Origin of the sequence: Pararcticibacter amylolyticus, from assembly GCF_003130405.1 — a bacterium.
GTDB classification, from domain to species: Bacteria; Bacteroidota; Bacteroidia; order Sphingobacteriales; family Sphingobacteriaceae; genus Arcticibacter; species Arcticibacter amylolyticus.
The window spans coordinates 338,692-396,362 of sequence record NZ_QEAS01000002.1 but is presented as its reverse complement, the minus strand read 5'-3'; the positions used below and the strand labels follow the sequence as shown (position 1 = coordinate 396,362).

The window sequence follows — 57,671 nt, the reverse complement described above, 5'->3', positions numbered from 1 at the left end:
CTTGTTTTTAACATTGTTAAAAGTTGTTAATCGGCTGGTTTTTAGGAATTAAAAAACGATTTTTACCGCGTGAATCAGTTATGCTTGTTCCTTAAAACATAGAATATGAATAAATATATCCTTATTTTTTTCTCCTTTATTGTTGTCTCTACTGCGCTTAAAGCACAGGATTCAACAAAAGTTACCTATGGAATCAAACTGGGGATTAATACTAACAGCACTACCCGTTCCAGTTCTTTGGGAGAGGTGAATCCTCCCAAAATGAAGGGACTAAAGTCTTATAGTGTCACCGTTGTAGTGGATATTCCGCTTACAGCGGCCTTGTCTGTGCAACCAGCCGTTGAGTTTACAAAGAAGGGGCAGGTAAAGAAGCCGTATAATTCAGATTCGGAGCAGAAAAGCAAAGTCAATTATATTCAACTGCCTGTTGATCTGGTGTATAAGTATAAGAATATTTTCGTTGGTGCCGGAGGATATGCTTCTGTTGCATTGAGCGGAACCTACGAGGCTGGTTCTGCAAAGCAAGACATGAAATTCGGCAGTACTTATGTGAGCGCAACAAGCAAACAGAATGACAACTGGGAAAAGTATGATTATGGCCTGAATACTTATCTTGGATACAAGATTAAGAAGTTTACAATCAGCATTAATTACGAAATCGGGCTGAAAGATATAGATCCGAATCCTTACTACAAATCAAAAAACAGGGTAGGGTCCCTGGATGTTGGCTTCTCCTTTTAAAGAAGGAGTGTAAATTTATTGCTTTTCACTGCACAAATGAATTTTTGTAAAACAAGATAGCGATAATAGCACTTATAAGCCTGGTTTGGATATAAAGCATAAAAGTATTTATTCGGAGATTTTAAGAGAAGACCGCGACATTTATTTGTATGAGAATTCCTCAGCGGGAAGTTCGGTCAAAGATCATTCACCTGGTTACGGCCTGATTGTTCTGGACGGTCAGGATCTGCTTCAGCTTGTTACCGGGGAGCTGAAAGAGGTAGCGGGAGAGGAGAATGTAGTGGTAGTCGGATTGGGAAATAAGGGATCCAGAGTAAGGGATTATACGCCTACCTCCGTTTCGGAATCACCTTTTCTCGATAAGGAATCGCTTGCCAGTACCGGCGGCGGCAATTTGTTTGCACAGTATCTTGAGAAGGAACTGTGTCCCTGGTTACATCAAACGTATCCAAAAATTAAAAAGTGGGGTATTGCCGGTCATTCCCTTGGGGGACTGGAAGTGGTGAATATCCTGCTAAAGCAAATGTATTTGTTTCAATATTATATTTGCATCGAACCCAGTCTTTGGTATGACGAACATAATCTTCTTGATGAGGCAAAGCTGCTTCTGGCCGATGACAGATACAATCATGTCTGCTTCTTTCTGGCGGTAGCAGATAGTGTGGGCAAGCATCTTTCCGTGCCGGAGATCAGGGAAGACCACAGCAAAAAGGGAGATATCATACGGCCAAATATTGAATTTGCAGACTATCTTAAGGGACTGAAGGACAAGATCTATTTTCAGTGGAAGTATTATCCCGAAGAAAATCACTTTTCGCTACTCGAACCTGCATTCAGGGACGCATTGTTATGGATGTTCCATAAGTAGGTAGGAGCCATGCCGAAGTGCTTTTTGAAGGCATACGAGAAGTGGGACAGGTTCTCAAACCCAAGATCCTGATAGATCTCCGATACGTTCCTCTTTTTTTCTGCCAGAAGAAAAAAGGCTTCTTTCAACCGGCGTTCCTGTAACCAGCGATGTGGCGAAACATGAAAGATTTTTTGAAAGTCACGCTTGAAGGTAGCGAGACTGCGGCCGGTTAAGTAGGCGAACCTGTCGAGGGATACATTGAAATGATAATTTTGTATCATAAAAGCCTCCAGGTCTATTTTGCCGGGCTCCGTGAAATCAAATAAGACGTTCTTTACTTCCGGATTTACTTTTAAGAGCAACTGCACTGCCTCCCGCACCTTCAGGTCCATAATTATTTGTTGTTCATCCTCAGGAAGCTGCAGGTATACCAGAAGTGAATCCATATAACTTTTGTACAGAACATGGTCCCGGAGTGTTATGACAGAGTGCGCGCTGTCTTTTACCTTGTCGGGCTGAATTTTCCACTCTTCACTTAGTTTTCTAAGAGTTTCCTGATCCAGGTATACTGACAGTGATTTAAATTCCCCTTTCTCAGGAGGTTGTTTGACGAACCTGGCAAGACGGTTTCGCCGGCTCAGCCGGTAGTCTCCTTCCTTAAAAATATAGCGGTTCACTCCGTCAGTAACGGTTAAAGTCCCTGCTATCTGCAAACTAAACACGTGTTCGGGAATAAATTGTTCGCCTTCCCTGCTTCTTGCAAAATAGCAACTGTAGAGGATCTTTGATTTTTTCATTTGTCCGCTCATACCTGATTTCCAAAGTGGAGAAGCAGCAGAACTGCTGTCCCCACAATTATAGACTTTTTAAAGAATATTTATTATTCAAGAATTGCCTTTGGCTCAAGATAGGATTCGAGACCATAAACTCCATATTCCCGGCCAATTCCCGACTGCTTAAAGCCACCAAACGGAACATTTGGGTCATGACTTAATGAGTTGACTGAAACGCGACCGGCGTCGATACGCGCCGCGATGCCTTTTGCCTTTTCCGCATCACGACCTTGTATATAAGCAGCAAGACCGTACTTTGTGTCGTTTGCTATACTGACAGCTTCTTCTTCGTTACGATAAGTAATTACAGAAAGGACAGGACCGAAGATTTCTTCCCGGGCAATGCGCATCGTGTTTGATACATGAATAAAAACGGTTGGTTTTACAAAATTTCCGTCTTCCAGTCCTTCCGGTTTTCCCAGCCCACCTGTCAGTATTTCCGCACCTTCCTCCATTCCCGAGCGGATATAATCCTGAACTTTGTTGTATTGCTTTTCGTTTAGCAACGGACCTATACTGGTGTCAGAGTTACGAGGGTCGCCCACTTTGAATTGCGAAACAGCCTCTCTTAACAGCGGCTTTATTTCTTCCAGTCTTTCTTCGGGCACTAATAACCTGCTTGCGGCTATGCAGGCTTGCCCGCTGTTCATAAATGCTGCAGTAACACTCAATTTAATCACATCGGGTAGGTCAGCGTCGTTTAAAATGATGTTTGGCGATTTGCCTCCGAGTTCAAGTGTTATTCGTTTCATCGTTTCGGCGGCGTTCTTTGCAATTGTTTTCCCGGTAGCGGTTGAGCCTGTAAAGGATATTTTAGCGACGTCAGGATGCAGCGTAATCTCTTCACCCACTACTGTGCCCAGGCCTGTAACAATGTTTACAACACCTTTCGGAAGGCCTGCTTCGTGAAGGCACTGGCTGATCACCTGTGTCTGAAGGGCGCTGAATTCGCTCGGTTTGATTACTGCAGTGCAGCCCGCTGCGATGGCGGTAGACAACTTACTGCATATAAAGCTATTGCTGGCATTCCAGGGCGTGATGATACCTGCTACGCCCACCGGAGTCTGGATCACAGTAGATGTGCCAATCTTCCGGCTGAATGAATATTCCTGCAGCAAACTGATGTTAGCGCGGATCGCGCCCACAGCATTCAGGAAACTTGCCGTGGCAAATTGCTGGGGTGCTCCGTATTCGAGTACCATCACATCAATTAACTCCTGTTTATGAAAGGACACAGCCTTAGCAATCCTTTCCAGATATTCAATCCGCTCTTCTCTTGTGGTAAAACGGAATGACGCGAACGCTTCCTTCGCAGCTGCAATAGCACGCTGGGCGTCAGTGGCATCGGCCAGTATTACTTTACCTAATAATTTGCGATTTACCGGGCTCAGGAGCTCAAATGTTTCTGTTCCGTGAGGAGTTACAAATTCCCCGTTGATATAAATTTTGTCTACTGTTTGCATTTTTTGAATATTTATCTTTGAATTACGACTACAAAAGTAGCGAGGATCGGGGGCAGCAGTTTTGTTATTAAGTTCATACTGCTTTGTTATGCGGTTCAGGTTTTGCAGATCAGTTTTATTTTTTGCACATAATCTCAATTTACTTACCTTGGCCCTGGTAATCTTTTATCAATGCTTTTCTCTGTCAGCGGAAATTTTGTAGATATAGATGCTGAAAAGATCTATCCGGCAAAGGTCAATATTGTTGATGGAAAGATCAGTTCTGTTGAAAGCATCCGGGCTCCGGTTCCCGATCGGTTTATTATTCCAGGTTTTATCGATGCCCACGTTCATATCGAGAGTTCTATGCTTGTTCCTTCGGAGTTTGCGAGACTTGCAGTGGTTCATGGAACGGTTGCAACGGTAAGTGATCCGCATGAAATTGCAAACGTATGCGGAATCAGGGGCATCGAATTTATGATAGAGAACGGGAAAGACGTTCCTTTTAAATTCTGTTTCGGTGCTCCTTCATGTGTTCCTGCTACATCATTTGAAACTTCAGGTTACTCAATTGATTCAACTGATATAGAAAATCTTCTGACAAATGAAAATATAGGATATCTCACCGAGGTGATGAATTACCCCGGAGTGCTTGCGGCAGATCCTGACCTGATGAAGAAACTGGGATATGCGCAACGTCTTGATAAACCTATTGACGGACATGCGCCCGGTCTGGCAGGTGAGGACCTTCTGCAGTATGCGGCTGCGGGCATTACAACAGATCATGAGTGTTCATCGCAGAAGGAGGGCCTGGAGAAATTAAGAGCGGGAATAAAAGTGCAGATAAGAGAGGGGAGTGCAGCCAAAAATTTTGAAGCGCTTATCGGCTTGCTGGATGAGCATTCCGAAATGATGATGTTCTGCAGTGATGACAAGCATCCTGACAACCTTGTGGAGGGGCATATTAATAAACTTTGTGCGCGGGCGGTGGCGAAGGGGCTGGATCAGTTTAAAATTTTAAGGGCAGCATGCATTAACCCTGTAAAACATTATAACCTGAATGTCGGCTTATTGCGGCCGGGAGACCCTGCAGATTTTATTGTGCTGAATGATTTGAAATCATTTGAAGTGCTCGAAACTTATATTGATGGCGAGCTTGTTGCATCCGGAGGAAAGACCAGGATCCCGCATATCCCATTCAGGGAACGCCCTATAAATAACTTTAACTGTTCTGTTAAGACAGAAGCTGATTTTGGACTTCGTCAGACGGAATATCCGGCAGATGAAGAAGGATTTGTTCCTGTAATAGAGGTTTCGGACGGGCAGCTTGTTACAAGGCGCACTATGTTCAGGCCGGGTATCCAAAATGGTAATCTGCTGGGGGATACTCAGGCAGATATTTTAAAAATGGCGGTAGTGAACCGGTATTTTGATGCTCCGGTCGCGAAGGCTTTCGTAAAGAACTTTGGTTTAAAAAGCGGTGCAATTGCTTCGTCTGTAGCGCATGACAGCCACAATATAATTGTGGTCGGTGCGGATGACGAGAGCATGGCCAGGGCGGTTAATCTGCTGATAGAAAGTAAAGGAGGAATTTCCCTCGCTGATAAAGAGGACAGGTTGCTCGCGCTTCCTGTAGCCGGATTGATGTCGGCAGAAGACGGTTATGAGGTAGCAGCAAAATATTCTGAAATGGATTCGGCAGCAAAAGAACTTGGTTCCTCTCTTTCTTCACCTTATATGACCTTATCCTTTATGGCACTGCTTGTTATACCTGAGATGAAGCTGAGCGACAAAGGGCTCTTTGACGGACAACAATTCAGGTTGATCAATCCGGAATTCCGGGAACGGTCTGATTGCTTTGGGACCAGGCGAGGCAGTTAGATAGAATATTTTTCAAGCATCTCACCTGTAATCTTTGCGCTTCGTCCTGTCTTTTTGTCGATAAGAACATAATCAAACCAGCCGTCACAACACACCTTTGAGGTTTTTTTATTAAGAAGAGAAAATGTCACCCGGCAGCCTCTTTCATGTAATTCTTCAATGCCTGTTTCAACAATAAAAAAGTCACCAAGCCCCAGGGGCCTTTTGTAGTCCACATAGGCGGTTTTCACCACCCATCCATATCCAAGGGTCAGGAATTCTTCCATTGGCATCCCATAGAATTCTTCCATCTGTTCATATCTGGCTGCTAACACATAATCGAAATACTTGCTGTTGTGGACGTGATTAAACATGTCGATATCGTCAGGCCGTACTTTGAACTCTGTACGGAAGCGGCTGAATTTTTTTTCTGCACTCATGGTGCAAATGTATGATCTTCGTTGAATGTGAGGATAATTCCGGTGATTAAATCAGTCTGAAGTTTTAATATATCTGTCATGAACAGATAACCTTTTCCTTCTCTTTTTCGTACACGGAATTATATTTAAATAAACGCCAGATGAACGAGCAAAAAAAGACAATATGGGGATTCCTCAGCGGTGACGGCTTCTTCCAGCCAGTAAGGGCACTGACAATTGCAGGTTTAGAATATGCTTCCAAAACGAAAGCAGAACTTCAGGGACTTCTGGAGGAGAAAGTACAACAGGAACGTTATGAAGAATGCTGCATCATTCGTGATGAACTTTCAAGACGTAACTGACATCCGAAAACATTATATTTTCCGGTCAACTCAGCTGATAGCGGAAGGATTCTCTGCGGAAGGGAAAATCACTCATGCGTGACATCCCCTTCCTGATTAAGATATTATGATGAGTTTATCTCTCCCAAAATGCCGGAGGTTCGATACCTAGCGCCCGGAGATAAACATATCCCTGTCCGCGATGATGTATTTCATTGTCAATGAAATAGAGAATGTTGTTAATGGCCGGGAAGTTATATTCTCCAAAGAGATTATTCATTTCATGAAACTTATCCAGGGTTAAGCTGGAAAAGTGTTCGTTGATAACTTCTGTCTCCTTATCCCACTTTTTTAAAAGTTCAGTCTTGCTGCTGAACGCTTCTCCGCCCTCATTAAATGGCTTACTGATTCCAGTAGCGATCTCTGTTATCCCAGGTCCGCCTATTGCAAGTAATTCCAATATCATTTTTGCAAATGGCCGCATACCTCCGATAGAGAACTCGAATAACTCCTTTTCGGGAAAGGCTTCGATAACTCTTCTTGTTAAAGATCTGTGGCCCTGCCAGTGAACCAGAAGTTCCTGAGGATTGATAACTGTTGCTGTGATTGCTGTTTCCATTATTTGTTTGTTTTGACACTACAAATTTGCAAAAGACGAATGACAGCCGTATGTCAGCAGCTGCAATTTTTCTTATCTTAGGATCGTCAGCTTCATAGGGAAGCCGGCTAATAACATCTTACAATTAATATATGGAATTTGGTATAGGTATGTTTGGGGACTTGTCCTTCGATAAAGGAAGCGGGAAGTTTATGCCTGCGGAACAGCGCCTTGCGGAGATTGTTGAAGAGATTAAGCTTGCCGACGAGCTGGGTATTGATGTCATTGCACTTGGCGAGCATCACAGGCCCGATTATGCGATTGCTTCAACAGAAGTGGTCCTTGCAGCTGTTTCAACCGTAACAAAACGCATTAAGCTGGCGAGCGGTGTTACTGTATTGAGTTCGACAGACCCCATTAAAGTTTACCAGGATTATGCCACTCTTGACCTTCTTTCAAACGGCAGGGCGGAGATTATGGCAGGACGCGGAAGTTTTACAGAGTCATTTCCCTTATTCGGTTACGACTTATGGGACTATGATGAGTTATTTTCAGAAAAACTTGAGCTTCTGCTTACGCTCAATCAGAATGAAGAGATTACCTGGCAAGGGAAGTTCAGGGCCCCGATTAATAAACAAACAGTTTATCCGCGGCCGCTGGGAGGACGGAAATTACCGGTATGGATAGCTGTCGGAGGTACAGCTCAGTCGGTTCAGCGGGCAGGTACATTAGGCCTTCCTATGACGCTTGCCATCATTGGCGGCATGCCGGAACAGTTTTCTGATGTTGTGGAGTATTACAAAAGGGTTTATAAAGAAGCGGGCCATAACCAGGATGATTTTCAGCTGGCCGTTCATTCGCATACGTTCGTCGCTAATTCTTCCGGCACGCTGGTTTCGGATTACTATCCTGTTTACGCCGAACAGATGGACAGGGTGGGCAAAACGCGGGGCTGGCCTCCCTATACAAAGCTGCAGTTTGAAGGAGGAATGAGTCGCGACGGTGCGTTGTTTATGGGATCTCCGGAACAAGTGGCGGAGAAGATTGCCAGGTTCTCGAAGTTATTCGGACTCACCCGTTTCATTGGTCATATGGATATCGGTGCCCCCAACCATGCATCCATGATGAAATCAATAGAGCTGTACGCAACGAAAGTCGTTCCTCTTGTAAAAAAAGAGCTAGGTGAAGCGTAAACGACAAATTGCTTTTATACGCGTTTTGCATATAAAAGCAATTTATCTAAGTTTGCGGTTACACACACACACATAGACCCTTTGTTTGGGTGAGATAACCTTTAGTAAACATGATGAAAAGACTTTTTTTTGCTTTAACTCTTTCCTTTCTCGCCGGACAGTCCCTGGCTCAGAAATATTCGCTGGAAAAAATATGGGAAACCGATACTGTAGTTGCGGTACCTGAATCTGTTCTCCCTGACTATAGCAAAGGCTTTATGTTTGTATCACTTGTAGACGGGCAGCCGGCAGAGGCCGACGGGAAAGGAGGCGTAGGGAAACTGTCGCTCGGGGGAAAGATCATTAATATGGAATGGATTACCGGGCTGAATGCACCGAAAGGGCTTGGCCGGTACAAAAACAGGCTGTATGTGGCAGATTTAACCGAAGTCGTAATAATTGATATTAATAAAGGAAAGATCGAAAAGAAAGTCCCGGTAAACGGGGCCGTCGGACTGAATGATGTTACTGTGGATAATGCAGGGATTGTGTATGTGTCAGACTCAAGAAAAGGTAAAGTTCATATGATAAAGGATGACGTGGCTACGCTTTACCTCGAGAATTTAGGTGGAGTAAACGGGTTGAAGTCCATTGGGAATGAACTGTATATGCTTGCCGGGAAATCCTTCGTGAAAGCTGATGCAAACAGGAAAATCACAAACATCACGACGTTGGATGTAGGAGGAGATGGACTGGAGCCCGTTGGTAATGGTGATTTTATCGTCACTGCATGGACAGGATATATCTGGTATGTGTACGCAAATGGAGAAAAAGAACTCCTGATGGATACGCATCTTCAGAAAAAAAATACGGCCGATATAAGTTTTGATAAAAAAAAGGGTATTCTGTATCTTCCTACCTTCTTCGGAAAGACAGTCGCAGCATATAAGTTAAAGAGCAGGTAGTCCTTCTTATTTATCTGCTGCAAGAAGCCATACCAGCGCATCCTGCATCATGGGTAAAATACTTGTTGCATGAGTTCCTCCCTGTATTGGCTTCAGCTCAATGTTTTTTGCTCCCAGTGTTGTAAACTTATTGTATGCCGATACAGAAGTCTCATAGGGAACGGCAAGATCAGCAGTGCCATGATAGAGCCTTGTAGGCGTTTTTGGAAACCAGCCGGGAAAGCTGTTAGCGTTAATCGCCTGTTTCAGCACCTTCTCTGCATCAGCATTCAGTAAAGCAGCATAAAAATTGGAGTTCAGTAATTCAGAAGGAGAATCTGTTAATTCCTGATTAATAGCGTTTCCATCCTTTGATCCGTCCAGCAGGGACGGTATCTTTCCGGCATAAGGGTCCTTGAAGAAGTCAGAAAAAGTGCGCTTCCATCCGTATGTGGAATTGTACCCATTCAGTATCATGGCAATAAAGGAAGGATCGCTGTAGGTTGGCACAGTGGCAATAGTGCTCAGCATCCCGTTTAAATCATATCCCCCCGCTCCGGCAACAACTGCCGTCAGAGATAAACCTTCAACAGGTTCCGCTTCTATTTTCTTTTCCGCCGCCAGGCTTACATATCCTCCTTCAGAATATCCCATCAGAAAAAGCCGGTTTCCCAAGGGGATTTTTTCTTTATCCAGATAGTATTTCACCGCTTTTATCATATCTGCAACCACAGATCCTGAATATTCCATGTCATAGTAGGGGTGCGGGAGGTCTTTTGAAATTCCGTAACCGATGAAATCAGGAATCAGGGTGATATAACCGACCGACGCAAGAAGTTCGAACCCGGAAAAAGCCTGCGGAGCAGGGAAGTTAGATGGAGCTGCAACATCCAGAAACATAGTGCCGTGCTGTGCGCTCATCATGGAAGGCGCAGACGGTGTGCCTTTGGGGATGCCTAGCAAACCGGAAACTTCAATCTGGCTCTCTTTGTAGTTAGTTGTATAGATGACCTTGTAAAAATCAACGTCATAATTCAGGTATGGAGAGAATGTTCCATATCCTGCCTGTGAGGCAAGCCCCTTTATTTGCGTGCTGCTTAAACTTGCTGATACAGATGCAGAAACAAAGTTTGTTTTATCGGCAGTTTCTTCATGCTTTCGGTCTTTTTTGCAGCTGGCTGTTATAAAAATGAAAAGAAGGAAGTACGCGGATAATTGAACATGGTGTTTCATTGGTGCAGATGTTAAGATATAAAATGACAGCAGAATACAGGTAAATATTGATTGCTTATACAGCTATGTTAAAGATAACTAATTAAACTGATTTCCAAGTGTGAAATTTATGGTTGTGCCTGATGTGGGAAAAATTTCTCACCTTCATTTTAAACATCCGGACACCGGGAGGGTTATCCTTTATTATTTAATATATCATGAAACTTCAATGTACTTTTGTTTGCCTTTTGTTTATTCTGGCTATCGGATTAATGGGTTGCGGTAATAATAATGGAAAAAAGCTTAAAAGTGACAAGCCGGATGGAACCGGTTTCGATACCATTACATATACGATTAAGACGATCACCCGGGATGATGATGACTGCGATTCTGTTAAGGAAAAAAACTGCCGGATTATTAATATCAGGTATCATTTTTTTGATAGTCACCCTGTACTAAATGATTCTGTTAAGTCTCTTCTTCTCGCTATATATCCTTTCGAAAGAAGCGGTTCGGCTTCGAAGCCTTCCCTTGAGGGGCAGGCTGATGAATTTATGGAGCAATACCGGAAATTCAGGAAGGAGCCTTATTCTGAAGGCAGGAGGTACGAACTGATCAGCTCAACAAAAGTACTGACCGAGTCCGGGGACCTTTTCACCATGCAGCTGGACTCTTACACCTATAGCGGGGGAGCTCATGGCGCTTCATTTACCCGCTTTTTTAATTATGATGTGAAGAGCAAGAAGATGGTTCACCTTCAGGATGTTCTTAATGAAGGCTTCAAAGACTCTCTCAACGTGATAGCGGAGCAGATCTTTAAGAAAAATGAGGGATTAGATGTAGGAAAACCGCTTCCTTCATCCGGCTATTTTTTCGAAAATGATAAATTCAGCTTAAATGACAATTATGTGTTTACCCCTCAGGGGATCATGTTTCTTTACAATCAGTATGAGATTAAACCGTATGCAGCCGGTCAGACGAAACTCCTGATCCCATATGATCTGATCAAAAAGCTGATGAAACCCGGGACCGTTCTTGATCAATTCTCTAATAGTCAAAGAAAATAATTTATACTGCTAAAACGATTTATTATATTTGTGTTGTCACGAGTACGGGTTTAGTACGAGTTTGCGTATTCTAAATTCAACCAATTAACACACAATATGATACAACGGATTCATCGCCTTTTTAGGTTTACGGTCGGAATTTCCGCTCTGATGTGCGGATTTTCCGGTATTTCTTATGCGCAAAAGCAGAGCACCGATTTTTCCCGGTATGTGAACCCCTTTATAGGAACAGCCCCGCTCACTGATTCTGCTATTTTAGGATATAAGTTGCCTGAAGGATGGCGCTCCTGGGCGGGACTCGTGTTTCCGGGCAGTGCGCTGCCCAATGCGATGGTGCAGTTAAGTCCTATCACTGAATACGGATCCGGAGCAGGTTATGAGTATGAAGATACCATGATTTACGGGTTTACCCATACTAATAAAGGGCATTGGAACCTTTGCAATATCCCTCTCTTACCGGTGTCAGGTAAAATCCATCAGGATGGTAAATTCGGTTCCGGCTTTTCCCATAAGAAGGAGAGCGCATCCCCGGCGTTCTACCAGGTGTTTCTGGATGATTATAAAGTGAATGTTAGTCTTACTTCGACCGCAAGATGCGGTTATCACCGTTACGAATACAGCAATAATAAAAACAGACAGATCCTCTTTGACCTTTCGAGGGCTAACAACAGGGTGACTGACTGGAAGATTGCTCAGGTGGATGACTTTACGGTGGAGGGATACCAGGATATCAGCGAGTACAAGATTTATTTCTATGCTAAGCTGAACGGTAAGATCCGTGAGATTAGAAAGGAAGGAGAGGGCACAGGTAAGGGAAATGCTTTGGTAAGCCTGGCTGACAATGGCAGCGGACCTGTTGACGTAAAGATCGGGATCTCCTTTGTCAGTACACAGAATGCAAAGCTAAACCTTGAGAAGGAAGTGGCCGATAAATCCTTTGACCAGGTGCTCAAAGAGGGGAAGCAAACGTGGGAAGCCTTTCTTTCGAAGATCCAGGTGACAGGCGGAACAGAAAAGCAGAAACAGCTTTTTTATTCTTCTCTCTACAGGATGGCTCTTTGGCCAACCTTACGCAGCGACGTCAACGGTGAGTATACGGACGAGAAAGGAAAAGTTGTTAAGGCTGACTTTAATTACTATACTATTCCCTCCCTGTGGGATACTTACAGGAACAAGGATGTGCTTCTTTCAATTCTTTCTCCCCGGGTAACGGTTGATATCATCAAGTCATTGAAGGATATAGGAGACAAAACGGGCTTCATTCCGACATTTTTTCATGGGGACCATGCTGCCTCATTTATAGCCGGTTCTTATTTGAGAGGATTGAATGATTTTGATGTAAAGGGAACGTATCAGTTGCTTCTCCGCAATGCAAATCTGGAGGGCGGAACACGCCCTTTCATAAAAGAGTATATCTCGAAAGGATATATTTCTGAACCGGATATCCAGTCCCCGCATGTAGAAACCAAAGCAAAAGCCGGTGTTTCAAAAACCCTCGAATATGCATATGATGATTATTCCCTTGCGCAGCTTGCTAAGAGGCTGGGTGACACGGCTAATTACAGGATACTGATGGAGCGGTCAAAAAACTATAAGAATGTTTTCGACCCTTCGACACGGTTCATGAGAGGAAAACTTGCTAATGGGGAATGGGTTAAGAACTTCAATCCGCAATATCCGTATTATGAATATATGTACAGGGAGGCAAACGCATGGCAGGTATCTTTCTTCGCTCCGCATGACATGGACGGACTGATCTCCCTGTATGGAGGCGCCGGAAACTTTGAATCAAAATTGGATTCCCTGTTTTCTGTGCCCTGGAACCCGCAATATATAGCAAGGAATGTGGAGACAATGGTCGGACAGTATTGCCATGGAAATCAGCCTGACCACGAAGCTCCCTTCGCATATTATTTTATCGGGAAACCCGAAAAATCACAGAAGATGGTTGATTATATCCTGAACAATCTGTACGGGATAGGCGATGACGGATTAACCCTTTGCGGAATGGATGATGCAGGAGAAATGTCTTCCTGGTATGTTTTCAGTGCTCTGGGATTGTATCCCTATTGTGCTGCAGATCCTGAATACATGGTTTTGGTCCCTCATTTTGATGAAGTGAAGTGGAAGCTAAACAATGGCAGAACTCTTACTTTAAGAAAGGACGGGAAAGGAAGAAGAATGACGGGTCTAACTGTAGACAGAAAGGCTCATAAAGGATATTTTATCCCTCACGAGCTGTTTAATAAAGGAGGGGAGATTATAGTGAGAACTGCTGAATAGAAAAGGAAGGAATGCTGCCCGCTTAATAAAGGGAGCAGTATTCCTTCCTTTTATTTGGCATCCTGCTAATCATTATAGGTATCGATTGCTCTTTTCAGGTATCCTTTTTGTAAAGGGCCAATCAAATAACCGCCTGCTGCTAAACCTATGCCGACCATCACCGCTCCGGTTGCAAAACCGAAAGACTTGTCACTTTTGTTAATACCGGAGCCCGGAGCCTTACCAAATCCACTTTCTATCTCGCTGCTCTCTGAAAGAAGTGCTATCACTCCACCTATGACGGAAAGCCCTGCCGTTACGTACATAGCTGTTTGAGCCCTTCTTATATTCTGGTACTTTTTCAGGAACGACATGCTTTCGGGATTAGAAGCTAAGTCTATGCTCAGGTTTACGTAATTGGTTTTTTTGAGTCGGGAATAGCCAATATTGTAATAATTCTTTCTTTCTACCGAGGGCGAAGTAGAGTAGACAGCGGGGTTATGATAATTTTCCCAGTCAATCGTTCGCATTTCGAACAGGTTTAATTTCCCCTTTCGGATCCGTTCAGAAAACCTGGTTTCACCTGTAGTGTTAAACTCCTTGACATTCGCAAAGAAACCACGATTGTTGTTGACGAATTTTACCTGCCCCGCTGGGACACTTCTTGAATCAACCCAGAGGCGAAGCGATCCGGTATAATCTCTTTCAAGATCAATCCGGTTTGCGTAAATTACTGAATCAGAATAGAGAACTAGGAAGTCCCGGGATTCATCAGGTTGTGCATACGTAATGCTCCCGCATAGAGTATACAGCACGATTAAGGTCAATAAATACTTCATTTTAAGTGTGTGTTAGTATAATACTAACTTAGAAAAAATACTATGATCCAAACAAGGTTTACAATACAAAATTTTTGTAAAGAGATAGTGACAAGATTGCAGTAAATAAAAAGCCCCCAGAGGGGGCTAAAAAATTAATATCTGTTGTTACTGTACCCAGACCTGTTCCCTCCGCCGCGGTTAAAGCCGCCGCCACGGTTGTTGCCCCCTTCAGGACCTTTATCGTCTTTAGCTTCAGCTACAAAGATGGTATTGCCGTAATAATCTCCTCCGTTCATATTGGCAATTGCTTCTTTAGCTTCAGCTACATTCGGCATTTCTACGAATCCAAATCCGCGGCTTTGTCCGGTCTCCCGGTCTTTAATAATTCTCAGCGATTTAACTTGTCCGAAGTCGCCGAATACTTCTCTTAATTCAGACTCTTCTACCTGAAGCGGGAGTCCTTTAATAAAAATTTTCATTAATTAATATATTGAAATTGGTAATAAGCCTCTTCTTGTTGCCCTTTAACTGAAGCTCCGGTCTTATTACGCGGGGGTACTGCTTGTTGAATTAACCGGAGTTAATTATGTTGAAATCTACTTGTTATAAAATAAGAAGCCGGAATTAAATGATTCCGGCTCCTTACACGATTAATCTATATAGTATTTTTTAAGCTACTTTTACATTTACCGCGTTAGGACCTTTACGGCCTTGCTCTACTTCATACTCAACAGTATCATTCTGACGAATGTTGTCAATGAGGCCTGAAGAATGAACAAAGATTTCGCTGCCTCCATTGTGAGGTGTGATAAAACCGAAACCTTTGGTTTCATTAAAAAATTTTACTGTTCCTTTTTGCATTATTTTAAAAAATTATATTGTTTATAAAGGTAACTCATTTTATTGACAAATGGTTTAAATTTTTATAAAAAAGAATGCAAGGGCCAAATAAGGATACTGCCATGACTTCGGTAACATATTTAAGCGGCATTAATAGCTTTATTGTACCTGCTCCTGTATTCCAGTGGTGATAGTCCTGTTATTTTCCTGAAAATTGTCCTGAATGCTTTCGGGTCGGTATATCCGGTTTTGTACATCACTTCGTTCACATTTTCCCGGAGTGATTCGAGGCTCATTTTCGCTGCTTCGATCCTGACTCTCTGTACGTACTCCAATACAGTATTGGACGTAGCCTTTTTAAACCGGCGCTCAAGGTGCCGGCGGCTGATCGCAAATATCGACGCCAGCTGATCTACTGTGATCTTCTCATGGTAATGGTTTTCGATAAAGATCTGCGTCTTTTTTATCACTTCGTCATGGTGTTCTTTTTGGCCCTTAAAAATGATAAAAGGCGACTGGCTGCTCCTCTCAATGTCTATCTCAAAGACTTTTGATGATAACAGAGCCATTTCCCTGCCCGCAAACTTCTCAACCAGGTAGAGGATCAGGTTAAGAGAAGAATATGCTCCGCCGCTGGTATAGATACCGGCTTCATCTGTAATGATCTTATAGGCCTGGAGATTCACCTCCGGAAACATTGACCTGAATTCATCAGCCATTAACCAGTGAGTAGTACAAACCTTTCCGTTAAGTAAACCTGTAGAGGCAAGGATGAATGCTCCTATACACAGGGAAACTATTTCTGCTCCCTGGCCGTATTGCCTGGTAAGCCATGGTATCAGCTCCCGGTTGTCAGTGAGTACTTTATTCACGTCACCATGCACCGCCGGAATAATAATGAGGTTCGTCGCATCCACATCTTTGATCGTCAACCCGGCTTTAACAGAGAAAAGTCCGTTTGTCAGGCTCGTTTCTTTGTTCAATCCGGCAAGTTGAACGGTAAACAACGGTTTTTTTCCGGATGCCGTCAATGCTTCGTTCACTTTGTTGAACATCTTATAGGTTGCCTCGATGTTACTCAGGCTTGTTTCTCCTTCAGGTATCAGTATGGTGACGTGTTTCATATCTTAAACTAAGATAGTATTTTATAGACAATTCCGCGAAACAACCTGAACGCAAATCACCCTCTTTTTGAATCAGGATACATTCAGGTATTCGTTTTGTTTAATAATTTTTTATGTTTACAAAAAAAACACCTTTAGATATGAACAAAAACACAAGGATCTACCTGTCTTTTGCTATTGCTATGGCATTGTGCATTTCTTTGAACTCATGTAAATCGAAGAAAGCTGTTGTGAAACCAACTCCCGCTCCGGCAGTGAAGGAAGAGGTGCCCCCAGTTGAACAGACTCAAACGGCGCCCGCAGAAAAGGAAGAAGAACCGGCTCCTGTTGAAAAGCCGGATCTTAACTTTAAAAACATCCAGTTTGAATTTAACTCGGTGGTATTGAAGACAGGGGCTTACGAAATTTTAGAAAAAGCTTCACGCGAAATAAAAAAAGCTCCTTCCGCTAAGTTCATCTTAAACGGGCATTCATCAGAAGAAGGCAGCTCTTCACACAACATGTCATTGTCAGTAGACCGTGCCAATGCTGTAAAGACCTATCTTGTAAATGCTGGCATTGATGCAGCCAACCTGAGCGTAAAAGGTTTTGGCGAAACCAAACCAATTGCCTCCAACAGTAATGAAGAAGGGCGGGCATTAAACCGTCGCGTGGAAATTCAGCTTGTAAAATAACAATATGAAGGAAATCAGAACCGTAAACGTTATGCGATATGTGACTCCCTTAAGGGAGGGAGGATCGCTGCCGGCTTTGGCAGAGGCTGACGACGGATTTCTGTATGTACTTAAATTCAGGGGAGCGGGTCAGGGTGTAAAAGCTCTGATCGCTGAACTGATTGGAGGTGAAATAGCGCGAACGGCGGGTTTAAAAATCCCTGAGATTGTATTTGCGAATCTTGACGAAGCTTTTGGGCGCACTGAACCAGATGAAGAAATTCAGGATCTGCTTAAGTTCAGCACCGGGTTGAACCTAGCTTTGCACTACCTTTCCGGTGCCATTACCTTTGATCCGGTAGTAAATAAGCCGGACGGGTTGCTTGCTTCGAAGATTGTCTGGCTCGATTGTCTGCTTACAAATGTCGACCGTACTGCGCGCAACGCCAATATGCTTATGTGGCATAAAGAATTGTGGCTGATTGATCATGGCGCCTCTCTCTATTTTCACCATAGCTGGGATAATTGGGAAGAACAGGCTCTGAGGCCCTTTTCGCAGGTTAAAGATCATGTTCTGCTGCCTTTAGCTTCGCAGCTTGAAGACGCCGACCTGTTTTTCAGGTCTTTGCTGAGCAAGGAAAAGATCAATTCCATTGTGTCCCTGATTCCTGACGAATGGCTTACTCTTCATTCTCCCGACGAACCGGCTGATGTAATCCGGGACGTATATGCCCGCTTTTTAGAACATCGTATCGACTCTTCCGAAATTTTTGTAAACGAAGCGCAAAATGCAAGAAAACTACTTATTTGAGTATGCCGTGATCCGCATAGTGCCGAGGGTTGAAAGGGAAGAGTTCATCAACTCCGGTGTGATCCTGTTTTGCGCCAGGAAAAAGTTTCTGAAATGTCTTTGTGTCGTAAATGAAAAGCGGTTGGAAGTGTTTACCAATGATACGGATTTCAAGGAATTAAGGGAACATTTGAAGTCCTTTGCGGATATTTGCTCGGGTAGTAAGGCCGCCGGCCCTATAGCCAGTTTAGATATTGCATCCCGTTTCCGCTGGCTTACTGCAACACGAAGCACCGTCATTCAATCCTCTAAAGTTCATCCTGGCTTTTGTGAAGATCCGGATGAAACTCTTCAAAAGCTCTTCAGCCAGATGGTAGAATAGGTGGATTGTCACCCAAATGTCAGGAGTTGTAAAAAGATCAATTTATTTTAGGATATATAAAAAAAGTCGTACATTTGAAATGATAAGGTTTAGGTGCCCTGATCACGCTCATCGTGACGGGGCTTTTTTGTGCGCCGGCACGGCGCACCATTCTGGCAGGTCTAAATAGTTTCTCATCATTCTTTCCCTTTCATTTTTTCATTAAGTTGATTATTTCAAATAGCGCCATATCCGTAAAAGAAGCCTCCCATATAGTTAAGAAATTAGTTTGAATCTGATTTGTATATATGCTGTCAATATCCCTAAGTTTGCTTTAGGAGAGCTAACCAACCAATTCATAATTAACGGAATAGAGCCATGAATGCCATTCTTGTTTTAACCGATTTTTCCGACTCATCTATCCACGCGGCACGTTATGCTGCGACCCTCAGCAGGGATCTCAAGCCCTTAAAGGTCATTTTATACCATTCATTTTTACCGATACATTCCCTGCTAGAAATACCGGTTCCCTCGCCGGCTTTTGAAGAATCTATCAAAGAAAAAGCACTAAATCAACTGGACGAGCTTAAAAACAGCATTCTTGATATAAATCCGGCATTGGAGATAGAAGTGACCGCCCGAAACGAAATGTCTGTGGATGCCCTGATCTCTTATATCATTCATTATCCCTTCGATATGGTGGTGATGGGGGCTACGGGAAAAGGAGCCCTGGAAAGAGCTCTTATTGGAAGTTTTACTGTTCAGATGATCCGCAATTGTACTGTTCCGCTGCTGATCATCCCGCCTCAGGCTTCTTTCCGGTCTATTAATACTATGGTATTTGCCTGCGATCTGAAGAATGTACACCATACTCCTGTAAAATCAATCAGTATGCTGGCATCTTGCTTTCATGCACATCTTCATATCCTGAGTGTAAGTGCTCCGGGTGATGAATTTAACACCAGGCTGTTATCAGAACAAAAGACACTCCATGAAATGTGGGGTAACCCGCAACCTGCATATCATTATCTCAATGATAAAGATACCGCCACCGGTATTATGAAATTTATAAAAGACAATCAGGTGGATATGGCAGTTGTCGTCCGGAAACATAGAAGGTTCTTTCAGAGTCTTTTTCATAAAAGTACATCGTGTGAACTGGCTTACCATACATGGATCCCTCTGCTTGTATTAGACGAAGACCGGCAATCTGATTCTGATTGATGATACTTAATCTTATAGATGCCAACTCTTTTAATTGAAGACTGAGTCCGGCAGGCTGCATGGTTCATCATTCATAATTTATGGCCGGCCGGAAACATGGAGGTCTCAGGATCGGTAATCCATTTGTTGCAGGTTATACTACTTTCCCTTGCAGACCAGGAGCCTGGGTCTGACAGATAAGAAAAATAAGGATGTTAGCCGGTTTTTGTCCTAAGGCAGATATCCTTAACTTCGGCGTACATTTAATTAGTTGTAAGTATCAGTGGACAAAGGGACAGACTATCAGCATCAACCGGAAAAACATTACTTTTTATTTCCCCAAAGTAATATAAATGATATTACGGATACCAGGGTATATCAGTACCTTGCTTCGGGGGCTTCATCCTGGCTGGAGGACTATAAGCATATTGTCCCGGAGAAGCTGGAATTAAATAGGGGAACCTTCTCGGGCCGGTTGACCTTGAGTATTTTCCCCGATGTTGAATTGATGAAGACGGACGACGGGATTCTGTTGTCTTGTACCTGTACATCGGAAAACGAACGGCTTTGCGGGCATCAGGCAGCGGTGCTTACTGCGGTGATGAAAAACCAGGACCTGCGTGTTTTTTTCGACGATGACTTACGGATTAAAAAATTAAGGACATTTGCGGAAGACTACGGGTTACAGGACGAGCCTGATATTGAATCGTTTTTCTTAATTAGTATTCATAATGGAAAGCTCCTTATACAACCAGCTGATTCTTCGGTTTTCCCTGTGACGAAGGAAAGTATAATGTCCCTTTCTGCTGTTTTCTCAAACGCTGATGTAATGCCCCCTCTCCCTGCTGGTCCCGGTGCATCACCGGCCTTTGTAGTCTTAAGACAGCATAAATACTACGATTATCTCTTCATAGAGCTGTATCAGTCGGAACTAACCAGGGACGGTGCTCCGAAAAATCCACTGAAGCGATTGTCGCCTCTTGACCTTCTCTGGGAATCCGGCGATCACGAGGCCCAGAAATTTTTTACAGCTTTAAGCAAATTTCAAAGTTATTCGGATGCTGCCAGGTCAGAACAGGATCTGAGAGCATTGAAAGCCATTGTAAAGAATCCTTCCGCATACAGGTTTTATTATCACGACAAGAAAGTTTCAGAAAATATCACGGCCCGTTCACTGGTTCCCATCCGTGTTTCCGAACTTGAAAAGGATCTGAATCTGGATATAAGCTTACGCGATCCTTTTTATCAGATCTCCGGTGCTGTCGATATAGACGGATCTGAAATTTCAGTGAACGATATTACGATCATGTTCGGGTGGTTCATTTTAAGTAAGGGAACGCTTTATTTGTCCGGCAGCTTGCAATCAATTGCTCTTATCGAACTCTTAAAGAAGCGGGGAGGGATGATGCTTGTTCATACTTCACGTTACGCCGGTTTCAGAAATGCCTGGCTTAGCAAACTTGAAGAGAGGACGACTATAAATTACAGGTATCTGAATCCCGCAACGTCCGTGCAGCTCAGACAGCAAGGCTTTGACGCAGGAAATGAGAAGATCCTCTTTCTTTCAGACTTCGGCCAGTATGTTATGATCATTCCTGTGTTAAGATACGGTGAAGTGGAGATCCCCGTGAGAACAAAAAAGCCAATCTATACGCAGGACAGCAAAGGGAATGAGTTTTTTGTTAAAAGGAGCCGGGAAGAGGAAGATGCATTTATCACCCTGCTTGCCAGGCAGCATCCCTGGTTTGAAGAACAGCTTGACAATGACCTTTATTATTTCTATCTCCATAAGAACCGCTTCTTAGATGATAACTGGTTTTTAAATGTCTTTGAAGACTGGCGGCAACACGGAATTACCATTCTTGGTTTTAATGAGATCGGCAACAACCACCTGAACCAGCATAAGGTGAAAGTGAACATTAAAGTTTTAAGCGGCATCAATTGGTTCGACGTTCAGGTCAATGCCCGCTTTGGGAAAAAGAGGGCTTCGCTTAAACAACTATTCAAGGCAGTAAAGAACAAAAGCAAATATGTTCAGCTGGATGACGGCACACTGGGGATATTACCATCCGAATGGATTGAGCGGTTTTCTGCTTATTTTAAAGCGGCATTAAAGATAGACGACGAAATGCTGGGGATAGCCAAAGTGAATTTCGCCATTATAGATGAACTTTTTGAGGAAGACATGCTGGATGAGGAAGTAAAAAAAGACCTCAGAATTCTGAGTGAAAAGCTGAACGGCTTTGAGGAAATCCCGGAAGTTCCTGTCCCCGAAGCGCTGCAGGGAGAGCTCAGGGAGTATCAGAAACATGGCTTAAACTGGTTATGCTTTCTTGATAACCTCGGGTTTGGTGGATGTCTCGCTGACGATATGGGCCTGGGGAAGACCATCCAGATCATCGCTTTTATCCTCGCTCAGAGAGAAAGGGCCAGCAACAATACTAATCTGGTGGTCGTGCCGGCTTCGCTGATCTTTAACTGGCAGCGTGAAATCAGCCGGTTCGCTCCTTCGATAAAGGTCATGACGATATATGGCCCCGCAAGAAATAAAAGCCTGGAAGATATTAAACAACATGAATTAGTCCTGACCTCCTACGGTACATTATTGTCCGATGTTCATATTCTTAAGGATTTTGAGTTTAATTATATATTTCTGGATGAATCTCAAAATATCAAAAATCCGGGATCTCAGCGTTATAAGGCTGTAAGGCTGCTAAGATCAAGAAACAGAATTGTCATTACAGGAACTCCTGTCGAAAATAACACCTTTGATCTTTTCGCCCAAATGTCATTTGCCTGTCCTGGTTTGCTCGGCAACCGCCAGTATTTTAAAGAGATCTACTCTGCTCCTGTAGACATGTTCCATAATACAAAGCGGTCGCGAGAATTGCAAAACAGGATTAATCCCTTTATTCTGAGGCGAACGAAACAGCAGGTTGCCCCGGAGTTGCCGGAAAAAACCGAAATGGTTGTGTATTGTAAAATGGGAGAGGATCAGCGGAAAACCTACGAGGCCTTTGAAAAGGAATTCAGGGATTTTGTTTCTGCCACTACCGATGAAGAAATAAAGAAAAGCTCCATGTATGTTTTGAGAGGCCTAACGCGCCTGAGGCAGATTTGTGATTCTCCCTTGCTGATAAAAGGAGAAAAACTGAAAGGAAATGAATCGGCGAAGATCCTCACTCTTATAGAGCAGATTGAAACGAAAGCACCACAGCACAAGATCCTGGTTTTTTCTCAGTTTGTTTCGATGCTCGATTTAATTGCAGCGCAACTGAAAGACCGGAATATTGGTTTTGTCTCGTTAACCGGAGCTACCCGGAACAGGGAGCAGGTAGTTGGTAAATTTCAGGATGATCCTGCGATAAGGGTATTCCTGATCAGTTTAAAAGCAGGAGGCATCGGCTTAAACCTGACAGAGGCCGATTATGTTTACCTGGCGGAACCCTGGTGGAATCCGGCAGTTGAAAGTCAGGCAATTGACCGCTCTCATCGCTTAGGTCAGAATAAAAAGGTGGTTGCTGTACGCCTTATATGTCCGGGAACTGTAGAGGAGAAGATCATGAAATTGCAGGAATCAAAGAAAGATCTGATAGATCGCCTTATCAAGACGGAAAGTTCTTTCTTTAAAAGTTTATCAAAAAGCGATCTGTTATCCCTCGTATCCTAAGCAGTAAATAGGGAACAGCCAGGTAACAGTATTTTTACGAGGATTAATTTGTTGATTTTGTGTTGTGAGGTTTGGTTAACTGGCTTTAATATAGGTCTTTATGTGGCTTCTGGGCTGGGTTTTGAAGTCGCCGTAAATCTTTCCGAAGAAATAGAGTCTTAATCCTGAACAAACAAGAATAAATACTTGTTGAAGTATTGGTGACAGTTAATTTTTTACAAAGAGCAATAGTCCTTTTTACCAGGGGTATTGCTCTTTGTGTTTTATAGAACTTCTTAATACATAACACGCATCCGTTTCCAATTTACCCAGGTGCTTTAGCGCCGGCAGTCACATCTTCCCGCGTGGCCCGCAACGAATACGGGATGCCTTCATCCAGTACTTTATCATTTGTTAAACTTTGTTAAAATTTTTGGAAATTTTCTTTCTATAATAAAAATTTGTCCCCCGAAAAGGCTTATACCTAACCAATAATTCTATTGGTAGAGCCTACCTGAAACGGGAGCTATTCTCCGGTATGAATTATTTGGTTACAACGGCCTGGGTCAGAATACTAATTAATTAATGTACTGTTAGCTTTTAGATCTATGTTATCACTTTTTACGCGTCGTACACGTGCAGCGAAGTTTTATTTGAGTTTCTTTATTCTCATTGTATCCGGAGCCGCCGGCTTTAACAAATGTATCGCTCAGAATGTTACCCTTTACACACCCTACACCAGGATCTCTGTCCCGCCCGGCGAGTCAATCAACTATGATATCGATGTGATAAACAAAGGCAAATCGGTGTCAAACGCAGCTATCGCTGTGACGGGATTACCCAAGTCCTGGATATATACGCTAAAGTCGGGGGGATGGACAGTCAATCAGGTTTCTGTACTACCCAACGACAAGAAGACGTTATCTCTCCAGCTACAGGTGCCCTTACAGGTGAATAAAGGCGCTTACAATTTTGCAGTTTCGGCAAAAGGGCTAGGCCGTCTTCCGCTGACTGTAGTAGTGTCTAAACAGGGCACTTATAAGTCGGAGTTCACCAGCGCTCAGCCCAATATGGAAGGTGCGGCAAATTCATCTTTCACTTACACTGCAACCCTCAGAAACGGAACAGGCGCTGATCAGGTTTATGCGCTTAATTCAAACGTGCCGCCGGGCTGGAATGTGGTATTTAAAGCCGACTATAAACAGGTTTCTTCTGTAAACGTAGAAGCCAATAAGACCAAAGATATTACCATCGAAGTAGATCCTCCGGATGAAACACCTGCCGGGAGTTATAAAGTACCGGTTATGGCCGCTACCAATTCTACCTCTGCCGAACTGGGGCTCGATATGGTCATTACAGGTTCTTATGGTCTTCAGTTGACCACACCAACAGGCCTTCTAAGTACGAAAACTACTGCCGGCGATGAAAAAAGGGTAGACCTGACAATCAGAAATACCGGCACAGCAGCTCTCAAAAACATCTCCCTTCAGGCAGCTTCGCCGTCAAACTGGGAGGTGAAGTTTGAACCGCTTAAAATAGAGAATCTGGAGCCCGGGGATACGACAAAGATATCTGCCACTGTCAAGGCGGATAAAAAAGCAATTGCAGGCGATTATGTCGTAAGCCTTGAGGCTAAAACTGCCGAGGTCTCATCAAAAGCTGATTTCAGGGTTACCGTCGAGACGTCCCTCTTATCCGGGTGGCTTGGCTTGCTCATCATCTTACTTGCTTTAGGTAGTGTTTATTATCTGTTCAGGAAATACGGAAGGAGGTAGGCCGTGGGTTCAGGTATTATTGAGTTACGCGGACTTACCAAGAGATACGGCACTTTCCTGGCCGTAGATCGCCTCGATCTGTCTGTTAACAAGGGAGAAGTATTCGGACTGTTAGGCCCCAATGGTGCCGGGAAATCAACGACCATTCTCATGATGCTCGGCCTGACGGAACCGTCCGGGGGAAGTGTAAGCGTTTGCGGGATAGATGCTACATCAAACCCAGTAGAGGTGAAGAAGCGTGTGGGGTATCTTCCCGATGATGTAGGCTTCTATGAAGATTATAGTGGACTTGATAATCTTATTTACACCGCCCGGCTGAACAGGATTTCACGGGAGGAAGCCGAATCCAGGGCACTTAGCCTTCTCAAGCGGGTAGGATTGTCGGATGCGGCATCAAAGAAAGCGGGAAAATATTCAAGAGGGATGAGGCAGCGCCTTGGACTGGCTGATGTGCTGATTAAAAACCCGGAGATCATTATCCTGGATGAGCCTACTCTTGGTATCGACCCTCAGGGAGTACGGGAGTTTCTTGATCTGATCGTCAAATTAAGCCGCGAAGAGCAATTAACGGTATTGCTGTCTTCTCATCACTTACACCAGGTGCAGCAGGTATGCGACCGGGTCGGAATTTTCGTCGGAGGCCGCTTGCTCGCCATGGGCGATATCCCCACGCTCTCGCATCAGCTTTTTAATAAGGATAGCTTCGCTCTGACGGTGAAAGTAAAGCCGGCGGCCGTAACCTGCACAGAGAATGAGAAGCAGAAACTGAAGGCTGTGATCAGTGCAGTGCCTGGGGTGACTACCATTGAGTTTTCGGGTGATACCATTACCATTGGCTGTACCTCTGATGCCGCAGCAGATGTCTCAAGGGCTATAGTAAATGCCGGATTCGATCTGATATATTTAAATAACAAAGAATTTGGACTGGATGAAATCTATCAACGCTATTTTGAAGCAGGAGGTGCGAGTGGAATACGCAAGTAAACATACCGCCCGGCCGCATCCGTTTTGGGTGATGGTTCAGAAAGAGGTAGGCGACCATGTGAGAAGCTGGCGTTTCCTGATCCTGCTTTTCCTGATCCTGCTAACTTGCATCGGGTCACTTTACACTTCTATCAGCAATTTGCCGAAATCGGTTAACCAAAACGATCCGCAAAATGCTTTCTTGTTTCTTAAATTATTCACGTTATCTGATGGATCACTGCCTCCTTTTCACGTCTTTATCGGCTTCCTCGGTCCACTGCTTGGTATAGCTCTGGGGTTTGATGCGGTAAATTCAGAACAGAACCGCGGAACTCTGAGCCGGATCACATCGCAACCCATACACCGCGACTACCTGATCAACGCAAAATTTACAGGATCGCTGATCGTGATAAGTACACTGTTTTTCGCACTCGGCTTTCTGGTAATGGGGCTGGGACTAATTATTACAGGCATACCGCCAACTGCTGAAGAGTTTCTAAGGATAATATTTTTTCTTGCATTGAGCGTCCTCTATGTAGCCTTCTGGCTGAATATGTCTATCCTTTTTTCGATCAGGTTTAAACAGGCAGCTACATCGGCTTTGACATCTATTGCAGTATGGCTATTCTTTACGATCTTTTACCAGATTATCATTAGCCTGGTGGCAAAACTGACCATGCCCGGACAAGGAGCATCTGAAGCAGAAGTGGTGAATTATCAGCACTTCATCTTAGGATTGTTACGTCTGGTGCCAAGCCAGTTGTTCAGCGATGCAACAACTACTTTGCTGATGCCGGCCGTGAGAAGCCTGGGGCCGCTTACCATGGAGCAGGTGTATGGAGCAATTCCAAGCCCTTTACCATTGGGACAAAGCCTTTTGCTGGTGTGGCCGCAACTAACGGGCTTAATTGCCTCAACCATATTATGTTTTGCATTTTCTTACTTTTCATTTATGAAAAAAGAGATCCGATCAAGATAAGGGTCCCGTATGCTGTAAAGCAAGGCCAGCTTTTAATATTAGAAGTGGGATGTCTGCCTCAGTGATCTCCGGATAATTGAGGCAGGCATTTTCTACGGATACCTATATATAAACATTTGCTGGTGGCAGGTTGATTGTAAACTGACAATATGATCCGGGAAGACTTTCCGCCTCGATAGTTCCCCCAAGGGCTTCGACCTGGGTCTTCACCATAAACAATCCCATGCCTCTGCCTTCAATCGTTAAATCAAATCGCTTGTATAGACCGAACAGCATTTTGCCGTTCTTGACGAGGTCGATGCCCTTCCCGTTATCCCTGAAAACCAGTATGATGCCATCTCCTTTTTTCAAAGCTTTAATTTGAATGATCGCTTCTTCTTCCGGTCTTCGGTACTTGATGCTGTTGGATATCAGGTTATAAAAGATACTGAACAGATAACTTTTTATGCCGGAGAAAGAGGGGACGTCAGAAAAATCCTGTTCTATATAAAAAGCCGGGCAATCAGGGCTGTTGCGGATAAATACCGCTACTTCGTCAAGCAAGTCTTCGAAAGTAAGTAATTCGGAACTTTCTGTGACCGTGTTTTTGACGTGGATGACCTGCCCCAGATCTTTAATTACCTCGTCAACCCGTTCAATCGATTCTCCGATACCATTCAGCAGAAAAGTATCTTCTGGCGCAAGCTCCATTTCTGTTAGCAGTGAGGTAATACCTTTAATGTTGGCGACCGGTGAACGCAGGTTATGTGAAACGATATAAGTGAACTGCTCCAGGGCATTGTTCCTCGCTGATATTTCAGATATTTTTCTCTCTCTTTCGAGCTCATTAAGCTTTCTTTCTGTGATGTTTTTTGCAGAGAAGACATAACCAGTGATCTCTCCTGAATCACAGGTTATCCCGGTCCATATCACTTCAAACCATTCCGGTTTTTCGGAAATGTTATAACTGGTTTCATATCTAACCGTCTGACCACAGCGAAGCTGGCTGATAACAGAACTCACGAAGTTTCTTCTGTGACTTTTAAGATAATCCAGGCCGGAAGTTCCTTGCTGCAGGTCTTTGCCAAAAGCACTCAAAGAAAATGTTGCCGCCTGGTTATTATAAGACACTACCCTGAAGTCCCGATCAAGCAGGAGATACGCAACGTCGGTATGGTTAAGAATGGTACGGAGGTCCGTTGCATACCTTTTAAGCTGCTCTGTTTCGGCCTTCATTTCCGTCATGTCCCGGATAAATCCAAAAAGATTCCGGTTGCTATCAGAGTCTTTAATAAGGTATTCTACCCTGAAGTACTTTATTGTCGTCTCTCCGCGGCATATCCTGTATATGTTTTTTTCTGGTGTTATACCGCGCCTGATAAGACTGATATCTTTTCTTAACTGCGGCCGGTCTTCACTGTGTAAATAGTGGAAGAGCTTCTTAAAAGAGGAGGGCTTTTCTTCATCCGGAAGTCCAAAGATTCGCAATAGTCCCCTGGAAAAGCGTCCTTTGTTTGCGTTGAGGTCCCATGTAAAACTCCCAGAACACGAGATCAATTCAGCTTCCTGCATCATTTCTTCATCTGTTGCAATGTCTCTGGCATGGCGGGATATTCCTTCATTTGCATCATAACTGCAAACAGCAGAACTTATAACCTGCGGCAAGCTGTGAATATTATCTTTAAGCACATATACCGTTGCTCCGGTTTTCATGGCCTCAACAGAGATGTCCTCTGTTTCGCCGGGAGTCATCAGAATAAAAGGAATCGAACTTCCGCGGTTTTGGAGTATTTCCAGCGCTTTCATTGGTCCGAATGTTGAAACGGATCGACCGGAGAGAATTACGTCCGGTTTGAAATCATTGAGCGCTCTGACGAAATCTTCACAGTTGCCGGTTACCCGTTTTTCAAATTCAAAACCGGCACTCCTGAGAATCTTGTCGGCCGGTATCGGATCAGGCAGAGAGTTTTCCAGATGTAATATTCTTACAGGCTGCATATTATTTAACCCGCTGTCTTTTCGTGAGAACCAGTTTTCTGCAAATTATCCAGGGACAACATATCAGAGCTTGTTGTATAAATGCCTCGAAAAGCAACTTATTTATAATCAGATGTATGTAACTCATATAGTAGACTTGTTCTTATCAATTTTACATGTCAGGTATAACTGAGGAAGTATACGAAGAGGCTGTTTACGGGTTACATTGTATTTTTTTATCCTGCTTCTGTAGAGTGTAAGTGGTTTTCCGGGTGAGGCCTGTCAGGGAGGTACATAATACTCTTCAGGGAGGAGCGGGAACCAGGTTGCTAGGGTTCTTAGATTTGTTGTAAATAAGATTAAAGTTTAAACAATTATGACTGTTTGGTGTGTCTTTATTAGGGAATTTGGTGTATTTTTGTAAAAATTGCAACGAGAATATGAGTAAAATAAAAATCGTTATAGTTGGAGGGGGATTTGCGGGTATCAATCTTATTAAGAAATTCAAGGGCGACGACCGCTTCCTGATCACGCTTGTTGACAAGAACAACTACCATTTTTTTCCGCCGCTTCTCTACCAGGTGGCTACCGCATTTATCGAGCTTTCTAATATAAGTTATCCTTTCAGACGTCTGTTCAGAGAAAGGAGCAATGTTCGTTTTCATCTCGGTTCGCTTGTCAGGGTCAACCCGTCACGAAATACAATTGAAACCGATAACGGAGTTTTAGAGTATGACTATCTCGTATTGGCGATGGGGACCGAGACCAATTATTTTGGAATTGAGAATGTACGGAAAAATGCCATGCCGATGAAGACGATTGATGAAGCTTTAAACATGCGGAATCATTTGCTTCTTAACCTGGAAAAGGCAGTGCGCTCAAAAGAGAGAAGTGAACGGAACAAGCTTTTAAATTTCGTTATAGCAGGGGGAGGGCCTACAGGTGTGGAGCTCGCCGGAATGCTTGCGGAAATGGGAAGTAAGATTATGGTGAAGGAATACCCCGAGATAAAGAATTTCGCTTCCCATATTTATCTTATTGACGCGGGACCGGTGCTGCTGGCTCCTATGAGTAAGAAGGCGCAGGATGAAGCATACCAGGTATTGAGTAAGCTGGGGGTTAAAATTATCCTCAATAAAGCGGTACAGGATTATAGTCAGGGCAGGGTCATTTTGAATGATGGTACTTCTATTGAAACAAATACTCTGATCTGGACTTCCGGTGTGATCGGAAGGGAAGTGCCGGGCTTGCCCGAAAAGGTCATTGCACGCGGGCGCAGAATAATGGTAGACGAACACAACAAAGTCTTGGGTTCGGATAACATTTTTGCTCTCGGTGATCAGAGCCTGCAGCTTTCGGACGTCAATTATCCAAAAGGACACCCGCAGGTAGCTCAGGTGGCGATGCAGCAGGGAGCCTTGTTAGCACAGAACCTTCTGAACAAGATTGAAAAAAAGCCTCAAACTCCCTTTTCGTATAAAGACAAAGGAAGTATGGCCATCATTTCGAAATACAATGCGGCGGCCGATCTTCCAAAGTTCTCCTTCAAAGGATTTTTTGCATGGCTTGTCTGGCTTTTCATTCACATCATTCCATTGGTAGGATTCAGAAACAAGGCGAAGCTGGCCTTTAGCTGGTTCTGGTCCTTTGTGACGAATGATGCCACTCTCCGCCTTATTGTCAGGCCGGAAGAGGAAAATCATGGAGAGGAACGAAAGAGCCCTGTAAATCATTAAATTTATCAGGACGAAGAATTTTCCATTCTGTTAAAACCACATATAAACGGGGTAATGTGCGCTTGCATTGCCCCGTTTTTTTGTAACTAACTTATCTCCGTTGCTGATAATGCTGTTACAAAGGGGCCATTAGGTTTACTGCTGGGAAGAGCAAACTGCTTTACCAGAAAAGCAAGATAGCACCATTAACAGACTTTCCGGCAGCTAAGACGCAGGTCTGAAATATTTTTTCAAAATGCATGGATCCTGAAATGATAAAAGAGTAATTTTACATCTGCAAAGGGTGGCCGGTCACAAAACCCTCCAGTGTCTGCCTTTCCCTGCAAGTCACGAGTCGGACTGTTCACGATGTATCCTGTCTACTGCCAATTCAAAGGATCTCAGGATCCATTCCTGATTTATTTATTTTTTTCCTGTACGTGTGCACATTGAAACTTCGTTCTCTCCACATTGAGTCCACATAATTGTAAAAACATGTGGACTCGATGTGGAGACACAGCAGAGTGAATGCCGAGACACGTAAAGTACTTGCCAGGATAATCCGGTATCCGGGTTATTCATGACATTAAGAGGAAGAAAATGCTGTATTCAGGGGGAAGGCATGTGATCCACGCTGATGCGGAGGAACAGTAAAAATATGAATTATTGTTCATGTTGTGAATGCGCTAATTGAGGAAAATTTGCTATCAATTGTTGATTATCTGCTACGCTTTTTTCTGTAAACCCCAAAGATGAGGAGTCTGCCGGATTTGTATTATTTTTGTTGTGAACACAAGGGGGAAAAGAGAGAATCCGAAGGCGATTTAGCAACAGCTTTATCGGTTATTGCTTCCGGAAATCCACTATAACTATTAAACGTGAATATTAAACCGTTCAACGATCTTAAAAAGAACCTGAAGAGGCTTTCATCTTTGAATAAAGAGATCAGGGTGGCTGTGCTTTCAGATTCATCCTCTCAGTTAACTGTCAATGCTTTAAAAGGATATGGCGCTGAGTTCAATGTAAAGTATGAAATCTTTGAAGCGGATTACAACCAGATTGATATGCAGGTGTTTGATGCTGGTTCTGAACTGTACAGATTTGCTCCGGCCTTTGTGATCATACTAAGAAGCACCAGCCGGCTTATGAAGTATTTCTACAAAATGGACCATGATGAACGGGGAAATTTTGCGGACAGTCAGCTACAGTATCTGGAAGAATTATGTGCCACGGTATCGCAAAGGCTTGATTGTGCGGTTATCACTAATAATTACTCTGAGATTAACGATAGTGTCTTTGGTAATTTCGGGTTGAAGGTAATGTCTTCTTTTGCATATCAGCTGAAGAAATTGAATATGAAGCTGATTGATTTGTCTGTGAACAGGAAGGATTTATTTCTCCTGGATTTAAATTCGATGATTGCAAGGGCAGGACATAATGGCTCTTTTGATCCCAAGATCTATTATGCGGCGGATATGGTTTACAGTATTGATTTTTTACCATATCTGGCGAAGAATATAAATGATATCATATTCGCTGTTTCAGGTTCGTTTGTAAAATGTGTGGTATTGGATCTCGACAATACCCTCTGGGGAGGTGTTATCGGAGATGACGGCACCGACGGAATACAGATTGGCAGCCTGGGAAACGGGAAAATATTCTCAGAACTTCAGTTATGGCTGAAGCAGCTGAAGGCAAGGGGGATCATCCTGGCTGTATGCAGCAAGAATAATGATGATACTGCCCGTCAACCTTTTATCAGTCACCCTGAAATGGAACTCCGGCTTGATGACATTGCGGTTTTTGTTGCCAACTGGGAGAACAAGGCCGATAATATCAGGCATATTCAAAGTGTGCTGAATATTGGCATAGACTCTATGGTATTTATTGACGACAACCCGGTGGAAAGAGCACTGGTAAAAAAGGAAATACCGGAGATCATTGTTCCGGATCTTCCGGAAGACCCGGCAGAATACCTGCTCTTTCTGCACTCATTAAATTTGTTTGAAACAGCGTCATATACACCAAATGATAGTGAGAGGACCCGCCAGTACCAGGAAGAGGCAAAAAGAAGGAATGTGTTAAAGGGCTTTGCGAACGAAGATGCATTTTTGGCCAGCCTGGATATGTCTTCGGAGGTAAGGGCTTTTGATCCTTTCAGCGTGCCAAGGGTCTCGCAGTTATCCCAGCGTTCTAACCAGTTTAATTTGAGGACTATCAGGTATACAGAGGAGGAGGTTAAAAGAATGACCGGCGATCCTGATTATTGCACTTATTCGTTTACATTAAAGGATAAGTTCGGTGATAACGGACTTGTCGCATTTGTTGTCCTGAAAAAGACGGATTCTGAGACGCTGTTCATTGAGAACTGGGCAATGAGTTGCCGGGTTTTAAAAAGAGGGATGGAGTGGTTTACCCTCAACTGCATAGCCAGTGATGCCAGGCTGTCGGGTGTCCGGAGGATCGTGGGTGAGTATATTCCTACAGCAAAGAATTCACTTGTAAAAGAACATTATCCCTCTCTGGGATTTGGAACAATCTCGGAGAACAGGTACTGCCTCGAGCTGGCAGATTATAGATTAGAGAAAATTATTCACATAAAGAAAACGTCAACACCGGTATGAACCAAGAACAATTGTTAAAAGAAGTAAATGAGATTTTTAAAGATGTACTTGATAATGAAGATGTCGTCATCAATTTTGATACCGTTGCCTCAGATGTCGATGACTGGGACTCTTTGAACCATATTCAGCTGATTGCTGCCATAGAAAAGGCTTTCCGTATAAAGTTTACATCAACGGAAATTTACCAGTTTAAGAATGTTGGGGAAATGATCAGCTCCATTAACAGTAAGCTGAATCCATAACGTTTCCGATAATTTAGGCTGAAATGCTATTTAATTCATTTGAATTCCTCGTTTTTTTTCCGGTAGTAACCGTTCTTTTCTTTATTCTTCCGCACAGGTTCAGATGGCAGTTACTGCTGGCTGCTTCCTGCTTTTTCTACATGTTTTTTAAGCCCGAGTACATTCTCATCCTGGCCTTTACCATTGTTGTGGATTATTATGCGGGCATTTTGATTGAAAGTGCGGCAACAAGCAAATTGAAAAAAAGGTATTTAATGATAAGCCTTGTAGCGAATATAGGGGTGCTGGCTGTTTTTAAATATTATAATTTTATCAACGACAATATTACGGGACTGGCGGGGCTGTTTGGCTGGACGAATCCAATCCCTGCCTTAACCATGCTTTTACCGGTAGGTTTATCATTCCATACCTTTCAGGCTATGAGCTATACGCTTGAAATTGCCAGGGGAAATTACCGGGCAGAGAAGCACTTCGGGATCTACGCCCTTTACGTGATGTTTTATCCCCAGTTGGTAGCAGGTCCTATAGAACGGCCCCAGAATATGATCCACCAGTTCCATGAGAAAAAAGAATTCTGTTATACCAGGGTGGTCGATGGATTAAGGCTGATGTTGTGGGGTTTCTTTAAAAAGATCGTGATTGCCGATAATCTTGCAACATATACTGACAGTGTGTACGGTAACCTTCATGTTCAAACGTCTATAGCTATTGTGATTGCCGTTTTCTTTTTCGCATTCCAGATATACTGCGATTTTTCGGCTTATACAGATATTGCAAGGGGAGCAGCGAGAGTGATGGGCTTTGAACTGGTAAAGAACTTTAATTATCCCTTTAGGAGCAGGAGTGTAACTGACTTTTGGAGAAGATGGCATATGTCGCTGACTACCTGGTTTAATGACTACCTTTTTACTCCACTGGTGATACGGAATCGTGATTCTATCAAGTGGGGTGTTGTTTTTGCTTTAATGGTGACCTTTTCCTTAAGTGGTTTATGGCATGGTGCGGCCTGGACTTATGTTGTGTTCGGGGTGATGCACGGAATCGCCATGAGCTACGAGTTCCTGACAAAAAAATCGAGGAAAAGGCTGTCAAAGAAAGTTCCTGCATTCATTTATAACCCAATGTGCCAGGCATTGACTTTTCTGTTTGTCTGCTTTACCTGGATATTTTTCAGAGCCGGCAGCATGCAGGATGCTTTCTACGTGTTACGCCGCATCCCGGGGGTGTTTACAGAACTGAGTAATTTTGCTGTTACCAACAGTAAGCCGATATTCGACGGTACTCTGAACCGCCTAGGCCTGATATATTGCGGCATGTTTGTCATTCTCCTGGAGACTATTCATTACCTCGACAATAAGTTTCAGATATTCTCGCGCCTCCGAACACAAAGAGCGCTGGTAAGGTGGTCGGTATATTATCTTACCGTGCTGGTAATGATGTTCTTCGCGTCGGCGACTGCGCATAAGTTTATTTATTTCCAGTTCTGATATGAAATTACTGACCTTCAAAATATTTCTTTTTGTACTGTGCCTGTATATTCCGCTGTATTTTATTCAAAAGGTCGTGGATAAGGGACTTCGTAAATACCGGAATGGCGAATTCAGCGTCTGGAATGATATATATGACCGGAAAGTGAATGCTGACCTTCTTATCCTCGGTAACTCGAGGGCATTGGCGCATATTTCCCCGGCGATCCTTGATTCGGGCTTGCATCTTTCATCCTACAATTTAGGAATAGACGGAGCCGATTTTAACCTTACTTACACGCGTTTTCGGGTATACATGAATACGAACAAAATACCCAAAGCTATCATTCTTTCCCTCTCGGCTAAAGACCTGGAAAAAGGGAAAGGAATTTTTGACCCTCCGCAATTTATGCCGTTTCTGAGCGATACGGTGATCCTGCGCGGAACTTCCGGGTATCAGAACAGTTTCGGCATGTACGACCTCTATGTTCCTGCTATGAAATATCGTACGCGTCCCGAATTTCTTAAGATCGGATTCCTGCTTTACCTTAATAAGAGCGTAGAAATGGACGCTCCCCGTTTCAGGGGCTATGAGGGACGGGAGCGGAAATGGGACAACAGCTTTTCCGACTTCGTGAAGTCGAAGAAACGCTTTCATCCGAAACTGGAAAAGTACATAAAGAAAGAGTTTGAAGATGTGGTAAGTATCTGCCGGGAGAAAGGCATAAAGCTCTATTTTGTGTATTCTCCTGAATACATCAAGGTTCAGAAATATTTCGTCAACCGTGATGAGGTATTCAGCTACTTTCGCCAAGTTTCAGGGATAAACAATATCCCTTTCCTGGATTATTCGAACGATCCAATTTCGCATGATACTGCTTATTTCTACAATTCCGAGCATTTGAACCGCACTGGCGCTGAAATGTTTACTAGGAAACTGGCGGCTGATATAAAAAGGTTGAACTGAAGTTTTAAAGTTCAGAATCCGGTTTTTTTTTCTTCTGGTAATAAGAAGAAGTTACATTCCGGTGTTGTCTTGTCTTTGAGCGGGACCAGCGAATTACTCTCCGCGTCGAAGATGTAAATACTATATCCCTCTGTTTGAAAAAGTTCAAAGACCATTTGCCGTTTATCATTGTTCCATAGTTCGCAGTACACAATCGGATGGCATCTTCTTATTAAATTGACGGCTCCGGATAATACTTCATATTCGAAATTTTCAACGTCGATCTTAATGGCGGATATCTCTTCTTCCGGATACAGGTCATCAAGTCTTTTTACCGGTACGTCGTAGATGATGCCCTTTTCTGTGCTGCCTTCCACATACACTTTACTGAGTCCCTGTTGTCGTGCCTTACCTTTTAGGGGCATGATCATCCTTAGCTGCCCTGACTTGTTACCGAGGGCGATATTGAAGGTTGAAACATTGCCTGCTTTGTGGAACGATACCACTTTCTGCAAGGTGGCGAAATTTTCGGCAATGGGCTCGAAGGCGTGTACTTTCATGCTTTTATGATTAAGCGCGATTGGAATTGCTGTGATACCAATATTTGCACCAACATCAAGCACAATGCCTCCGTTTCTTATCCGGTCAACAAAGAGGGAAAAACCAGGTTCGTACCTTCTTGACAGAGCCTTTCTTATCGTAAAAAGGGAGAAAAGGAAGAGGTAATTTTTAAAACCCAGGATATTCTGAAGGAGAAATTTTATTTTATTCTTCATTCAATTCTTGCTTTATAGTTAATCTGCAAAAACCTGACCGGACTTTTCTGTTTGTGTATTTCCCGCTGAAGGAGCCTTGTATATCCACGCCGGGAAGAATATTTCACAATATGGGGTGATAGTTCCGTTTGGGCTCAAATGGCCACTGTTCCGACGGCATATTATTTGTATATTGATAGCGTTTATAAAATGGTATAATTTTCTCTTTGTTATAATTAGTGGATACTCAATCTCATTTTAATAATGTCACTCTGTTAGTGACTCATTACAACAGGAGCAGTTCTCTGGAGCGTTTACTCAGAACGTTTCAGGAACTTAATTGTTCATTCGCAGATGTGGTTGTTTCAGACGATTGCAGCAAGCCTGAACATCTTGATGTGCTCAGGGAACTTAGCAGGATCTATCGTTTTAACCTGGTGACAACCCCGGTTAACAGAGGTCTTGGAAATAATATAAATAAGGGGCAGGACGCAGTAAAAACTCCTTATACCCTATATGTACAGGAGGATTTTGTACCCACACTGTTGTTTCCGGAAAAATTCAGGAGTGCTCTTCAGATTATGGAAGAGCGCCCCGACTTCGATATTATCCGGTTTTATTCATATCTGAAATATCCTTACCTGAAGCCGTATAAAGATGGGTTTTCGGAGATGTATGTTAAGCCCTGGTTTGGCGATTACAGGAAAATTTATTTTTATAGCGATCATCCTCACCTGAGAAGAACTAATTTCCTGGAGAAATTTGGCAGGTACGCCGAAGGGCGGAACGTTGACCGGACAGAATACAGGAAATGTATAAACTTTATTCAGAAGAAAGGTAAGGGGCTTTTTTACGATAATTTTAAGGAACTTTTTATACAGATGAATTCAGAAACAGAACCCAGTTCACTAATGAGAAGTAAGTGGACACGGAGCAATAGTTTCTTCATCAGGTTTTTACGCGACTCTTATCGTCAGATCAGATATAATTTTGATATCTTATTTGTAAAATATTAAAGCATACAGGGGTATTGGCAATTTTAAGGAACGTTGTTTATGGTTAATATAGTGTATTTGGCTTACGGAAGGGAAGAAGAATACAGGAGGGCGGTATTTTCTGCACTGAGCTTCCTTTTTTTTCACGGCAGCAGTGAACATTTCCGATTAATTATTGCCACAGATAACCAGGAATATTTTGATCGCTTTTTAAAGGGCGCAGACGTAGAATATTTTTTGCTGAGCCAGTTTGACCTGACCGAAATGGTAGACGAAAGCGGCTATATTCACAGACGTAAGATTTGTGTTCTTGATAAAATCGCTCATGTTTATCCGGAGCGGGATATCTTCTACCTCGATTCTGATACTTTCTTTGTAAAGAACTCGCTGGATGTACTGAAAAAGCTTAATGCAGGCACCAGTATTATGCATGTTCGTGAATACAGCCTTGGCGAAGTGCAGCAGATTTATAAGAAATTTATGGGAGATAAGTTTGAAAATGCTCTCCAGTATCCGGAGAGATTTCTGAAACTGATCTCAAAAACTATTTTTGAAATAGAAGGGGAGAAAATTTCCTTCAATCTTACGCATCAGGTTTGGAATTCTGGTACTGTAGGTATTTCCAAAAGCAATCTTCATCTGTTAAAGGGAATACTCTCATTAAGTGATATTTTTTTCCCCAGTACGGGTTGGTTTATAAGTGAGCAGATCGCATTTTCACTGTTGTTGCAGGAAAAAACGCGATTAGCGCCATTCAGTAACTACCTGGTTCATTACTACGGCTGCAAAGCCAGGGTTGATCATTTGGTAAGGGAAATCCTGACGCCTGAGTTTGCCGAAAGAGCGATTGCTGAAAAAGTGAAAAGTATCGGCTCTTTGCTGCCAGCTCTGAAGAAGATCGTATCTCATGATCAGTTCTTCTCGATCTCTGCAAATGCCTTCAAACGTAGAAAGATATATAAAGGAGCTTCTTTTCTTATCAAAGCTTTATTGAACATCCCTTTGAGTCGTTTGTTCTGGTCTTATCTGGGCTTACGGTCGGCGGAGTTGAAAGCCGCTTTAAGAGCTCATTAACGATACTAATTTAAAATGGATCCATATATATTTGAAGAAGTAACTCTTTTAATCACTCATTATAACCGCAGCATTTCTCTGGAGCGTCTGCTAATGGCATTCCGGGATCTTAAATGTGTTTTTGCAGAGATCATCGTGTCTGACGATGGCAGCGGTCCTGATCATTTGGGACGCGTTCGCAGGCTTCAGGGCGAGTTTGATTTTAAGCTCGTGACGTCTCCATACAACAAGGGTCTTGGCAATAACATTAATAAGGGGCAGAAAGAGGTTAAGTCGCCTTATACTTTGTATGTCCAGGAAGATTTCATTCCTGCGCCTGTTTTCCCTGAAAGGCTTTCTGAGTCGCTTTCTATTTTAAATGAGGACAGTCAGATAGACTTTATCCGTTTTTTTGCGTTGTTTCGTTACCCTGATCTGAGTCCCTATAATGATCATTTTTCCTTGGTGTTCTTTAATAAATGGAATACGAGTCACCTTAAATTCTTTTGTTACAGCGACAATCCTCATTTGAGAAGAAGCAGCTTTTTTAAAAAATTCGGTGAATACAAAGAGGGGTGGGCCGGTGATGTGACGGAATTTGATATGAGCCTTTCTTTTATCAGGAACGGTGGAAAGGCCCTTATTGCGAAAGATTATGATAAGGTATTCATTCATCAGAATTCTAATGATGAACCCAGCATGATGGAGCGCAAGCCCTGGCGGCACAAAAAAGATTTCTTTATCCGCGTTCTCAGAGCGGTGTATCTGAAATACAGGCTGATCAAAAATACTGTCCAGCTATACCGTTATCCCAAAATAAAATAGTGGTTTCTTAGGGGAAGCTTAACTGCCACCGGCTCTTCAGACCGGCAGGAGAGGTGTCTCGGTACAACGCGAAAAGATGCCGGATTTGATTTCCCGTTAATAGTTTTCCGATAAGTATTCCAGTATTTCGGCCTCTGTCTTTGCGTGAAGGATCTTTGCTCCTGACAGCATGGGTACAATAGTATCAAATTCTTTGAGCTCATGTTCGATTCCGCGCTTTGACAGAATAATATTCACACCGCCAAAACAACTTGCCAAAGCTCCTGTTCCGCCGTGCATGGATATATAATGGGAACAATTGGCATACACCATGAGTTGGAGGTGATTGAAATTGTTTACAGTGCCCTGGTGCTGCCTGTACAGATCATCCATCAGGATCACTTCCGGATGAGTTTCCCTCAGCCATTGATGTTCCTGCAGATCCAGTATTGCACTGTTGTCTTCGACGATCTGGGAAGGGAGAGGCCTGTTATAAATTATCTGATACTTTTCTTTATACTTTGAAATAATGCTGTCGAGGGTTGAGATGTCGAGGAAGTTTAAAGGTGCTTTTTCCCATTCTACATTATACTTGTTGGCAATCACCAGCGTCGGCTTGGAATACCGGAAGGTGGTGTTACTGTAATGCTCCCTGAAAGGGATTCTCTTCCATTTCCTGTAGCTAAAACTGATGCTATGGGTCATGTTAGGGATGGTGAAGTTGGTATAGCTCTTTTCCCATAACCTTTCATCATAGCGTTCTTCGTGATTATCACTGAAAAAGTAGAATTCTTTGGTCCCCTTACAGGAGATGGTTTTTTTCAGGGTGCCGTTGAGGTAGTGCCAGTAGGCATAGGGCATAACATATCGTATTTCCTGGTCGAATTCGCCCTGAAACTCGATCGTTTTATACCTGCCTTTTTTAATGTAATCTTTGTACAAATATTTAAATTGCAGTAAACGGCAATAATAATTGTCGCGGATAAAATATTTGTATTCTTTCCTGACTTTGGGATATTTTACCACTACAAGCAAAAGGAGAAACTTTCTTATATAATTCTTCATTATTTTAAATCTGTTCCCAGCCATCAGGTACTAAATCTTTAATGTCCCAGTCGGGTTGGTTTTTATACCAGTGTTTTGGGGCGATGACACATTTATCTGCATTATTTCCAAGCCATGCGCCCCACCAGCTGTAGGAACTGTTTGCAATGATATGGTGATTGCAGAGTGTCATCAGGTGTAAATCATCTATATCAGCGTCCGGGCCGGTACATGTTACATACGTTGCATTTCCCGGGAGCGGAAACTCCTTTTCCACCCATTCTCTGTCATCTGTAAAAATAAAAAAATCACATTCGCCAACCATTGAATTCATGCGGGAAATAGCCATCCTGTAATAATCAGTACCGATGAAACCAAATGTCTCACTGAATACGGGATGGTGAACATAATCGCCCCGTCTTATATGTAGCGACACCGGATTATTTGCGTTGATGATTTGCTCTTTAATACGGAAAAACACTTCACATGGTTCATTTTTAAATGATAATTCTTTCCGCACCTGGTCTGCTGCCTGATGGAAATATTTCTCGGACTGCCAGTACCCCATCAAAAATATGCAGGGCGACCGTAGCTCCAGTATGTCAGGGTCAAAATGAAAATGCTTTTCCCGTACATACGAGAATAACAGTGGCACATTCCGGTTGGGAAAAGCCCTTGTAAGCTTAATACCGTACTCAAGTGGTCTGTTCAGTTCAGAATATTGTATATTGAATTTATCCAGTTTAAAGGTTCGCTGTGTCTCCCTGGCATATTCTGTTTGATAGAACCTCAGATCGAAATACAGCTGTGTATTATTCAGAACAGAAAGCTGTTTTGCCAGGGCATATTGGAATAACTGATTCCCGAGACCGCTTGTGATTACTGGAATGATCATAATGCCTAATGTTGTCCCCGGTGAATGACCATTTTAAATCCTTTCTGATACAGAGAAATGGTTCTGTGCATAATATTTTTCAACTCAACCCCCGCAAGTTTGAACAAGACAATCTGGTTAAAGATGAAGCCAACAACAGTTGCAATCAGATTTGCTGTTGGCGAACCTATTACCCCGAACTCCTTTATCAACACGTAACTTAAAATAAGGTTGATGGCCGTAGGAATAATTACCATCAGAAAGTTGATCTGTGTTTTACCAACAGCATTGAGGATAACTCCTGCGTTTCTTCCAAAGGGTTTTATTAAACTGAATACCACGATAACCTTAAGAAGAACAGATGCCTGCATGAACTTATCTCCCGCTATAATATAGATCACCTGATCCGAGAATATAAAAAGAAGCAGCAGAAAAGGAAACATGACTGCCACAAGCATGGAGCACACCTTTTCGTACAAAGTACGGATCCCTGTCATTCCTTCATCCTTCATCGTAACCACACCTTTTGGCAGCAATATCATAGAGATTGACTGAAGCGGAATCTCTATTAACTGCAAAACCCGGTTTGCAACATTTATAATGCCTACAGCCGCAGGCGTCAGCAATGCCCCCGAAATTAGCTGCCCGATATTGTTGGATACCTGGCCGACCACCTCAACGCCGAAGGTGAACAAGCCATAAGTGGCAATGTCCCGGATAACCGGTTTGTGCAGCACAGGCTTCAAAGCAAGATACCGTTTTATAAGAAAAAATATCACGATGATGGAGAGTGCCCCGGATAACAGCTGGATCATGATAAAGTCTGTAAGGGTTATTTTCATATTCAGGATGATCACAGCACCGAGATAAATGATAAATAAGCCGGACCTTATAAGGGATGATATCAGCTGACCTTTAAATTTCATATTTCCCTGCTCTATGCATATTCCGAAGTTGATAAGAGCAGAAAAGAGAAGGAGCAGGGGAGCATACCACAGCATATGATTGAGAATTGCAGAGTGGTAAATGTTGTCGATGAAATAGATAGAACCTGTTAACAGAACCGAAATAATAAGTGTTAAAAAGAGGCAGAAAGCGAGCGCATTGAAAATGAAGAGCCCGTTCTGATCGTCTTTATAATCGTTGTAATACTTGATGATCGCATTATTGACAAAGCTGTTCCCTGCTATTTCAAAGATAGAATAGATAGAGGTATACAGTATCCAGAGTCCATATTGTTCTTCTGTGCAGATCCGTACTAAAAGGTAGAAAGTCAGGAAATTAGAAACCACCACAATGCCTTTGCCAGCAGTAACAAAGAGCCCTGATTTGAGCCAGTCTGTACTGTTTATTTTATTTGCTAAGTCGGTTAAAAGACGCATTAAACTTCAATTGTTGTTCGTTAATTCAAGGAGCAGATTATGCCCGTCAGTCTTTTTACGATATTCTCCCAACTAAAGTTCTGTGCATATTCCATTCGTTCGGATTCAAGCTGAGTATTATTTTCCCTGAGGGCAGTTTCTATATTCTCAATAAAACCATCGTGATCTTCCGACAGGTAACAATGCTCGGAGAAGACCTCCCTCATGGTGTTGGTAGAGATAGCCACAACCGGTTTGCCCATTGCGAGGTATTCAATAATTTTGAGGGGGAAATTGCCAATCGTTATTTTATTAATCACCTGCGGGTTAATACAGACATCAAAAGCATTAATATAAGACGGGATCTCCCGCGTGTGTTTCTTTTCGATAAAATAAACGTTCTTCAGGTTATGAAGATCGCTTTTACTGAATATCTCGTCTTCTGCTCCGATCAGAACGACACTTCCGCGGCTGTTCAGAGCGGTTTTTCTTATGAGTTCGATATCGAGGCGCTGAGCTGTTAAAAGACCTACATACCCGATGACAGGGCGGGGCAAATCGCGGAGTTCCGGCGGAACAGGACCTGCATTGTTTTTATTAAACAAGGAAAGATCGCCGCCATTGCCTATATAAAAGCTCCTGGGGTTATACTTCGATGCATTTTTCGTGAAATCGAGTGAGTTGCATACAATCGCATCACTCTTCTTCATTAATTCCGGTTCGAGTGTTATTCCGTGCCTTTTCCAGTAGTCAAAGCCCAGGGTGTAATCCCTGTCAAGGTAAACGTACAAAGACGGTTTTAATATCTCCTTCAGGTAAAAGCTTCTGAAAATATCTTTATCGTTGATCAGGATAAAGGACCCGAACTGGAGCTGACGGACAGCTTCCCGGATTTCAGCACCGAACCTGAGGTTGTTAAGTTTATTAAAAAGCCTGAAAATCGTTGTATTGGGTATCCAGTTTATGGATTCCAGTGTCTTTGCCGGATTCAGTTCCCACAAGTTTTCTCCGATCTTCACCAGGGAGGGCTCTCCTTCTTTTATTTTCCTGATATGTTCGTTTGTGTAGGGATCTCTTTCCTTTTTAAGAAGCGTCCTTCTGTCAAGCGGGTGATTTACATAAAGAACCTGATGATTTTGCCTTGCCAGTTCCTTTGCAAGACTTGTAGACGTCGATTCCCTGTCTGTGTTGATTCTCTGAAGGCTTACAAAGACAAAATTCATACTTTAAGGCGCTAGCTAATCGTTGGAAGATGTTTTGGTATCGTGTGGTTTCTCGGGGGTCAATATCTTGAAGAAGCGGTTGAATTCCCGTTTCACACGATTGGTCAGGGCCTTACTGAAGCTGCCGTCTTTAGCAAGCGTACGGGGACCTGTCCAGGTGCGTGCCTTGTTGGATCTGACCTGCCTGATTTTCCCATAAGTCATCAGATCAAAAGCGAGGCGGCCTTCATCTCCGCGGATCATTTTCATGACAAACCCAACCTTCAGGCCGTATTCCCGGATATATCCCATATTAATCCCATAGGAATTTAAATAAGGTCTTTTTATCTGCCTCACCTCGGCGATGACATCCTTCATTTTCTCGAGCATATATAGCTTCCACCTGGGGAAGCCCGGCTCGGGAATGAAAGAATATCTGCCGTAAACACACACCACACCGGGCTGCTTTAATCCGTTTACCATGGCATCTACCCAGGTTGGGGGATAGAAGCAATCAGCATCGGCCAGCAGGATATATTTGCCTCCGGCGTTTTCTTGTCCGAGCTGCCTGGCCGGGCCCCAACCCTGAATAGGCTGAAACAAGCTTTTGATATGCAGTTTGTTTAACGTATCCTGGGTTCTGTCTGTAGAATTATTATTGATGACAATGATCTCGACCGGAAGGCTGGTCTTCGTTTTTGCCAATGCAGCGATACATCTGAGGATGTTCACTTCCTCGTTCCATGCTGAAATCAAGATGCTGACCTCCGGTGTATTTGAAACCAGCTTGTCGAGATCTGAATTGATCGAATCAAACACCTGATCCGGAATTTCTTCAAAAAAAATGAACGGAAAGTTATACTGTCCGATCCAGTCCGGGACTGAGAAAATGCTCATTATGCCTGTATGTTATTTTCGTTTGTCACTTTGTTCGATTTCTCCGCATCCAATCTTGCCACTACAAAGATAAGTGCTGTATACAGGTAAAAATAAACATTAGAAGGGAATTGCACGATTGCTTCCTGAGGATAATTACCGATAGCGTAAGCAAACACGATCAGAATCATTGCCAGGGTATAGTTCTTCAGTTCGGGATCTTTTATTTTCCAATAGCTGTCAATACCTGTTTTCAGGATGATGAAAAACAATGTGCAGATCATGAACAGTCCTATCCACCCCAATTCTGCTGCAACCCTCACATATCCGCTATCCGGCGGAAGTTGTGCGAGGTAAGAATGAGGGGCGAACTTTACACCCCAGCCGCCTGTGGCGCCGAGTCCGCCGCCAATTGGATGCGACCGGATATAAGGCTGAAAGCGTTTCTGATTATTCTTACGGGCATTAAAGGATGCATCTTCAGAAGGTCTGAACGCGGTTTGGAAACGTCGTATAGTTGGACTGGATGTCGGTAAAAAGACTACGATGGTGAATAATACCGCAATGACAGAGCAAATCAGCAGAACCTTTCTTGCCGGATTGAGGATCACAAATAAGACGATCGCTGCCGGTATGAGCACATACGCCCCCCTGGTGCCGGAAAACAGCATAGAATACAGGAATATGGAGGCCAGTACGAAAAGTGTAATCCTCTTCCATAAAACCATGGCCGGGCGGAAGATAAGCACCAGGCACATGATGGCACTTGCTACCATATTATAAGAAAATGCAACGGGATCGGTAAATATCGAAAACTTACGCCAGTGACCGGCGATGAACAGGAGAGACCTGAACCTCTGATTATCTATACTTCTGAACTCATAATCAAAAAAACCAATGAATTCCTGTTTCAGTCCGTAAAGTGCCGCAAAGAGTGACAGAGCTATCCATATCTTTACGATAAAGCGGATGAATGCGACAGTGCGGATATGATAGCAGAAAATGAAGTACATCAGCATGACGAAAGCTACCGAGCGTATCGTATAAATCCAGGCCATCCTGGATTCAGCGAAGGGATTGGCAAACTGGAGAATGTTGTAGGAAATCCAGAGAACAATAATTATTCCGACAGGCGTCTTGAACATTGTCCAGTCAGGATTCTTCTTTTGTTTAATCAGGAACCCGACGATGAGAAGTCCCAGCAAGGCGTCCATTAATGTACCCAGGGGATAATCCACAATCCCCATCCTGTAAACCCACATAAGCAGATAGGCCGATATGAGCAGGATAGTGATTCCGAACTTGGGGTAAACAACTATCCCATAAGACAGAGGAAGTCCCACGATCAAGGCCAGCACAGCTATTCCTCCTCCAACGCCTGAATAGGCAACTGTGAAGGAAATAAGAGCCGAGCACAGTAACAGAACAAGATAGAAAACCGGGGCTGGTTTGCCCCTGAACGTAAGGAAGGATCTGAACGCGCTTTTTTTAGGTGTGTCTCCCATCTCCTTATATAAGCTGATCTTTTCCATTACAGGAACAGGAGTTTAATGAAAAAATAATAAACGATTACAAAACACACCGCGATAGCCGCATTACGCGACAGTTTTTTAACATCCTTTTTGGGTTTTCCGCTTGTGGTGCCTGTTTCCGGATCAATCCTCATTTGTTTCCTCCTTTGTTGTCCGGTCTTTGTTTTCCATACCCGGGTGATAATGCTTCGTGGCGACCGAACGTTTATTGGCTTTCCTGCTGTATATCAGTGAAACTATCTGAAAATATATAAATTTAGGAATCGCAATCAAAGAATCGTAGATCTTTTTATCTGTTTCTGAAGATATCAGTGAAATAGCAAATCCACAGGTGAACACCATAAATGCTACAGCCCAAAGAAGGGCGTGAACCGGACTTATGAAAAGATCCACAAGAAGACAGACGAACGAAAGCAGCAGGAAGATGAAAAGGGGTGGTCTTAGGAGGATGAGCCCGAACAAGAACTGATTGAGGTTAAACCTGGTAATTCCACGAGTTATAAGTCCAAAGCCAAATGAAAAATACCGGAACCAGGTATTGATCCATCTTGAACGCTGATTGACCAGTTGATCGGATCTCGAAGTTTTTTCGTCGTAAACAATCGCTTTCTCTGCAAAAGCGATCCTTTTCCCTTTTTTTAAAATTTCATTTTGAAGCACCTTATCGAAGCCAGCCCCCTGCACATCGAGATGCTGGAGGCAGCCTGCATAAAGTTCCGTGGTGAAAGCCATGCCTGAACCAGCAAGGGTAGCTGAAGACCCCAGTCCGAAGAGGATCCTGCCGTCATAAAAATGATAATAAATATCGCGTGCAGCGTCGAGGCAAGCGTAAACAGAATTCAGGTTCTTTGCGTTCCTGACTCCCTGAACGGCTTCAAATCCATTATTGAAATAAATGTTGAGCTGGTCCAGATACCCGGGATCAACGAGGTTATCGCTGTCTATGATCGTTAAATGAGTATGATTTCTTTGAAAGTGGCTGATCGCATAGAAATGAGATCTTGTATTACTTTGAAGAATCATCGGGGGCCTCAGGATAATCACTTTTTCATCATCGAAGGATAACCCGCTGACATCGCAGTTATCAGCAACAATATAAAGGAGAAAGTTCCGGTAATGTAAATTCAGGATGGAATTAACGGCCGCCGGAATCGTGTGTGTCTGTTCGTAGGCAGTCAGTATAATAGCATAGTCTGGCTGAAAGCTACTATCTATACGACCGGATCTCCCGCGCCGTTTAAAAATAAGCCATAAGATGAACAGCAGCACCGGAAGCACCAAATTGTATCCGATGATAATCTGAACTGCCGTCCATATGGGGGAGAGCCAACTCATATCCCTTTTTTCTTCCCTTTGTTTTTGTAGATGCCATCTGCAGTCGGCTGATTAAGTACCCATCCCGCAAATTTTTCGTCTATGCTCTTGAAATATTGGACATAAAGCTTTTTGGTTTCATTTATGGTCTGACCGGCGGCGAAAACTGCTACCACACTGTCTGCAAAGCTGATCCATTCTTTTGCCTGATTGGAACTGTCAATGGATGGTGTCTCAATAATAATGAGATCGAACTGCTCTTTCAGCTTGTTTATTTTCTGGTGGATAGTCTCCTCATCAGTGAGTTCCAGCACCGAAGTATCTTCACCGCGGTTTGAAAGTACACTCACGAAAGATTCAGCAGAATGTTCATTCAGCAGGCCGGCCCCCCTGAAATAATCTTCCAGGTAAACGGGGTTTTTGGCCTGACGACTGATTTCAGGATGGCTGAAGTTGCCGTCAAGCAGGAGTACTTTCCTGTTTGCTTTACTGAATGCGTAAGCAACACTTAAGGAGAGCAGCGTTTTTCCTTCCGAAGGACCCATGCTTGTTACTGCAAGGACTTTTCCCTTCAGTTCCCTTTCTATTTCGAAACGGACGGACCGCAGAGCTTCCCTGAACTCCGTTAACTCCTCTTTTCCTGCCGCACTCCATATTTCTTTCAGATCTATGGCACTGGAGTTCAGGTGACCGAGTTCGCCCAGTACAGGTTTTCCGGTCTTATTTGCCAGGTCTTTGGCCGAAAGCACCGAATGGTCGGTAAAAAATATCAGAAACAATACCACAAAGCAAAAAGCAAAACTGATGATACCGCTCAGAATGACAAGAAGCATCTTCTTCGAAGGCTGAATAGCTCCGGGCATTGCGTTTTGAACCAGGTTGAGTTTTACAGCCAGACCTGATACCATATTGCTTTGATTGTACTTGCCAAGCGCATCAAGGTACTCCTGGCTGGCAACTTCAATGTCGCGGTCAAGGGATTGTACAACTGCCTCGTGAGGAACCAGGAGATCAAACTGGGAATTGAGGCTATTCAATTCCCGTTCTATTGAGTTCATGCTGTACCGTGAAAGGTCGAGCTGGATCTCCAGGTTTAATTTTTGCTGAACCAGTTGTTCTTTTGCTGATAACGGATTATAAGCGTAGGTATCATTGCTCTTGTTTATTTCGGCGGTGAGAAGGTTCTGAAGTGAATCGATCGACGATTTATACTGCTCTTCAAAATTACTCTGGATATACTGATCGTACAGCGCCTGAAGCTCCTGCCTTGTCCCCACGATCCGCTGATTAAGCCTGGTAAGGGCCGATTCAAGATATTTTCTTTCACCAGGTTCGAATTTCCGGTCAATTTCATTTAAAGCGCCCGTGTTGGAGGCTATAGATTTAATGACATCCTGCTTCCTCTCGTTATAGGCGATGATCTGCGCATATAACTGGCTCGATTGTTCATCCAGGTTCAATACCCTGTTCCTGATCTTATAACTGCGGAGTGAATCTACGGCATTGTTAAGTGCTGCTTTCTTTTCATCCATAAGATTCTTCAGAAAGGCAGTCGCTTTTAGCTGATTAGATTTCTTAATGAACGAGTAGTATTTTATGAATTCAGAGGAAAGTGAATTAGCAATGAATGCTGACAATTCTGGATTTTCAGATTCAAACTCGACACTGATGAAATCACTGTCGCCCACCCGGTTGATCCTGAGTTTGTTTTTCAGTGATTCACTGTCGTATTCCATAGATTTAACATATCCGTAAAGGCCCCTCTGGTGGCCCTCCCAAAGATTCAGTTCTTCACTCCTGGAATATTTGGCCTTAAGCGTGTTTACCAGCTGTGATCTCATAGCTGGGTTTAAATCCCTTACAGCTGTACTGAGGGGTCTGAACGGCCTGTTCAGGGTCAGGTCATGGATCATCAGGCTGTAGGAAACCTGGTCGAGGATCTTCTTCATCCTCATCATTTCCACGATATTGCTGAATTCCTGTGTAATTTCCTGTCCCCGGGGGGATACCTCATCCAGAAAAGACGATTGCTGGGTGTCGTCCACCAGCCCTGTGGCAATCCTGGCCTGCGAAAGGTAAGAGTTAGGCTGATTGCGTACCAGGAAATAGGTAATAACAACCGAAATAACAGGGATAATGATAATGGTAAACCGATGCCTTTTCAGCAAGCGGAGGAACTTTTTAATTTCGTCCATTTATTTAATTTCTTCCAGTTTTTTAACCAGCAGTTGTTCAAGTGATACTTTAGATGTTATAAGTGCGGCTTCTGCGGCTATTTTAGCCTGGTAAGCTGCGTTCAGAGACACAGATACGTTATTGTAATCAGCCAGCGGCACTTCACCTTTTTCATATCTGCTCTTAATGTTCTTATACATACTTTCAGCATCAATAGTTACCTTGGATTGTAGCCTCAGGTTATTCAGGTTCTGCAGGTATTGTAAATAACGTGTTTTTACCTCAGTTTCTAATTGGAGCTCATATTCCTGCTGCTCAAGTTTTGTTATTTTAAGCTCCTCTTTTGCCGTCTTAACGGCAAAGGGCTTCCTGAACAAACTTCCCGGATTGAAAGATACTCCAAATTGATAGCCGGTAAGTAATGCGGGATTGACGATATCTATCGCATTATTGTTTTCCCTGAAATAATAGGAGAACGAAAAAGGTTCCAGCCATGACAATGTTTGCGCACTGATATTGCTTTTTGCAATATTAATCCTGTTATTAAAAGCCTTAGCCCTGGGGTAATTTTCTTTAGCCACAGCAACAAGCTTCTCCAAGTACAGGTAGGAAAAGTCGTTCATCATCGTTTCCTGTGCTAAGGAAATGTTTGTTAAGATCAGCGCGTTGAATAGAATAAAAACTGCTGATTTTTTATAGTTCATAAATACCCATTTCTAGTTCCTGCATTGAATGCGGCTTGCTTTACCCTTGTTAAATGTCAAATATAACGCTTTAAATTTATTCTGCTTTAACGTGCCGCTATTTGATTAAATATGCTATTATTGTACCAATTGACTTTTTGGAGTCGATATAGTTTCATATACCTGTCTGGAGAACCAGTCTTTTAATTAATAAGCAATTTGGTGAGGAATTTGTTCCCCAAGGAGGGTGGGGATTACGCGTTTAAACGCTAATATATGCTTTCTATTTATTTGTCAGGGGATCTGATTATTCAAAGTTTTTAGTAATCAGGAGGTTAAGTTGATTTCTTTGATTATGGCTTCATTTTTGAAAAACTTGTTGAACGAGGAGCCTTCCTCTGGGGAGAATGAATATAGAAACGGGAAAATCTTTTTAAAATTTGTTTTATGAATGGACATTTACGATATGTCTTAATACTTGCATATTGCTTTCTGATTTCGGGTGCGGCTTTTGCGCAGTTGCCATACAGGGAGAGTTTCAGAAACTCTACTGCACCTGGGATTACATTCGGTGGAGCACCTTCTGCTATTCTTACGGCTGCTCCCGGTACCGCTCCGGGTGGTGGAAGCATTGATCCGGAAGGTCAGGGATATCTTAGGCTTACCGGAAATACCACCTATCAAAAAGGGTATATCATCAGTAATGCAGAATTTCCTGCGCGTAACGGCTTAAAAGTAATTTTTGAGTATTATGTATATGGGGGCACGGGAGCCGACGGGATCAGTTTATTCCTCTACGATGCTTTGGCATCCCCTTTTAATATCGGAGGGTTTGGAGGTTCCCTGGGTTATGCCCAGATTACCAATACATCACCCATTTCTCCGGGAGTCAGCAAAGGGTATATAGCTGTAGGTCTGGATGAATTTGGGAATTTTTCAAATCCGACACAAGGCCGGCAGGGGGGGCCTGGATTTATGCCGGGTTCAATCACTCTGAGGGGCCGCGGGAACGGAGCGGGTTTAACTCCTGATAATTATCCCTACCTGACTTCCCAGCAGACACAGTCTCTGGGCTTTCCATTAGTAGCTGGCGGCAGCAACAGGGAGTCTGATTCTACTTCCGCCGGGTATCGCCGCGTGTATATGGACCTTGCTCCAAATCCTGCAGGGGGCTATAATGTTACCGTCAGGGTGATGCGCGGAGGCCCTACACCGATTACCACCACTGTTATTGATAATTTTTACTACAGGGAGGCTGCTCCTGCCAATCTCAGATATGGTATTGCATCTTCAACAGGTGAAAGGACCAATTATCATGAGATCAGGAACGTTTTTATTGATGTATACAAAAGAGATGAGCTCAATAAACCGGAGGTTGGTAACGACATTATATCAGTCTGTGCTGGCACAGAGGCTGTTATTGATGTAACAGCAAACGATAAAGCCACCAATGAAGGAGGAGTCATCAATAAAGCATCTATAGACCTGGATCCGGCGACAGCGGGTATTCAGAGCTCCTATTCTGTTTCCGGAAAGGGAACCTTCTCCTTTAGCTCTGATGGTAACGTGCTTTTTACCCCGGAGGCAAGTTTTACCGGACCAGTAGTGGGGTACTATACCGTGAACGATTCTTATGGTGTTACTTCCGATCCTGCAGTTATTACGGTCACATATACGCCGGCTCCCGCACAGCCGGATGCCGGGCCGGATCAGTTAATTCATACTCTGAACGCCACAGCTAGCTACATCATGAAGGGCAGCAGCCCCTCCTCCGGTTCAACCGGAAGATGGTCGCAGGTTTCGGGAGCAAATACGGCGACATTTTCGAATCCGGCAGTGCAGAATTCTCTTGTCAGTAACCTCTCCGGAGGCGCTTATACTTTCCGGTGGACTGTTACTACAACCGCGGGATGTGAGCTTTTTGACGATGTGGTACTTACGATAAATCATACGCCCGTTGCTAAAAATGACACTACCACCACCGCTTTAAATACATTCATTGAGATTCCGGTCTGGGCAAATGATACGGACCCCGATGGCGATAACACCCTTGACAGGACAAGCGTTACGATTAAAGCCAATCCAGCTCACGGGACTGTCCTTGTAGATCCCGCGACCGGGCTGGTAAGATATCGCCCAAGTGACGGTTTCTCGGGGTATGATTCTTTTGTTTATACCATAAAGGATAACTACGGTGCTGAATCGACACAGGCTACAGTATTGATAGCTGTTAATGTGAAACCAGCGGGAACCCCGGATATCGGGTGGACTATCACTGAAACGCCGGTAATATTGACCGTTTTGCCTAACGACAGCGGAAGAGCGGGCGCCAGCGTCATAAAAAATACGGATCCGGCTAACGGTGTGATCACTGTGAATCCCGAGGGAACAATTTCATACACTCCTGCGGCAGGTTTCAGCGGCAAAGATACATTTACCTATAAACTCAGAAATAAGGAGGGGCTGGAATCTGATCCGATCCTGGTGACGGTTAATGTGAGGCCGGTGGGAAGCCCCGATAACAGGTCTGCCTATCTCAACACACCAGTGAGCATTCCTGTAAAAGATAACGATATTAGTAAAACAGGTACCTCCGTGGTTCCCAACACCTTGCCTCTGCATGGAAGTATTACGGTAAATGCGGATAATACGGTTACTTATACCCCGGCAAGCGGCTATTCAGGTACTGACTCGTTTACCTACCGGTTAAGAACTGCCGACGGACTCGAATCTGATCCCATTACCGTAAATCTTACGATTTCAGGAATTCCTCCCAAGATTGATGATATTATCGTGGAGGTTCCCAGCGATCAGCCTTCAACCATACAGATCCCGGTACCGCCCGGTGGAACTATAGTGGTGACAAATCCTCCCAAACACGGGACTTTTGATCCTAATACCGGGATTTACACGCCTAACCCTGGTTATACAGGTCCGGATGACTTTGATTACGTTATCAGGGATGAGAACGGCAATGAGACCCCGGGAAGGGTGATCATAGAAGTAAGCCGTCCGGCTAAGATCGGGCTGGCTAAAGGCCTTACAGCTATGACGAAGAACCCTGATGGAACATACAACATCACATTCGTGTTTACAGTGGTTAACTACGGCGATCACAGGATCAATCAGCTTAGCTTAACGGATGACCTTGCAGGTGCTTTTCCATCTGCTTCCGTCACGGTAAGAAGCATCAGCGCAAGTGGCGATCTTCGTGTAAATGATTCTTATAACGGCATAACAGACAAAGAATTGCTTCTGCCTTCCAGCTACATAAGAGAAAGATGGAAGGAAACCGTGACCCTGGATCTGATTGTTTCCATAGGTGATAAGGATGCTACTTTTTATAATACTTCCCGCGTTACCGGGACGGCCGGTAATAACGGAAGCAGCGTGTCGGATCAGTCTACTAATGGCCTGACCCCCGACCCGGTAACTTCCGGAGATCCGTCTCCTTCGGAACTGACCCCGGTAAAGCTGGTTAAACAGCCGCTGTTCATCCCGGGAGGGTTTTCTCCGAACGGCGATGGGATTAACGACTATTTCATCGTTGAAAACGCATCCGGCAAGCAGGTAAGCCTGGAAGTATACAACAGGTGGGGGAACCGGGTATACCGGTCAAAGAATTATCAGAACGACTGGAATGGAAAGTGTACCGAGGGTATACATTACGGGGAAGATGTACCGGTTGGTACTTACTATTTTGTGATTTCGATTCAGAATGAAGAGAAAAGAGTTGGATACGTTACAATAAACAGGTAAGATGAAAAGAGCGAAGATATTTTTATTGCTGGCAGGTACGTTGATCCTCTCCGTTGATGCACTGGCTCAGCAGGATGCGATGTATTCCCAGTATATGTTCAATACACTGGCTATTAACCCGGCGTATGCCGGAAGCCGTAATGTGCTTTCTGCTACTGCCCTGCACCGGGCACAGTGGTCTGGTATTGCAGGTGCTCCCAAGACAACTACATTGACTATCGATGCGGCTGTAAACAGCAAGAAAATCGGATTGGGGTTTCAGATCTTTAATGATGAGGTGGGTATTACGAAGACAACAGGAGGAGCTGCCAGTTATGCATACAGGATCAGAATGGACGAGGGCTCTCTGGCTTTCGGGCTACAGGGAAGTCTTTATCAGTATACTGCTGATTTTACAAGTGTGCCATTAAGCAGTTCAGGAGGCTACGACCCGGCTTTCGCGAATAATGTTAACAAACTCATGTTTAACTTCGGTACCGGCGTGTACTATAACTCTGACAGGTATTACGTTGGACTTTCAGCACAGGGCCTTCTCAATAATCGTTTAAATGAGAACAATGCCGCTACTGACAGCACCCAGGGAAACCGGAAATCACTCCATTTATTCCTGGCTTCGGGATATGTATTTCCGCTGGCCGAGGACTTTAAGCTGAAGCCATCTTTCCTGATAAAGGCAGTTGGCGGAGCTCCTGTAGAAGCGGATCTCAATGCAACACTCTGGATTAAGGATGTGATAGCTTTTGGTGCGCAATACCGTACCAGCTCCGACGTGGCGGCATTGGTGGAGTTGCAGGCAACTCCGCAAATAAGAATCGGGTATAGTTATGATCGCAGTACTACTGGGTTGAAGAACTTCAATTCCGGAAGTCATGAGATCATGATCAGGTTTGAGTTTGGTTCAAGCCGTGGCAAAATTTTATCACCGAGATATTTCTGATTCCAATAATTTATGAAGATTAGATCTATAATATCATCCATCATATTCCTGGTTATCCTGACTGCCGGAACGGCCTTTGCCCAAACGCCCAGCGGTCTCACCAAAGAAATGAGAAAGGCTGTTGCCGAATATAATTCCCTCAGGTATTTGTCGGCGATACAACATTTAAATGTTGTTTTAGCTAAAGATTCAGCTAATGTAAAAGCGCAGGAAATGCTGGCTTTCAGCTATAAACAGGTTAAGAATTATGATGAGGCTTTATTCTGGTATGAAAAGCTTTCACGCCAGAAAGAACTAAAGTCTGAGTGGGTTCTTTATTACGCTGAGGCGCTTGCCAATAAGCAGCGTTATGAGCGGTCTGAGCAATGGTACAGGAGATACCTGAGCCTGATGCCTGCAGACAAACGGGCTTCTGCATTTGCCAGGGCCAACGTGAAAGATTTTACCAGGAATAATGGACTGTGGAAGATTGCGTATGCAAATATTAATTCGGCAGCGTCCGAATATGCGCCACTGTATTTCCGGGGTGGATTATTGTTTGCCAGTAACCGGCTTAAGGGCGGTGTGAACAGTATGGTATTCCCATGGGACAATACTCCATACACTAATTTATATTGGGTAGAGAGATTACAGGATGTAAAGGATGTGAATATTGATAGCGCGCTGGCAATTGCTGCGAAGGGCGGTAAAGGAAACTATAAGTTTAATCACGATGATACCGCGCCTACCAGTAATGACAGTAAGACGCTGGGCGAATACAATCCATCTATATTTTTTGATACACTAGGCCTGGTACTTAATGCGGGAAAGATAGGGAAACCCCTTAAAGGAAGGGTGAACTCCCGTTATCATGAAGGTCCGTCGGCGGCATTTCCGGATGGTTCGCTAATGTTCACAAGGAATAACTTCTACAGGGGAAGGTCCGGAAAAAGCAAGGATGGGGTCAATAAGCTGAAGCTTTTTACGGCAAGCGGCGCCCATCTGAAAAGGATCAATCCCTTTCCATACAACAGTGATGAATATTCTGTAGGTCATCCCGCACTAAGCAAGGATGGTAATATCCTGATCTTTGCGTCTGACATGCCAGGTGGATTTGGAGGTACCGACCTGTACTATTGCGTACGTTCGGGCGGAACAAGCTGGACCCGCCCTGTGAATTTGGGTAAACAGATCAATACAGAGGGTAATGAACAATTCCCGTTCCTGACAAAGGATGGTACCTTATATTTTGCTTCGACCGGTCATGCCGGATTGGGTGGCCTGGATATATTTGAAGTTGCATTAAAGGAAATGAAACCTATGTTTGCTCCAAGGAATGTAGGCGTGCCCGTCAATTCGTCATCGGATGATTTCGGCCTTGTGATGAATGACGACGGTAAAAATGGCTTCTTCTCATCAAACAGAAGGGGAGGAGATGATATTTACCACATAAGTCAGGCAATGAACCGCGTCATCCTGGAAGGAACTATAAGGGATGCGCGGACAAAGCTTCCGCTTCCGGGCAGTCGTTTGCTGCTTCGCCACCTGGACGGAACGGACACGCTCCGTGTAAATTCAAAAGGTGAGTTCAGAAGAGACCTTGCCAGGGAGACAGACTATGAAATTACAGGCCAGAAGCTCGGCTATGTTAGCCAGTTGTCTTTTGTTACCTCAGTAGGTATTACAAAGGATTCGGTTATCAGGGCAGACATTTACCTTAATAAGACCGAGAGTCCTCAGCAATATGTCATCAGTCATTGTGACTCATTGAAACGTGTGTTTGCCGTTCAAAGTATCTATTATGACCTTGATCGTTCAGAGATCCGACCGGATGCAAAGCCTGCTTTAGATGAATTGGCGACTTTGATGAAAAAGTATCCTGAAATTACAGTGATCACTTCAAGTCACTGCGACTCAAGAGCTTCAGATGACTATAATCGCGGCCTGTCACTACGAAGAGGGGCGTCTGCAAAAGCTTATCTGGCATCACGTGGAATAAGCCCCTCCCGCATAAAAGTTGAATACTATGGAAAGACACGACTGGTAAACCGCTGCTTTGACGGCGTGCCCTGCTCTGAAGCAGACCAGCAGCTCAATCGCCGTACAGAGTTTGATGTGATCCTGAATGGCGTTAACCTGACACAGCTAGACTGCAATGAGCGTTAAGGAAGGCGGATTAAAAGTAATTGTTAAATAAACTGTGAATCGTATTGCAAAAGTCAGGCATCCGGAAATAATGCAAGTGCGATATCACCGGTTACAATGAAACCGGCATAAAAGAAGAGCCTCTTCTTAATCATAAAAAAGCCTCAGTATTTACAGAATACTGAGGCTTTCGTCTTTTTTAAATCACTTTGGGGCAGTTCGAAAGGATATTTTCCAATCCTGGGACACCCCGCTTTTACCTGTTGAATACCATTAGCCCTCCGGTATTTCCCTCTCCAGGTACAACTCCCTCTAAAGCTCCGACGCATAGACCC

The 57,671-nt window shown here is 43.6% G+C and carries 47 protein-coding genes; 27 read left to right on the top strand and 20 right to left on the bottom strand.

The window, feature by feature from the left end:
* Window positions 1-105: 105 nt before the first annotated feature.
* Window positions 106-741, top strand: a complete 636-nt coding sequence (locus tag DDR33_RS04130; protein WP_109414488.1) for a porin family protein — start codon at window positions 106-108, stop codon at window positions 739-741.
* A gap of 85 nt (window positions 742-826) precedes the next feature.
* Entirely contained in the window at window positions 827-1,609 is a 783-nt protein-coding gene (locus DDR33_RS04125; RefSeq protein WP_158280628.1) for an alpha/beta hydrolase, read from the top strand.
* Here DDR33_RS04125 and DDR33_RS04120 read toward each other — a convergent pair.
* A complete protein-coding gene (locus tag DDR33_RS04120) occupies window positions 1,549-2,388 on the bottom strand; it encodes a helix-turn-helix domain-containing protein (protein ID WP_202913645.1) in 840 nt (279 codons plus the stop codon). The genes DDR33_RS04125 and DDR33_RS04120 overlap by 61 nt on opposite strands.
* An 83-nt stretch (window positions 2,389-2,471) precedes the next feature.
* Window positions 2,472-3,887, bottom strand: a complete 1,416-nt coding sequence (locus tag DDR33_RS04115; RefSeq protein ID WP_109414485.1) for an aldehyde dehydrogenase family protein — start codon at window positions 3,885-3,887, stop codon at window positions 2,472-2,474.
* 171 nt (window positions 3,888-4,058) lie between these two features.
* On the opposite strand from DDR33_RS04115, the gene ade reads away from it, so the two are divergent.
* Window positions 4,059-5,747 (top strand): adenine deaminase, encoded by a 1,689-nt coding sequence (gene ade, locus DDR33_RS04110; RefSeq protein WP_109414484.1) that lies wholly within the window; start codon window positions 4,059-4,061, stop codon window positions 5,745-5,747.
* Here the strand turns inward: ade and DDR33_RS04105 are convergent.
* Entirely contained in the window at window positions 5,744-6,166 is a 423-nt protein-coding gene (locus DDR33_RS04105; RefSeq protein ID WP_109414483.1) for an acyl-CoA thioesterase, read from the bottom strand. The genes ade and DDR33_RS04105 overlap by 4 nt on opposite strands.
* A 140-nt stretch (window positions 6,167-6,306) precedes the next feature.
* Between DDR33_RS04105 and DDR33_RS04100 the strand changes: the two genes are divergently transcribed.
* The gene (locus DDR33_RS04100; protein ID WP_109414482.1) at window positions 6,307-6,507 is read left to right on the top strand and encodes a hypothetical protein; all 201 of its coding nucleotides are present in this window, start codon (window positions 6,307-6,309) and stop codon (window positions 6,505-6,507) included.
* Between the two features lie 115 nt (window positions 6,508-6,622).
* On the opposite strand, the gene DDR33_RS04095 is transcribed toward DDR33_RS04100, so the two are convergent.
* Entirely contained in the window at window positions 6,623-7,105 is a 483-nt protein-coding gene (locus tag DDR33_RS04095; protein ID WP_109414481.1) for a DinB family protein, read from the bottom strand.
* Window positions 7,106-7,236: 131 nt separating this feature from the next.
* Here DDR33_RS04095 and DDR33_RS04090 point away from each other — a divergent pair, with 131 nt between their 5' ends.
* On the top strand, window positions 7,237-8,277 hold the full coding sequence (locus tag DDR33_RS04090) for an LLM class flavin-dependent oxidoreductase (protein WP_109414480.1): 1,041 nt from the start codon (window positions 7,237-7,239) through the stop codon (window positions 8,275-8,277).
* A gap of 110 nt (window positions 8,278-8,387) precedes the next feature.
* Window positions 8,388-9,221, top strand: coding sequence for an NHL repeat-containing protein (locus DDR33_RS04085; RefSeq protein WP_238387657.1), 834 nt, complete (start codon window positions 8,388-8,390; stop codon window positions 9,219-9,221).
* 6 nt (window positions 9,222-9,227) lie between these two features.
* On the opposite strand, the gene DDR33_RS04080 is transcribed toward DDR33_RS04085, so the two are convergent.
* Window positions 9,228-10,433, bottom strand: a complete 1,206-nt coding sequence (locus tag DDR33_RS04080) for an alpha/beta hydrolase family protein (protein ID WP_109414479.1) — start codon at window positions 10,431-10,433, stop codon at window positions 9,228-9,230.
* A gap of 197 nt (window positions 10,434-10,630) precedes the next feature.
* Between DDR33_RS04080 and DDR33_RS04075 the strand changes: the two genes are divergently transcribed.
* Both DDR33_RS04075 and DDR33_RS04070 read left to right on the top strand, forming a co-directional pair.
* Window positions 10,631-11,479, top strand: coding sequence for a DUF3298 and DUF4163 domain-containing protein (locus tag DDR33_RS04075; protein WP_109414478.1), 849 nt, complete (start codon window positions 10,631-10,633; stop codon window positions 11,477-11,479).
* Window positions 11,480-11,575: 96 nt separating this feature from the next.
* Window positions 11,576-13,762, top strand: coding sequence for a GH92 family glycosyl hydrolase (locus tag DDR33_RS04070; RefSeq protein WP_109414477.1), 2,187 nt, complete (start codon window positions 11,576-11,578; stop codon window positions 13,760-13,762).
* 65 nt (window positions 13,763-13,827) lie between these two features.
* Here DDR33_RS04070 and DDR33_RS04065 read toward each other — a convergent pair whose 3' ends face one another.
* From DDR33_RS04065 to DDR33_RS04050, 4 genes are all read right to left on the bottom strand, one after another.
* Window positions 13,828-14,580 carry a hypothetical protein gene (locus tag DDR33_RS04065; protein WP_109414476.1) on the bottom strand — a complete coding sequence of 251 codons (753 nt, stop codon included), beginning with the start codon at window positions 14,578-14,580 and terminating at the stop codon, window positions 13,828-13,830.
* Window positions 14,581-14,714: 134 nt separating this feature from the next.
* Window positions 14,715-15,041, bottom strand: coding sequence for an RNA recognition motif domain-containing protein (locus tag DDR33_RS04060; protein WP_109414475.1), 327 nt, complete (start codon window positions 15,039-15,041; stop codon window positions 14,715-14,717).
* A gap of 190 nt (window positions 15,042-15,231) precedes the next feature.
* Window positions 15,232-15,423, bottom strand: a complete 192-nt coding sequence (locus tag DDR33_RS04055; protein ID WP_109414474.1) for a cold-shock protein — start codon at window positions 15,421-15,423, stop codon at window positions 15,232-15,234.
* A 119-nt stretch (window positions 15,424-15,542) separates the two neighbouring features.
* Entirely contained in the window at window positions 15,543-16,526 is a 984-nt protein-coding gene (locus DDR33_RS04050) for a GlxA family transcriptional regulator (protein WP_109414473.1), read from the bottom strand.
* A 140-nt stretch (window positions 16,527-16,666) separates the two neighbouring features.
* Here DDR33_RS04050 and DDR33_RS04045 point away from each other — a divergent pair, with 140 nt between their 5' ends.
* The 8 genes from DDR33_RS04045 to DDR33_RS04010 all read left to right on the top strand — a co-directional run bounded on the left by DDR33_RS04045 (window position 16,667) and on the right by DDR33_RS04010 (window position 26,899).
* Window positions 16,667-17,200: an OmpA family protein gene (locus DDR33_RS04045; RefSeq protein WP_109414565.1), complete on the top strand. Its 534-nt coding sequence runs from the start codon at window positions 16,667-16,669 to the stop codon at window positions 17,198-17,200.
* A 4-nt stretch (window positions 17,201-17,204) separates the two neighbouring features.
* On the top strand, window positions 17,205-17,990 hold the full coding sequence (locus DDR33_RS04040; RefSeq protein WP_109414472.1) for a HipA family kinase: 786 nt from the start codon (window positions 17,205-17,207) through the stop codon (window positions 17,988-17,990).
* A complete protein-coding gene (locus DDR33_RS04035; RefSeq protein WP_109414471.1) occupies window positions 17,968-18,351 on the top strand; it encodes a DUF3037 domain-containing protein in 384 nt (127 codons plus the stop codon). Before DDR33_RS04040 ends, DDR33_RS04035 begins: the two co-directional genes overlap by 23 nt.
* Before the next feature lie 357 nt (window positions 18,352-18,708).
* Complete coding sequence (locus DDR33_RS04030) at window positions 18,709-19,554, top strand: universal stress protein (RefSeq protein ID WP_109414470.1); 846 nt, start codon at window positions 18,709-18,711, stop codon at window positions 19,552-19,554.
* A 262-nt stretch (window positions 19,555-19,816) separates the two neighbouring features.
* On the top strand, window positions 19,817-23,203 hold the full coding sequence (locus DDR33_RS04025; protein WP_109414469.1) for a DEAD/DEAH box helicase: 3,387 nt from the start codon (window positions 19,817-19,819) through the stop codon (window positions 23,201-23,203).
* Window positions 23,204-23,790: 587 nt separating this feature from the next.
* The gene (locus DDR33_RS04020) at window positions 23,791-24,957 is read left to right on the top strand and encodes a COG1470 family protein (protein WP_109414468.1); all 1,167 of its coding nucleotides are present in this window, start codon (window positions 23,791-23,793) and stop codon (window positions 24,955-24,957) included.
* Window positions 24,958-24,960: 3 nt separating this feature from the next.
* Window positions 24,961-25,941, top strand: coding sequence for an ABC transporter ATP-binding protein (locus tag DDR33_RS04015; protein WP_109414467.1), 981 nt, complete (start codon window positions 24,961-24,963; stop codon window positions 25,939-25,941).
* Entirely contained in the window at window positions 25,886-26,899 is a 1,014-nt protein-coding gene (locus DDR33_RS04010) for an ABC transporter permease (protein ID WP_109414466.1), read from the top strand. Before DDR33_RS04015 ends, DDR33_RS04010 begins: the two co-directional genes overlap by 56 nt.
* A 102-nt stretch (window positions 26,900-27,001) precedes the next feature.
* Here the strand turns inward: DDR33_RS04010 and DDR33_RS04005 are convergent, their stop codons facing one another.
* Window positions 27,002-28,876: an ATP-binding protein gene (locus DDR33_RS04005; RefSeq protein WP_109414465.1), complete on the bottom strand. Its 1,875-nt coding sequence runs from the start codon at window positions 28,874-28,876 to the stop codon at window positions 27,002-27,004.
* Between the two features lie 419 nt (window positions 28,877-29,295).
* On the opposite strand from DDR33_RS04005, the gene DDR33_RS04000 reads away from it, so the two are divergent.
* From DDR33_RS04000 to DDR33_RS03980, 5 genes are all read left to right on the top strand, one after another.
* Entirely contained in the window at window positions 29,296-30,591 is a 1,296-nt protein-coding gene (locus DDR33_RS04000; RefSeq protein WP_109414464.1) for an NAD(P)/FAD-dependent oxidoreductase, read from the top strand.
* An 857-nt stretch (window positions 30,592-31,448) separates the two neighbouring features.
* Window positions 31,449-33,194 (top strand): HAD-IIIC family phosphatase, encoded by a 1,746-nt coding sequence (locus DDR33_RS03995; protein WP_109414463.1) that lies wholly within the window; start codon window positions 31,449-31,451, stop codon window positions 33,192-33,194.
* Window positions 33,191-33,436, top strand: a complete 246-nt coding sequence (locus DDR33_RS03990) for an acyl carrier protein (RefSeq protein WP_109414462.1) — start codon at window positions 33,191-33,193, stop codon at window positions 33,434-33,436. The genes DDR33_RS03995 and DDR33_RS03990 overlap by 4 nt, the downstream gene beginning before the upstream one ends.
* Window positions 33,437-33,459: 23 nt before the next feature.
* Window positions 33,460-34,923, top strand: a complete 1,464-nt coding sequence (locus DDR33_RS03985) for an MBOAT family O-acyltransferase (RefSeq protein WP_109414461.1) — start codon at window positions 33,460-33,462, stop codon at window positions 34,921-34,923.
* A gap of 1 nt (window position 34,924) precedes the next feature.
* Complete coding sequence (locus DDR33_RS03980) at window positions 34,925-35,869, top strand: hypothetical protein (RefSeq protein WP_109414460.1); 945 nt, start codon at window positions 34,925-34,927, stop codon at window positions 35,867-35,869.
* Window positions 35,870-35,880: 11 nt separating this feature from the next.
* Here the strand turns inward: DDR33_RS03980 and DDR33_RS03975 are convergent, their stop codons facing one another.
* On the bottom strand, window positions 35,881-36,624 hold the full coding sequence (locus DDR33_RS03975) for an FkbM family methyltransferase (protein ID WP_109414459.1): 744 nt from the start codon (window positions 36,622-36,624) through the stop codon (window positions 35,881-35,883).
* Window positions 36,625-36,842: 218 nt separating this feature from the next.
* On the opposite strand from DDR33_RS03975, the gene DDR33_RS03970 reads away from it, so the two are divergent.
* Genes DDR33_RS03970 through DDR33_RS03960 form a run of 3 tightly spaced genes read left to right on the top strand, consistent with a single transcriptional unit; the run spans window position 36,843 to window position 39,476 of the window.
* Window positions 36,843-37,619, top strand: coding sequence for a glycosyltransferase (locus DDR33_RS03970; protein ID WP_109414458.1), 777 nt, complete (start codon window positions 36,843-36,845; stop codon window positions 37,617-37,619).
* Between the two features lie 39 nt (window positions 37,620-37,658).
* Window positions 37,659-38,672 carry a hypothetical protein gene (locus DDR33_RS03965; RefSeq protein WP_109414457.1) on the top strand — a complete coding sequence of 338 codons (1,014 nt, stop codon included), beginning with the start codon at window positions 37,659-37,661 and terminating at the stop codon, window positions 38,670-38,672.
* Window positions 38,673-38,687: 15 nt separating this feature from the next.
* Window positions 38,688-39,476, top strand: coding sequence for a glycosyltransferase family 2 protein (locus DDR33_RS03960; RefSeq protein WP_109414456.1), 789 nt, complete (start codon window positions 38,688-38,690; stop codon window positions 39,474-39,476).
* 96 nt (window positions 39,477-39,572) lie between these two features.
* On the opposite strand, the gene DDR33_RS03955 is transcribed toward DDR33_RS03960, so the two are convergent.
* From DDR33_RS03955 to DDR33_RS03915, 9 genes are all read right to left on the bottom strand, one after another.
* Window positions 39,573-40,520, bottom strand: coding sequence for a hypothetical protein (locus DDR33_RS03955; RefSeq protein WP_109414564.1), 948 nt, complete (start codon window positions 40,518-40,520; stop codon window positions 39,573-39,575).
* 4 nt (window positions 40,521-40,524) lie between these two features.
* The gene (locus tag DDR33_RS03950) at window positions 40,525-41,394 is read right to left on the bottom strand and encodes an alpha-1,2-fucosyltransferase (RefSeq protein WP_109414455.1); all 870 of its coding nucleotides are present in this window, start codon (window positions 41,392-41,394) and stop codon (window positions 40,525-40,527) included.
* Between the two features lie 5 nt (window positions 41,395-41,399).
* On the bottom strand, window positions 41,400-42,755 hold the full coding sequence (locus tag DDR33_RS03945) for a lipopolysaccharide biosynthesis protein (RefSeq protein WP_109414454.1): 1,356 nt from the start codon (window positions 42,753-42,755) through the stop codon (window positions 41,400-41,402).
* A gap of 20 nt (window positions 42,756-42,775) precedes the next feature.
* Window positions 42,776-43,957 carry a glycosyltransferase gene (locus DDR33_RS03940; protein ID WP_109414453.1) on the bottom strand — a complete coding sequence of 394 codons (1,182 nt, stop codon included), beginning with the start codon at window positions 43,955-43,957 and terminating at the stop codon, window positions 42,776-42,778.
* A gap of 15 nt (window positions 43,958-43,972) precedes the next feature.
* On the bottom strand, window positions 43,973-44,833 hold the full coding sequence (locus DDR33_RS03935; protein WP_109414452.1) for a glycosyltransferase family 2 protein: 861 nt from the start codon (window positions 44,831-44,833) through the stop codon (window positions 43,973-43,975).
* Window positions 44,833-46,344, bottom strand: coding sequence for an O-antigen ligase family protein (locus tag DDR33_RS03930; RefSeq protein WP_109414451.1), 1,512 nt, complete (start codon window positions 46,342-46,344; stop codon window positions 44,833-44,835). The genes DDR33_RS03935 and DDR33_RS03930 overlap by 1 nt, the downstream gene beginning before the upstream one ends.
* Before the next feature lie 123 nt (window positions 46,345-46,467).
* Window positions 46,468-47,679 carry a glycosyltransferase gene (locus tag DDR33_RS03925; protein WP_109414450.1) on the bottom strand — a complete coding sequence of 404 codons (1,212 nt, stop codon included), beginning with the start codon at window positions 47,677-47,679 and terminating at the stop codon, window positions 46,468-46,470.
* The gene (locus DDR33_RS03920; RefSeq protein WP_109414449.1) at window positions 47,676-49,853 is read right to left on the bottom strand and encodes an exopolysaccharide transport family protein; all 2,178 of its coding nucleotides are present in this window, start codon (window positions 49,851-49,853) and stop codon (window positions 47,676-47,678) included. The genes DDR33_RS03925 and DDR33_RS03920 overlap by 4 nt, the downstream gene beginning before the upstream one ends.
* Window positions 49,854-50,537 (bottom strand): TolC family protein, encoded by a 684-nt coding sequence (locus DDR33_RS03915; protein WP_109414448.1) that lies wholly within the window; start codon window positions 50,535-50,537, stop codon window positions 49,854-49,856. It lies immediately after the preceding gene.
* A gap of 426 nt (window positions 50,538-50,963) precedes the next feature.
* Here DDR33_RS03915 and DDR33_RS03910 point away from each other — a divergent pair, with 426 nt between their 5' ends.
* From DDR33_RS03910 to DDR33_RS03900, 3 genes are read left to right on the top strand one after another with little or no spacing between them, the layout of a single operon-like run.
* Complete coding sequence (locus DDR33_RS03910; RefSeq protein WP_109414447.1) at window positions 50,964-54,275, top strand: Ig-like domain-containing protein; 3,312 nt, start codon at window positions 50,964-50,966, stop codon at window positions 54,273-54,275.
* Window position 54,276: 1 nt separating this feature from the next.
* On the top strand, window positions 54,277-55,212 hold the full coding sequence (locus DDR33_RS03905; RefSeq protein ID WP_109414446.1) for a PorP/SprF family type IX secretion system membrane protein: 936 nt from the start codon (window positions 54,277-54,279) through the stop codon (window positions 55,210-55,212).
* A gap of 12 nt (window positions 55,213-55,224) precedes the next feature.
* The gene (locus DDR33_RS03900) at window positions 55,225-57,357 is read left to right on the top strand and encodes an OmpA family protein (RefSeq protein ID WP_109414445.1); all 2,133 of its coding nucleotides are present in this window, start codon (window positions 55,225-55,227) and stop codon (window positions 57,355-57,357) included.
* Window positions 57,358-57,671 lie beyond the last annotated feature (314 nt).

Excerpts from the sequence above, each read along its gene's own strand:
- DDR33_RS04130 (WP_109414488.1), top strand. The coding sequence starts at position 106 with ATGAATAAATATATCCTTATTTTTTTCTCCTTTATTGTTGTCTCTACT.
- DDR33_RS04120 (WP_202913645.1), bottom strand. The coding sequence starts at position 2,388 with ATGAAAAAATCAAAGATCCTCTACAGTTGCTATTTTGCAAGAAGCAGG.
- DDR33_RS04115 (WP_109414485.1), bottom strand. The coding sequence starts at position 3,887 with ATGCAAACAGTAGACAAAATTTATATCAACGGGGAATTTGTAACTCCT.
- ade (WP_109414484.1), top strand. The coding sequence starts at position 4,059 with ATGCTTTTCTCTGTCAGCGGAAATTTTGTAGATATAGATGCTGAAAAG.
- DDR33_RS04105 (WP_109414483.1), bottom strand. The coding sequence starts at position 6,166 with ATGAGTGCAGAAAAAAAATTCAGCCGCTTCCGTACAGAGTTCAAAGTA.
- DDR33_RS04100 (WP_109414482.1), top strand. The coding sequence starts at position 6,307 with ATGAACGAGCAAAAAAAGACAATATGGGGATTCCTCAGCGGTGACGGC.
- DDR33_RS04095 (WP_109414481.1), bottom strand. The coding sequence starts at position 7,105 with ATGGAAACAGCAATCACAGCAACAGTTATCAATCCTCAGGAACTTCTG.
- DDR33_RS04090 (WP_109414480.1), top strand. The coding sequence starts at position 7,237 with ATGGAATTTGGTATAGGTATGTTTGGGGACTTGTCCTTCGATAAAGGA.
- DDR33_RS04085 (WP_238387657.1), top strand. The coding sequence starts at position 8,388 with ATGATGAAAAGACTTTTTTTTGCTTTAACTCTTTCCTTTCTCGCCGGA.
- DDR33_RS04080 (WP_109414479.1), bottom strand. The coding sequence starts at position 10,433 with ATGAAACACCATGTTCAATTATCCGCGTACTTCCTTCTTTTCATTTTT.
- DDR33_RS04075 (WP_109414478.1), top strand. The coding sequence starts at position 10,631 with ATGAAACTTCAATGTACTTTTGTTTGCCTTTTGTTTATTCTGGCTATC.
- DDR33_RS04070 (WP_109414477.1), top strand. The coding sequence starts at position 11,576 with ATGATACAACGGATTCATCGCCTTTTTAGGTTTACGGTCGGAATTTCC.
- DDR33_RS04065 (WP_109414476.1), bottom strand. The coding sequence starts at position 14,580 with ATGAAGTATTTATTGACCTTAATCGTGCTGTATACTCTATGCGGGAGC.
- DDR33_RS04060 (WP_109414475.1), bottom strand. The coding sequence starts at position 15,041 with ATGAAAATTTTTATTAAAGGACTCCCGCTTCAGGTAGAAGAGTCTGAA.
- DDR33_RS04055 (WP_109414474.1), bottom strand. The coding sequence starts at position 15,423 with ATGCAAAAAGGAACAGTAAAATTTTTTAATGAAACCAAAGGTTTCGGT.
- DDR33_RS04050 (WP_109414473.1), bottom strand. The coding sequence starts at position 16,526 with ATGAAACACGTCACCATACTGATACCTGAAGGAGAAACAAGCCTGAGT.
- DDR33_RS04045 (WP_109414565.1), top strand. The coding sequence starts at position 16,667 with ATGAACAAAAACACAAGGATCTACCTGTCTTTTGCTATTGCTATGGCA.
- DDR33_RS04040 (WP_109414472.1), top strand. The coding sequence starts at position 17,205 with ATGAAGGAAATCAGAACCGTAAACGTTATGCGATATGTGACTCCCTTA.
- DDR33_RS04035 (WP_109414471.1), top strand. The coding sequence starts at position 17,968 with ATGCAAGAAAACTACTTATTTGAGTATGCCGTGATCCGCATAGTGCCG.
- DDR33_RS04030 (WP_109414470.1), top strand. The coding sequence starts at position 18,709 with ATGAATGCCATTCTTGTTTTAACCGATTTTTCCGACTCATCTATCCAC.
- DDR33_RS04020 (WP_109414468.1), top strand. The coding sequence starts at position 23,791 with ATGTTATCACTTTTTACGCGTCGTACACGTGCAGCGAAGTTTTATTTG.
- DDR33_RS04010 (WP_109414466.1), top strand. The coding sequence starts at position 25,886 with ATGAAATCTATCAACGCTATTTTGAAGCAGGAGGTGCGAGTGGAATAC.
- DDR33_RS04005 (WP_109414465.1), bottom strand. The coding sequence starts at position 28,876 with ATGCAGCCTGTAAGAATATTACATCTGGAAAACTCTCTGCCTGATCCG.
- DDR33_RS04000 (WP_109414464.1), top strand. The coding sequence starts at position 29,296 with ATGAGTAAAATAAAAATCGTTATAGTTGGAGGGGGATTTGCGGGTATC.
- DDR33_RS03990 (WP_109414462.1), top strand. The coding sequence starts at position 33,191 with ATGAACCAAGAACAATTGTTAAAAGAAGTAAATGAGATTTTTAAAGAT.
- DDR33_RS03985 (WP_109414461.1), top strand. The coding sequence starts at position 33,460 with ATGCTATTTAATTCATTTGAATTCCTCGTTTTTTTTCCGGTAGTAACC.
- DDR33_RS03980 (WP_109414460.1), top strand. The coding sequence starts at position 34,925 with ATGAAATTACTGACCTTCAAAATATTTCTTTTTGTACTGTGCCTGTAT.
- DDR33_RS03975 (WP_109414459.1), bottom strand. The coding sequence starts at position 36,624 with ATGAAGAATAAAATAAAATTTCTCCTTCAGAATATCCTGGGTTTTAAA.
- DDR33_RS03965 (WP_109414457.1), top strand. The coding sequence starts at position 37,659 with ATGGTTAATATAGTGTATTTGGCTTACGGAAGGGAAGAAGAATACAGG.
- DDR33_RS03960 (WP_109414456.1), top strand. The coding sequence starts at position 38,688 with ATGGATCCATATATATTTGAAGAAGTAACTCTTTTAATCACTCATTAT.
- DDR33_RS03955 (WP_109414564.1), bottom strand. The coding sequence starts at position 40,520 with ATGAAGAATTATATAAGAAAGTTTCTCCTTTTGCTTGTAGTGGTAAAA.
- DDR33_RS03950 (WP_109414455.1), bottom strand. The coding sequence starts at position 41,394 with ATGATCATTCCAGTAATCACAAGCGGTCTCGGGAATCAGTTATTCCAA.
- DDR33_RS03945 (WP_109414454.1), bottom strand. The coding sequence starts at position 42,755 with ATGCGTCTTTTAACCGACTTAGCAAATAAAATAAACAGTACAGACTGG.
- DDR33_RS03940 (WP_109414453.1), bottom strand. The coding sequence starts at position 43,957 with ATGAATTTTGTCTTTGTAAGCCTTCAGAGAATCAACACAGACAGGGAA.
- DDR33_RS03935 (WP_109414452.1), bottom strand. The coding sequence starts at position 44,833 with ATGAGCATTTTCTCAGTCCCGGACTGGATCGGACAGTATAACTTTCCG.
- DDR33_RS03930 (WP_109414451.1), bottom strand. The coding sequence starts at position 46,344 with ATGGAAAAGATCAGCTTATATAAGGAGATGGGAGACACACCTAAAAAA.
- DDR33_RS03925 (WP_109414450.1), bottom strand. The coding sequence starts at position 47,679 with ATGAGTTGGCTCTCCCCCATATGGACGGCAGTTCAGATTATCATCGGA.
- DDR33_RS03920 (WP_109414449.1), bottom strand. The coding sequence starts at position 49,853 with ATGGACGAAATTAAAAAGTTCCTCCGCTTGCTGAAAAGGCATCGGTTT.
- DDR33_RS03915 (WP_109414448.1), bottom strand. The coding sequence starts at position 50,537 with ATGAACTATAAAAAATCAGCAGTTTTTATTCTATTCAACGCGCTGATC.
- DDR33_RS03910 (WP_109414447.1), top strand. The coding sequence starts at position 50,964 with ATGAATGGACATTTACGATATGTCTTAATACTTGCATATTGCTTTCTG.
- DDR33_RS03905 (WP_109414446.1), top strand. The coding sequence starts at position 54,277 with ATGAAAAGAGCGAAGATATTTTTATTGCTGGCAGGTACGTTGATCCTC.
- DDR33_RS03900 (WP_109414445.1), top strand. The coding sequence starts at position 55,225 with ATGAAGATTAGATCTATAATATCATCCATCATATTCCTGGTTATCCTG.